The 43990-nt window shown below is 77.3% G+C and carries 14 protein-coding genes and 1 pseudogene (1 of these 15 running past the window's edge); 2 read left to right on the forward strand and 13 right to left on the reverse strand.

The annotated features are described in order from the left end of the window. The 7 genes from ACYVO2_RS24510 to ACYVO2_RS24540 all read right to left on the reverse strand — a co-directional run. Positions 1-2520 carry the beginning of a type I polyketide synthase gene (locus tag ACYVO2_RS24510; protein WP_461010128.1) on the reverse strand. Its footprint begins 3255 nt before the window's first position, so only the first 2520 of its 5775 coding nucleotides appear in the window; the start codon lies at positions 2518-2520; its stop codon lies beyond the left edge, outside the window. Positions 2521-2525: 5 nt separating this feature from the next. Next, the gene (locus ACYVO2_RS24515; RefSeq protein WP_461010129.1) at positions 2526-5990 is read right to left on the reverse strand and encodes a non-ribosomal peptide synthetase; all 3465 of its coding nucleotides are present in this window, start codon (positions 5988-5990) and stop codon (positions 2526-2528) included. Between the two features lie 5 nt (positions 5991-5995). Continuing rightward, positions 5996-9358, reverse strand: a complete 3363-nt coding sequence (locus ACYVO2_RS24520; protein WP_461010130.1) for a type I polyketide synthase — start codon at positions 9356-9358, stop codon at positions 5996-5998. Further along, entirely contained in the window at positions 9355-18216 is an 8862-nt protein-coding gene (locus tag ACYVO2_RS24525) for an SDR family NAD(P)-dependent oxidoreductase (RefSeq protein ID WP_461010131.1), read from the reverse strand. Before ACYVO2_RS24525 ends, ACYVO2_RS24520 begins: the two co-directional genes overlap by 4 nt. A 109-nt stretch (positions 18217-18325) precedes the next feature. Further along, entirely contained in the window at positions 18326-19564 is a 1239-nt protein-coding gene (locus tag ACYVO2_RS24530) for a beta-ketoacyl-[acyl-carrier-protein] synthase family protein (RefSeq protein WP_461010132.1), read from the reverse strand. Then, positions 19561-19800, reverse strand: coding sequence for an acyl carrier protein (locus ACYVO2_RS24535; RefSeq protein WP_461010133.1), 240 nt, complete (start codon positions 19798-19800; stop codon positions 19561-19563). The genes ACYVO2_RS24530 and ACYVO2_RS24535 overlap by 4 nt, the downstream gene beginning before the upstream one ends. Positions 19801-19941: 141 nt before the next feature. Beyond that, positions 19942-20997, reverse strand: coding sequence for a beta-ketoacyl-ACP synthase III (locus ACYVO2_RS24540; RefSeq protein ID WP_461010134.1), 1056 nt, complete (start codon positions 20995-20997; stop codon positions 19942-19944). Positions 20998-22422: 1425 nt separating this feature from the next. Between ACYVO2_RS24540 and ACYVO2_RS24545 the strand changes: the two genes are divergently transcribed. Next, positions 22423-23826, forward strand: a complete 1404-nt coding sequence (locus ACYVO2_RS24545) for a hypothetical protein (RefSeq protein ID WP_461010135.1) — start codon at positions 22423-22425, stop codon at positions 23824-23826. A gap of 207 nt (positions 23827-24033) precedes the next feature. Next, the gene (locus tag ACYVO2_RS24550) at positions 24034-24882 is read left to right on the forward strand and encodes an SDR family oxidoreductase (protein WP_461010136.1); all 849 of its coding nucleotides are present in this window, start codon (positions 24034-24036) and stop codon (positions 24880-24882) included. 107 nt (positions 24883-24989) lie between these two features. Here the strand turns inward: ACYVO2_RS24550 and ACYVO2_RS24555 are convergent, their stop codons facing one another. The 6 genes and pseudogenes from ACYVO2_RS24555 to ACYVO2_RS24580 all read right to left on the reverse strand — a co-directional run. Then, entirely contained in the window at positions 24990-27689 is a 2700-nt protein-coding gene (locus ACYVO2_RS24555) for a DUF4132 domain-containing protein (protein ID WP_461010137.1), read from the reverse strand. A gap of 123 nt (positions 27690-27812) precedes the next feature. Then, a complete protein-coding gene (locus tag ACYVO2_RS24560; protein ID WP_461010141.1) occupies positions 27813-28619 on the reverse strand; it encodes a serine hydrolase domain-containing protein in 807 nt (268 codons plus the stop codon). A 27-nt stretch (positions 28620-28646) separates the two neighbouring features. Next, the gene (locus tag ACYVO2_RS24565; protein WP_461010138.1) at positions 28647-29897 is read right to left on the reverse strand and encodes a serine hydrolase domain-containing protein; all 1251 of its coding nucleotides are present in this window, start codon (positions 29895-29897) and stop codon (positions 28647-28649) included. A gap of 114 nt (positions 29898-30011) precedes the next feature. Next, positions 30012-31076, reverse strand: coding sequence for an alanine racemase (locus tag ACYVO2_RS24570; protein WP_461010139.1), 1065 nt, complete (start codon positions 31074-31076; stop codon positions 30012-30014). Between the two features lie 188 nt (positions 31077-31264). Then, a pseudogene (locus tag ACYVO2_RS24575) lies at positions 31265-37417 on the reverse strand (type I polyketide synthase); the annotation flags it as partial. 48 nt (positions 37418-37465) lie between these two features. Then, on the reverse strand, positions 37466-43990 hold a 6525-nt coding region (locus ACYVO2_RS24580; protein ID WP_461010140.1), incomplete at its 5' end, for an SDR family NAD(P)-dependent oxidoreductase.

The raw sequence follows: 43990 nt of genomic DNA on the forward strand, positions 1-43990 counted from the left end.
GTGCGGCAGCGAGGCCACCGCGGTCCTGCCGTCGCGCCAGGCCGAGTGGCGGCGCGCGAAGTCGGCGAGGGTGCGGCCGGGGCCCGCCTCCAACAGGACCAGTCCGGGGTCGGCGAGGAGGGCGCCGAGCGCGTCGGCGAACCGCACGGTGCCGCGCAGGTGCGCGCCCCAGTACTCGGCGCTGGTGGCCTGCTCGTCGGTGATCCAGGTGCCGGTGACGTTGGACAGGAACGGGATCCGCGGCGGGGCGAGCGGCACCTGCCGCACCTCTTCGGTGAACGGCGCCACGGCGCCGTCCATGTCCGGCGAGTGGAAGGCGTGGGAGGTGTGCAGCTCCCGGCAGGGGACCCCGGCGGCGGCGAGGCGGTCGCGCAGGTCGGCCACGGCCCCGGCCGGGCCGCCGACCACGCTGAGCGATGTCGAGTTGACGGCGGCCAGGCTCAGCCCGCCGGTCAGCCACCGCTCCGTCTCGGCCGCGGGCAGGAACACCGACAGCATGGCCCCCGGCGGCATCGCCTGCACCAGCCTGCCCCGGGCGGCGACCAGGCGCACGGCGTCCTCCAGGGAGAACACCCCGGCCAGGCAGGCCGCCACCAGCTCGCCGACGCTGTGGCCGGCCATCGCCCGCGGCCGCACCCCCCACGAGGACCACAGCCCGGCGAGGGCGTACCCGGTGGTGAACAGCGCGGGCTGGGCGAACTCGGTCCGCGCCAGGCGCGCCGCCGCCTCCTCCCGCGCCGCGGGCCCGGGGAACAGCAGGTCGCGCAGGTCCTCGCCCAGGTGCCCGGCGAACAGTTCGGCGCACCGGTCCACGGCGGCGGCGTAGCCGGGCTCGGCCTCGTACAGCCCCCGGCCCATCCCGGGGTACTGGGCGCCCTGCCCGGGGAAGAGGAACGCCACCGGCGCGCCGTCGCCCGCGGCCGCGGCGTCCCCGGGGTTCAGGGAGCGCAGCGCGGCGGCTGCCTCGGCGGTGTTCCGGGCGACGACGGCGGCGCGGCACTCCAGGGCGGCCCTGCGGGTGAGGGTGTGGGCCACGTCGGGGAGGGCGGCGTCGGGGTGCCGCTCCAGGTGGTCGGCGAGCCGCCGGGCGTTCTCGGCCAGCGCGGGCGCGGTCCTGCCGGACAGCGGGAGCACCTGGACCGGCCGGGACGGGCCGCCGGGCGCGGCCGGCGGGGCCTCCTCCAGCACGACGTGGACGTTGGTGCCGCCGACGCCGAAGGAGCTGACCCCGGCGCGGCGCGGCGCTCCGTCCCGCCGGGGCCAGGGGCGGACGGCGTCGTTGACGAAGAAGGGGCTGTCCGCCAGGCGCAGTTCGGGGTTGGGCCGGGTGAAGTGCAGGGACGGCGGGATCACGCCGTGGCGCAGGGCCAGCGCCGCCTTGATCAGGGAGGTGACGCCCGCGGCGGCGTCCAGGTGGCCGACGCCGGTCTTGGCCGACCCGATGGCGCAGTAGCCCCTCTCGTCGGTGTGCTCGCGGAAGGCCCGGGTGAGCGCGGCGATCTCGATGGGGTCGCCGAGGGCGGTGCCGGTGCCGTGGGTCTCGACGTAGCCGACGGAGGCGGCGTCCACCTCGGCGACGGCCAGCGCCTCGGCGACCACCTCGGCCTGCCCGTCGACGCTGGGCGCGGTGTACCCGGCCTTGAGGGAGCCGTCGTTGTTGACGGCGGTGCCGCGGATGACCGCGGTCACCGTGTCGCCCGCGGCGCGCGCGTCCGCCAGCCTCCGCAGCACGACCACGCCCGCGCCGTTGCCGGGCACGGTGCCGCCCGCCTCGGCGTCGAAGGCGCGGCAGTGCCCGTCCGGGGAGAGGATGCCGCCGCGCTCGTGCAGGTAGCCGCCGCGCAGCGGCACGGTGACGCTGACGCCGCCGGCCAGGGCGATGTCGCACTCCCCGTTCAGCAGGCTCTGGCAGGCCAGGTGCACGGCCGTCAGCGAGGTGGAGCAGGCGGTCTGCACGGTGATGCCGGGGCCGGTCAGGCCCAGCTTGTAGCTGACCCGGGTGGCGAGGAAGTCCTTGTCGCCGGTGAGCAGGGTCTGGTACAGGGCGCCGGGTTCCCTGGCGCGGTCGTCGGCCATGACGTTGAACAGCAGGTAGGAGTTGAGGCTCGCGCCCGCGAAGACGCCGATGCGCCCTGCGAAGCGGGCCGGGTCGCACCCGGCGTCGGCCAGCGCGTCCCAGGCGCACTCCAGGAGCACCCGGTGCTGCGGGTCCATCAGCTCGGCCTCACGGGGGCTGTAGCCGAAGAACGCGGCGTCGAAGCAGTCGGCGTCCTCCAGCACGCCCTTGGCCTTGACGTAGTTCTCCCGGCGCAGCAGCTCGGGGGCGACGCCCGCCGCGAGGAGCTCGTCGTCGCCGAGGGCGGTGACGGCCTCGCGTCCCTCGACGAGGTTCCGCCAGAATCCGGCGACGTCGGGGGCGCCGGGGAAGCGCCCGGCCATACCGACGACGGCCACCCGGTCGGCCTCGTCGTGCGCCCGGTCCTGCGGCCGGACCTGCGTGCGGTCCTGCGTGTGATCCATGTGGTTCACCCATCGTTCCGTGAGCGGGTCCGGCGGTCGGCCGCGCGCTGACGCCGGTTGCGGGACTGGCGGCGGTTCTCGGCGCGCTCCCGGGCGGCGGGGGCCGGCGGCGCGCCGGAGCGGTCCGGGTCGGACAGGTACGCGGCGAGCGACCCGACCGTGGGGTGCCGGAACAGCTCGACCATGGGGACGTCGTGCCCGAGCGAGGCGGCGAGCTCGGTCCTGAACCTGGCCAGGAGCAGGGAGTGGCCGCCGAGGTCGAAGAAGTTGTCGCGGGTGCCGACCCGTTCGACGCCGAGCAGCTCGCGCCAGAGCGCGGCGAGCTCGCCCTCCAGGCCGCCGCCGGGGGCCTGGTACGGGGTGCCGGGGCGGTCGGGGGCGGCGGACGGGGCGGGCAGGGCGGCGCGGTCCACCTTGCCGTTGGGGGTGAGCGGGAGCGCGGGCAGCACCGTGAAGGACGACGGCACCATGTACTCCGGCAGGTGCTCCCTCAGGTGGGCCGCCAGCTCGGCCGGGTCCGGGGCCGGGTCGCCCTCGGCGGTGAGGTGGGCGGCGAGCCTGGGGTCGCCCGCGTGCTCGCGGGCGGTGACGACGGCCTCGCGCACCCGCGGGTGGCGGGTGAGTACGGCCTCGATCTCGCCGGTCTCCACGCGCAGCCCGCGCAGCTTCACCTGGTGGTCCAGGCGGCCGAGGAACTCCAGCGCCCCGTCGGCGCGGAAGCGGGCCAGGTCGCCGGTGCGGTACATCCGGCCGCCGGGGGTGAACGGGTCGTCGGTGAAGTGCTCGGCGGTGAGGTCCGGCCGGTTCAGGTAGCCCCTGGCGACGCCGCGCCCGCCGATGTGCAGTTCGCCGGGGACGCCCGCGGGCACCGGGCGGGAGTGGCGGTCCAGCACGTACAGCGCGGTGTTGGCGATGGGGAAGCCGATGGGCACGGGGCCGGGGCCGTCGTCCGCGCGGCACTCCCAGAAGGTGACGTCCACCGCGGCCTCGGTGGGGCCGTACAGGTTGTGCAGCCGCGCCCCGCTGCGGGCGAGGAAGCGGTCCTGGAGGGCGCGCGGCAGGGCCTCGCCGCTGGAGAACACCCGGCGCAGCCCGGTCAGCTCCTCCACCCGCTCACCGAGGAACACCTGGAGCATGGACGGGACGAAGTGCGCGGTGGTGATGCCCTCGTCGCGGATGGCGGCGGCCAGGTAGCCGGGGTCCCGGTGCCCGCCGGGGCGGGCCACGACCAGCGTCGCGCCCGTCATCAGCGGCCAGAAGAACTCCCACACCGACACATCGAAGGTGGCCGGGGTCTTCTGGAGCACCCGGTCGCCGGGGCCGAGGCCGTAGGTGTCCTGCATCCACAGCAGCCGGTTGCGGATGGCCGCGTGCACGTTCATCACGCCCTTGGGCTCGCCGGTCGAGCCGGAGGTGTGGATGACGTAGGCGAGGTCCTCCCCGTCCACGGCGACGCCCGGGTCGTGCTCGGGCTCGTCGCGCAGCTCCCGCGCCCAGTCCTCGGCGCACAGCACCGCGGGCGCGGCCGGGGACAGCCGTTCGGCCGCCTCCCGCTGCGCGAGCAGCACCGGCGCCGCGGTGTCCCGCAGCAGGTACTCCAGGCGGGCCCGCGGGTGCCCGGGGTCGAGCGGCGCGTAGGCGCCGCCCGCCTTGAGCACCGCGAGCAGCGCCACCACCAGCTCGGCGGAGCGCTCCATGAGCACGCCGACCGGCACGTCCCGGCCGACGCCGAGCCGCCGCAGCCGGTGCGCCAGCCGGTTGGCCCGCCGGTTCAGTTGTTCGTAGGTGAGGCCGCGGCCCTCGAAGCGGACCGCCTCGGCGTGCGGGGTGCGGCGGGCCTGCTCCTCGACGCACTCGTGGATCCAGCCCGCTCCCGGCCACTCGCGCTCGGGGCCGCGGCCCAGGGCGGACGTCCGCGCCCGCTCCTCGTCGTCGAGCAGGTCGAGGCGGCCGACGGGCAGGTCGGGGTGGGCCGCCGCCTGCTCGGCGAGGCGGCGGAAGCGGCGGGCCAGGTGGGCGGCGGTCGCCTCGTCGAACAGGTCCCGGTCGTACTCGATCCAGCCGGTGACCGCCCCCTCGTCGTCGAACGCCTGCACCTCCAGGTCGAACCGCGAGCCCCGGCTGCGCAGCGGCAGCCGGGTCAGCTCGGCGCCCGCCATGGCGAGGGTGGGCACCGGTTCGCGGCCGTAGGAGAAGCTCGCCTGGTACACGGGGGGCCGGCTCAGGTCCCGTTCGGCGTTCAGCTCGGCGACGATCAGCTCGAAGGGCACGTCCTGGTGGGCGTAGGCGCCGAGGCAGGCGTCCCGCACCCGCCGGAGCACTTCGGCGAAGGAGGGGTCGCCGTCCAGCCTGGTGCGGACGGGCAGCGTGTTGACGAGGTAGCCGATCAGCGGCTCGAGTTCGGCGCGGCCCCGCACGGCCGTCGGCACGCCCACCACGACGTCGTCCTGCCGGGCGTGGCGGTGCAGCAGCACGGTGAAGACCGCGAGCAGCGCCATGTAGGGGGTGGCGCCGTGCCGCCGGGCGAGGTCGCGCACGCCGTCCATCACCGGGGCGGGCAGCTCCAGCGGCACGGAGCCGCCGTTGAACCCCTGGACGGCGGGGCGGGGCCGGTCGGTGGGCAGCTCCAGGGCGGGCGGGGCGCCGGCCAGGTGCTCGCGCCAGTACGCCAGGTCCGCGTCCCACGCGCCGGACTCGTGCCGCTGCCGCTGCCACACCGCGAAGTCGCCGTACTGGACGGGCAGTTCCGGCAGCGGGGAGGGCCGCCCCGCGGTGAACGCCTCGTACAGGGTGGACAGCTCGGTCAGCAGGATGCCCAGCGACCAGCGGTCGGACACCAGGTGGTGCATGGTGAGCAGCAGCACGTGCTCGGCGTCGCCGGTGCGCAGCAGCCGCGCCCGCAGCAGGGGGCCCTCGGCCAGGTCGAACGGATCGGCCGCGGCCTCGGCGGCGATCCGCTCGGCCGCGTCCCCGCCCGGGTCCGGGGTGCCGCGCAGGTCGGTGACGGGCAGGTCGAGGGTGAGGGCGCGCCGCACGGCCTGCACCGGGCCGCCGTCCCGCGTCCGGAAGACGGTGCGCAGCGCCTCGTGGCGGCGCACCACCTCGTTCAGGGCGCGGCGCAGCACCGCCGGGTCGAGCCGGCCGCGGACGCGGACCGCGCCGGGCATCACATAGGCGGGGTTGCCCGGCCGCAGTTGTTCGAGGAACCACATGCCCTGCTGCGTCACCGACAGCGGGAAGGTGTCCTCCGTGTCCCGCGCCCGCCCCGACTCGCGCAGGAGCCGCTCGAACAGGGCGCGCTTGGCCGGGGAGAGGGCGGCGAGCCGGCCGGCGAGAGTGTCGGCGCCGGTGGGCTGCGGGTGCGGCGGGTCCCCGGTGCCCTCCGCGGGCTCGGCGTCCTCTGTGTGATCGCTGTGATCGGTGTGTTCCGTGTGTTCAGCGTGATCCGTGTGCTCGGTGGTGTCGGTCATGGGGGTCAGCCCTCCTGGCCGGTGATCGCCCGGACCTGTTCCTCGGGCAGGTCGTCGATCCGCGCGAGCAGGTCGGCCGCGACGTCGTCGTAGCGCTCGGCGCGCCGGATGGCCGGCTCCGCCGCGGACCGGGCGGGCGCGGCGGGCCGCTCCGGGGCGGCGGGCCCGTCCTGCCGCGGCGCCCGGCCCAGTTGGGCCGCGAGCCGTTCGGCCAGGCCCTGCACGGTGGTGCCCTTGAGGAAGTCGGCGACGGTGACGGAGACGCCGAGCCCGCGGTGGATCTCGTTGCGCAGCTCGACGGCCATCAGGGAGTCCAGGCCGAGCCGGGTGAGCGGCCGGTCCCTGGGGACGTCGGAGGTGGCGCGCAGCGCCGTGCCCACGGCGGCGGCGAGCCGGGACGCCAGCAGCTCGGCGCGCTCCGGCTCGGGCAGCGCCAGCACCTCGGCGGCCGAGGGGAGCGGCGCCGGGCGGGCGCGGCCGGGGGCGGCGGGGCGGCCGGTGCCGCGCGGCGGGGCGTCGTCGGCGGGCGGGTCCGCGGGGGTGTCCGCCGGGGCGGGGTTCGTCCAGGACGGGTCGCGCCGCGGGGTGTGCCAGCAGCGGGTGGCGTCGAAGGCGTAGCGCGGGACCGGCACCCTGGTGCGGGTGTGGTCGCGGTCGAAGGCGGCCCAGTCGATGTCGGCGCCGCCTGCGTACAGCCGGGCCAGGCCGGCGGCCAGCACCTCCCAGTCGCCCTGGCCCTGGCGAAGGCTGGGCACCAGCACGGGGTCGGCGCCGGGCGGCAGGCTCTCCGCGGTCAGCCCGAGCAGCGTCGGCTGCGGGCCGACCTCGAGGAAGACGCGGTGGCCCATGGTGTGCAGCGTCGAGACGCCCTGCGCGAACAGCACCGGCCGGCGGGCGTGGTCGCACCAGTAGTCGGGGCCGGGTGTCTCCTGCCACGGCCACGCCTTGCCGGTGAGGTTGGACACGACGGGGACGCGGGGCGCCGTGAAGCGGACCTGCTCCAGCGCCCGGCGCAGCGGGGGCAGGACCGGGTCCATCAGCGGGGAGTGAGACGCGGTGGAGATGCGCAGCCGCCTGGCCTCCGCCCCGCGCTCGGTGAAGGTCCGGCAGACCGCCTCGACCAGCTCCTTGGCACCGGAGACGGCCGTGTTGGCGGGGCCGTTGACGCAGGCGACCGCGATCCGGTCGTCGCGGCCGAGGGCGGCGACCACCTCGGCGACGTCCTCGGCCGGGGCGAACACCGCGGCCATGGCGCCGTCCTCGGCGAGGGTCTGGAGCAGCCGGCCGCGCTCGGCGACCAGCCGCAGGCCGTCCTCCAGGGGCATCGCTCCGGCGAAGCAGGCCGCCGCGTACTCGCCGAGGCTGTGGCCGAGCACCGCGGCCGGCTCCACGCCCCAGGACCGCCACAGCTCGGCCACCGCGTACTCGACGGCGAACAGGGCCGTCTGCGCGTAGTCCATCCGGTTGATGATCTCGGGGTCCGCGCCCTCGGGGCCCGGCGCCGGGTGCAGGGCCGGGTACAGCACGGACAGCAGCGGCGCGGGCAGCACGTCCCGCAGCGCCGCGTCGCAGCGGTCGATGATCCGGCGGAACGTGGGCTGCGTCCGGTACAGCTCCTCGGCCATCCCGGCGCGCTGCGGGCCCTGCCCGGTGAACAGGAACACCACCTCGCACCCCTCGGCCGCCTCGCCGAGGGCCACGTCCTCGTCCGGCTCGCCCCTGACGAACCCGGCGAGCCGGTCGGCGACCTCCGGCCCGGTGCGGCCCGCGACGGCGAGCCGGTGCGGGAAGTGGGAGCGGCCGGTGTTCGCGGAGTGGCACACGTCGGCGAGGGGGGCGGTCCCGGCCGCCAGGTGCTCCTGGTACCTGCGGGCCAGTTTCAGCAGCGCGGTGCCGCTCCTGGCGGACAGGGCGAGCACGGAGCGGGGGCGGCGGTCGTCGGGCGCGGCGGCGGGCCGGTCCGGTGCCTGCTCGACGATGAGGTGCACATTGGTGCCGCTGAAGCCGAAGCTGCTGACGGCCGCGGTGCGGGGGCCCTCCTCCCGCGGCCACGGGGTGGGCGCGGTCGGCACGGCGAACGTGGTGCCGTCGAAGGAGATGTGCGGGTTGAGCTCGGTGAAGTGCAGGTTGGCGGGGACGGTGCCGCGGTCCACGCACAGCGCGGCCTTGATCAGCCCGGCGACGCCCGCCGCCGCCTCCAGGTGGCCGATGTTGGTCTTGCACGAGCCGAGCAGCACCGGCGGACCTGCTGGGCGGCCGTAGACCTCGGCCAGCGCCTCCACCTCGATGGGGTCGCCGAGCTTGGTGCCGGTGCCGTGCGCCTCGATGTAGCCGACCCGGTCCGGCGCGACCCCGGCGGCGTCCAGGGCGCGGCGCAGCACGTCGCGCTGGGCGGCGCCGTTGGGGGCGGTGACGCCCGAGCTGCGGCCGTCCTGGTTGACGGCGGAGCCCCGGACGACGGCGAGCACCCTGTCCCCGTCCCGCAGGGCGTCGGAGAGCCGCTTGAGCACCACCACGCCGCAGCCCTCGCCGCGGACGAAGCCGTTCGCGGAGGCGTCGAAGGTCTTGCAGCGCCCGTCGGGGGCGAGCATCTCGGGGAACTGCGAGAAGGAGATGCTCACGTGCGGGGTGAGCACCGTGTTGGCGCCCCCGGCCAGCGCCAGGTCGCACTCGGCGGACCTGAGGGCCTGGCACGCCTGGTGGACGGCGAGCAGCGAGGACGAGCAGGCGGTGTCCACCGCCATGCTCGGGCCCCGCAGGTCCAGGGCGTAGGAGATCCGGCCGGCCAGGACGCTGTGCGCGGTGCCGGTGCTCGCGTACGCGGTGATGCCGAGGGGGTCCTCGAACAGCCGGGTGGCGTAGTCGGCGTTGCACACGCCCATGAACACGCCGGTGCGGCTGCCCGCCAAGGCGCCGGGTGCCTGCCCGGCGTCCTCCAGCGCCTCCCAGGACACCTCCAGGGCGAGCCGCTGCTGCGGGTCCATGGCCAGGGCCTCGCGGCGGGAGATGCCGAAGAAGTCGTGGTCGAACCGGTCCACGCGGTCCAGGAAGCCGCCCCACCGGGTGTTGATCCGCCCCGGGGTGCGGGGCTCGTCGGCGTGGAAGGCGTCGGCGTCCCACCGGTCCGCGGGGACCTCGGTGACCGCGTCGGTGCCGTCGGCCAGCAGTTGCCAGTACGAGTCGGTGTCGGTCACGCCGCCGGGGAAGCGGCAGCCCACACCGATGACGGCCACGGGCTCGGTCCTGGCGCGCTCCCGCTCCTCGAGCTCGTCCAGCCTGCGCCGCATCCGGTCCATGGTCAGGTAGGCGCGCTTGAGGGTGGCCGCCGAGGAGTTCTCGCGGCCCGCGGTCGCCTCGGGGGTGGTCATCGCTGCTGCCCTTCGTCGGTGCGGCCGGTGTCCGTGCGGTCTGCTTCCGTGCGGTCTGCTGCTGTGCGGCCCGCGTCGATCTGCTCGGTCATGTCGGTGAGGAGGGCTTCGAGTTCGCTGTCGGACAGGGCGTCGAGGTCCGGCTCCGGGGCACCGCCGGGTGCGGGCGGCGGACCGCCCGGGGCCGAGGCGGCGGGCTCGGCGGCCGCGGCCGCGTCGGGGCCGGGGGCGGGGGCGGGGGCCGCGTCCAGGGCGACCTCCATGCGCTCGGCGAGGAACGGCACCAGCGCCTCGATGGTGGGGAACCGCCAGGTGAGGGTGGCCGGGAGGGCGACCCGGCAGGACGCCTCCAGGCGGTTGCGCAGCTCCAGCGACATCAGCGAGTCGAAGCCCATGTTCCCCAGCGGCGCGGTGGGATCGACCCGGCCCGCGTCCAGCTTCAGCACCCGGGCGGCCTCCTCCCGGCAGTGCCGGGCCAGCAGGGCCCTGCGGCGGCGGCCCGGCGGCGCGGCCAGCAGCTCGCGGCGGAGCGCGGACGGCTCGTCGCCGCCCCGCGCGGGCGCCGCCAGGTCGGTGAGCAACCCCGGCAGCAGCCCGGAGTCGGCGTCGGCGCGCAGGGCCCGCCGGTCCAGCGGCAGCACGCACGCCTGGGCGGCGGGGCGGCGCAGCAGCCGGTCCAGGGCGGCGATGCCGTCCCGCGGGCTCAGGCTGAGCACGCCCCGGGAGGCGAGCGCGCCGCCGCGGTCGGGGCGGGCCGCGAGGCCGACGCCGGACCACGGCCCCCAGTTGACGCTGAGCGCGGGCAGCCCCCGCGCGGCGCGGTGCTGCGCCAGGGCGTCGAGGAAGGCGTTGGCGGCGGCGTAGGTGCCCTGGCCCGGCGAGCCGAGCAGCGCGGCCGCCGAGGAGTACAGGACGAAGAAGTCCAGGTCCCGGCCCGCGGTGGCCCGGTGCAGGTGCCAGGCGCCGGCGGCCTTGGGTCCGGCCACCGCCCGGTAGCGCGTCAGGTCCTGGTGGAGCAGCAGCCCGTCGTCCAGGACGCCCGCGGCGTGCACGACCCCGGCGAGCGGCGGCATCGAGGCGTCCACGAACGCCACCAGGGCGGCCACGTCGGCGTACCGGGACACGTCGGCGCGGCGCACCTCGACCCGCACGCCCCGACCGGTGAGCTCGGCGACGGCGCGCACCGCCTCCGGCGAGGGCTCGCCGCGCCCGGCCAGCACCAGGTGGCGGGCGCCCTGGTCGGCCAGGTAGCGGGCGGTCTCCAGGCCGAGCCCGCCGAGACCGCCGGTGACCAGGTAGGTCGCCGCGTCGCGGACCGGGGACGCCGCGCCGGGCACGGCGATCTCCTCCCGCGGCGCCGGCCGCAGCACCAGCTTGCCGGTGTGCCGGGCCCGCGCCATGGCGGTGAAGGCCGCCGTGGCCCGCGCGTAGGGGTGGCCGGTGACCGGCAGGGGCGTGAACTCCCCGCGGTCGAAGCCGCGCGCCACCTCCGCCAGCAGCCCGGCGACCTGCTCCGGCCGTTCCCGGAAGGTGCGCTCCAGGTCCACGGCGAACAGCGACCTGTTGTCCTTGAGCAGGCCGAGGTCGAGGTGGCTGCCGCCGTACAGGTCCCGTTTGCCGATCTCCACGAACCGCCCGCCGGGGGCGAGCAGCGCCAGGCTGCGGCGCAGCGCCTCGCCCGCGGCGGAGTTGAGCACCACGTCCACGCCGCGCCCGCCGGTGAGCTCCGCTATCCCGTCGGCGAAGGCGAGGGTGCGGGAGTCCCACACATGGGCGACGCCGAGTTCGCGCAGGTACCGCCGTTTCTCCTCGGTGCCCGCGGTGGCGAGCACCTCGGCGCCGCGCGCCCGCGCCACCTGGATCGCGGCCAGGCCCACGCCGCCGGTCGCCGAGTGGACGAGCACCGTCTCGCCCTTCTCCAGGCGGGCCAGGTGCGCCAGCCCGTACAGGGCGGTCAGGAACGCGACGGGCACGGCGGCGGCCTGCTCGTCGGTGAGCGTCCGCGGCCTGCGCACGGCGAGCGCCGCCGCGGTGGTGGCGAACGCGGCCATGCCGGAGGGCGCCACGGCCATCACCGGGTCGCCCGGCCGCAGCAGCGCCACGCCCTCGCCGACGGCGGTGACCCGCCCGGCGCACTCGGCGCCGAGCGGCACGGACTCGCCCCGCGGCATGCCCGGGTAGGAGTCCAGGGCCTTGAGCACGTCGCTGAAGTTCAGCCCCGCGGCGGTGACCTCGATCTCCACCTGGCCGGGGCCCGGCGGGGTGCGCCGCCACAGGGTGGGGGTGAGGCTGTCCAGGACGCCGGGGCGCAGGGCGAGGACGCGGTGGTTGCCGTCCCGCTCGGCGTCGAACGGGCGGCGCTCCCACGCGGGCCGCCCGGTCTCGGCCGGTCCCGCCGCGTCGAGCCGGGGCACGAGGCGGGCCGTGCCGCGCAGCGCGACCTGGGCGTCGTCCCCGGGGCGCAGCAGCTCCGCGAGGAGGCGGTCCGCCTCGCCGGGGGCGGGCGCGGGGTCGAGGTCCACCACGCGGGGGCGCAGCTCGCCGTGTTCCAGGGCGGCGACGCGGAGCAGGCCCCACAGGGGCGCCTGGGCGAGGGCGGGCGCGGGGTCGCCGGCCGTGGCGCGCTGCGCGCCCCGGGTGAGCAGGACCAGCGGGGGCGCCGGGTCCCAGTCGGCGCGGGCGAGGACCTGGACGAGGTGGAGCGCGGAGACGGTGCCGGGCGCGGCCCACGGCGGGGCGTCCTGCGGGGCCGCGGTGTCGGGGGCGGTGCCGTCGGAGGAGGCGTCGGGGGCGGTGCCGTCGGGCGCGGTGTCGTCGAGGGCCCAGGCGTGCACCACCCCGGCGGGCGGGGCGGTCCTGGTGGCACGCAGGTCGTCGAGCAGGGCGGTGACGTCCTCGGGGCGGGACGGGTCGAGTTCGTACCGGCTGCCGTCCAGGCGCCGGTAGCCGGGGCCCGCGGTCACCGTCACACAGGTGCCGGAGCGCTCGCGCAGCCGCTCGCCCAGCCGGTCCGCGAGGCCGGTGCGGTCGGCGAGGAGCAGCCACCAGCCGGGGCCCGCCTCCCGCGGCGCGGGTGTGTCCCGCGCGCCGTCCGCGGTGTCCCGCCAGCGCAGGTCGAGCAGCAGGTCGCCGAGCGGGTCGGGGGCGGCCTTCCGGTCCAGCCGCCGCAGGGCGACCCCGTCGAGCCGCCCCACGGCGCCGCCGTCCTCGTCGAACAGGGTGACCGAGCAGCCCTCGATCCCGTCGGACCCGGACGCCCCGCCCGCGACGGCGTGCGCCCAGCGGGGTTCGGCGCGCTCGGTCCACAGGGTGAGGCGGCCGGTGGCCACGGGCAGGTGGGTGGCGCCGGGCCCGTCGGCGCCGACGGCGGCGGCGAGCGCCTGGAGGCAGGCGTCGAGCAGGGCGGGGTGCACCGGGTACGGGTCCTGGCCCGGGGCCGCCGCGGGCGGGTCGCCGAGGCGGGCGAGGGCCTGGCGTTCGCCGCGCCACACCTCGCTCATCCGCTGGAAGGCCGGGCCGTAGCCGAGTCCGGCGGCGGCCAGGGCGGCGTAGAGCCCGTCGCGGTCCACGGCGTCGCGGCAGGAGTCCCGGGCCGCGGCCAGCGCGCCGGGGGCGGGGGCGGCGTACTCCGCCGGCCCGGGCAGGCGGAACCTGCCGTGCGCGACCTCGGTCCAGTCGCCGCCGGCCGCGCCGTCCTCGCCGCCGGCCTCGCCGCCGTCCCGGCAGTACAGCCGGAAGGCGCCGCCCTCGGGGGTCTCGGGGACGTGGACGAGTTGCAGGGTGTCCTCCGCCGCGGTCTCGGGGACGACCGTCATCCGGGTGAAGGCGACGTCCTCCACCACGGCCCGCGCGTCGCCGAGCGCCTGCCGGGCCGCGGCCAGCGCGGCGTCGAGCAGCAGGGCGGCCGGGAGCACGGCGCCGCCGTCCACGCGGTGGTCGCGCAGGTAGGGGAAGGCCGTCAGGTCCACGCGGCCCGACCAGTGGCAGGTGCGCGGCTCGGCGGCGGAGCGCAGACGTGTCTCCAGCACCGGGTGGCCGGTGGCCGAGGGCCGGCGCGCGGGCTTCGCCTCCAGTCGGCACGGCTCCTTCTGCCAGGGGTAGCCGGGCAGGTCCACCATGGGTCCCGCGCTGCCGTGGATGCGGCGGAAGTCCAGCGGGACCCCCGCGGTGTACAGCGCGCCGAGCGCGCCCAGGATCTCGGCGCGGCCGGGCCGCCCGCGGCGCAGCGACGTCACCACCGCGGCCTCGGCGCCCTGTTCGGACAGCCGTTCGGCGACGGCCTCGGCGAGCATGGGGTGCGGGGAGACCTCCACGAACACCTGGTGGCCGTCCTCGGCGAGACGGGTCACCGCCCGGTCGAAGAGCACCGGCGCGGTCAGGTTCGACGCCCAGTACCCGGCGTCGAGCGTCCCGTCGCCCGCCGGCTCGCCGGTGACGGTGGACAGCAGGGGTGTGCGCGCGGGCCGGGGGGCGAGGTCCGCCAGCAGGCCGCGCAGCTCGGCGGCGACGGGTTCCATCAGGGGGCAGTGGGAGGGGAAGTCCACGGAGTCCAGCAGGCGGCAGTGGACGCCGTCCGCCTCCAGCGCCGCCAGCAGGCGCTCCAGGGCGGCGGTCTCGCCGGAGAACACCGTCACCGAGGGGCTGTTGGCGGCCGCCACCCACACCCGGCCGGGCGCGAGGCGGTCCAGGAGCCGCCGGGCCCGCTCGTGCGGGACGGCGGCCACGGCCATCCGGCCCTGCCCGCACGCGGCGCGGATCACCCGGCCGCGGTGCAGCGCCACCCGCAGCCCGTCCGCCAGGCTCAGCGCGCCCGCCGCGTGGGCCGCGGCGATCTCCCCGACGCTGTGCCCGACGACGGCGGCGGGCTCCACGCCGTGGGACCGCCACAGCGCCGCCAGCGCCGTCTGCACCGCGAACAGGGCGGGCTGGCCGACCTCGGGCTCCCGCAGGCGGCAGCCGTCGCCGCCGGCGATCTCCGCGAGCAGCGACCAGCCGGCCAGGTCGCGCAGGTGCGCGTCGCAGCGCTCCAGCACGGCGCGGAACGACGGCTCCGACTCGGCCAGGTCGGCGGCGACCGGCCACCACTGCGCGCCCTGCCCGGAGAAGACGAACACCGGCCCGGGCCCGCGGTCCGGGCGCCGCTCGCCCCAGGACAGGCCCGGCGCGGGCTCGCCGCGGCCGAAGGCGGCCAGCGCCTCGCGGAACTCCCCCAGGGTGGTGCCCACGCAGGCCAGGCGGTGCTCGTGGTGGGTGCGGCGGACGGCGGCCGCGAACGCGAGGGCACGCGGCGTCAGGCCCGCCGGGGGGTGGGCGAGCCGGGCCTCGTGGCGGGCGGCCAGCTCCCGCAGGGCCCGCGGGGTGCGGGCGGACAGCACCAGGGCGTGGGCGCGCCCGTCCCCGTCTCCGTCCCCGTCCCCGTCCGCCGCGCCGTCGTGGCGGGGCCGGGGCGGTTCCTCCACCACCACATGGGCGTTGGTGCCGCCGAACCCGAAGGAGCTCACCCCGGCCAGCGCGGGCCCGTCCTGGGTGGGCCAGGGCCGCTCGGTGGCGGCGACCTCGAGGCCCAGCGCGGCGAACGGGATGTGCGGGTTGGGGTCGCGGAAGTGCAGGCTCGGCGGGACGGTGCGGTGCCGCACCGCGAGCGCGGCCTTGATCAGCCCGCCGATCCCGGCCGCCGCCTCCATGTGGCCGAGGTTGGTCTTCACCGACCCGACCAGGCAGAGCCGCCCCGGGTCGCGGCCCTCGCCGAGGACGGCGCCCAGCGCCTTGGCCTCGATCGGGTCGCCGAGCGCGGTGCCGGTGCCGTGCGCCTCGGCGTACCCCACGTCCCGCGGCCGGACGCCCGCCTCGGCGTACGCTGCCCGCAGCACCGCCTCCTGGGCGGCGGGGCTCGGCGCCATGAGGCCGTTGCTGCGGCCGTCCTGGTTGACCGCGCCGCCGCGGATCACCGCGTACACCGGGTCCCCGTCGGCCAGGGCCGCGCCGAGCGGTTTGAGGACGACGACGCCGGCGCCCTCGGAGCGGACGTAGCCGTCGGCGCGCGCGTCGAACGTCTTGCAGCGCCCGTCCGGGGACATCACCCCGGCCTTGGTGAAGTTGATGGCGAACGCCGGGGACAGCACGAGGTTGACGCCGCCGGCGAGGGCCAGTCCGGCCTCGCCGCGGGCCAGGCTGCGGCAGGCCATGACCACGGCGACGAGGGAGGACGAGCACGCGGTGTCCACGGCCATGCTGGGGCCGCGCAGGTCGAACAGGTACGACAGCCGGTTCGCGGCGATGCTCAGCGCGCTGCCGGTGGCGGTGTAGGCGTCGATCGCGGTGAGGTCGTCCAGCCGGCGCTGGGCGTGGTCGAACGTCGAGATGCCGACGAACACGCCCGTGCTCGACCCGGCGATCCGGTCCGCCGGGATCCCGGCGTCCTCCAGCGCCTCCCACGCCACCTCGGCCAGCAGGCGCTGCTGCGGGTCCATCCGGGCGGCCTCGTGGTGGGAGATGCCGAAGAAGTGCGGGTCGAAGTCGTCGACGCGGTCGAGGAAGCCGCCCCAGCGGGTGACGGCCCGTCCCGGGACCGAGGGGTCGCTGTGGTGGAAGGCGTCGGCGTCCCAGCGGTCGGCCGGGACCTCGGTCACCGCGTCCCGGCCCTCGCGCAGCAGCCGCCAGAACGCCTCGGGGCTGTCGGCCCCGCCGGGGAAGCGGCAGCCGACGCCGACGATGGCGACGGGCTCCGCGGTCTCCTCCCGCCGGGTGGCGGGCCGCCGCGCCGGGGCCGGGCCGGGCCCGCCCGCCGCGGTCGCGGCCCGCCCGCCGCCGAAGTGCCGCGCCAGCGCCTCCACCGTGGGGTGCTCCCACACCGCGGTGGCCGGCACCGCGGTGCCCAGCCACCGCTCCAGCTCGCCGGCGAGGGCGACCATCTCCGACGAGCCGAGCCCGAACGCGGACAGGGGCCGGGCCGGGTCGACGTCCCGGGCCGGGATGCCGGTGCGCTCGGCGATCCGCTCGGTCAGCCAGCTCTCCACGCGCCGGCTGCCGGGCGACGGGGCCGCCGGGGCGGGGGCCGCGGCGGGCTCCGGGGCGGGCCGCGCCTGCGGCCGCCCCCCGGCGGCGCTCCAGGTGGCCACGTACCGCAGCCCGCCGCCGAGGTGGGCGTCCAGGCAGGCGCCGCGCCGCAGCTTGCCGCTCGAGGTCTTGGGCACCTGGCCCCGCCGCACCAGGGCGACCTCGTCCACCCGCAGGCCGTGGTCCTCCGCGACCCGGGCGCGGACGGCCTCGATCAGCCGGTCCGCCTCCGGCGGCTCGGGGTCGCCGTCCACCTCCTGCACGACGATCAGCCGCTCCGCGCCGCCGGACTCCCGGGTCCCGGCCACGCCGCAGTGGCGCCGCAGGGCCGGATCGGCGTCCTGGACGGACCGCTCGATGTCCTGCGGGTAGTGGTTGCGGCCCGCGACGATGAGCAGGTCCTTGATCCGGCCGGTGACGTACAGCTCGCCGCCGTCGAGGAACCCGAGGTCACCGGTGCGCAGGAACGGTCCTTCGCCGTCGGGTGCGAGGCGGGCGGCGAAGGTCTCCTCGCTCTCCCGCGGGCGCTGCCAGTACCCCTGGGCGACGCTGGGGCCGCGCACCCAGATCTCGCCGACCCGGCCGTCGGGCAGGCGCTCGCGCGACGCCGGGTCCACCACGGCGATCCGCTGGCCGTCCAGGCTCGCCCCGCAGTCGACCAGGGCCCGGTCCCGCTCGCCGGGAGCGGCGTCCTCGGCCCGGCCCTCGGCCAGGGCCTCGGCCCGCAGGGCGCGCACCACGGGGTCGGCCGCCGGGTCGCCACCGGAGACCGCCAGGGTGGACTCGGCGAGGCCGTAGGCGGGGTAGAAGGCGCGGCGGCGGAACCCGGCGGGGGCGAACGCGCGGGCGAACCGGTCGAGGGTGGCGGGCCTGACCGGCTCGGCCCCGCTGACGGCCAGCCGCCAGCGGCTCAGATCGAGCTCCGCCGCCTCGGCCTCGGACACGGTGGACGCGCACAGGTCGTAGGCGAAGTCGGGGGCGCCGCTGACCGTGCCGCCGTGGTCGGAGAGGGCGCGCAGCCAGCGGACGGGGTGCTTGAGGAACGCGAACGGCGACATGAAGGTCACCGGGATGCCGGTGAACGCCGGGGTGAGCAGCCCGAGGATCAGGCCCATGTCGTGGTAGGGCGGCAGCCAGGTCACCATGTGGTCGTCCTCGGTGAGGCCGAAGAACCCGCTGCCCATCGCGGTGATGTTGTGGATGAGGTTGGCGTGGGTGACCATCACGCCCTTGGGGCTGCCGGTGGAGCCTGAGGTGTACTGGAGGAACGCCAGGTCCTCGGGGGCGGTGCCGGGGTGGCGCCAGTCGCCCGCCGCCGCGGTGCCGCCGGGCGTGATCCAGTGCACGCCGCGCAGCGCCGGGACCTGGCCGGCGATCCGGTCCGCCATGGCGGTGACCGGCCCGGACGCGAGCACGGCGGCGGGCCGGGCGTCCTCGGCGACCCCGGTCAGCCGGGGCAGGGTGCGCCGGAGCAGGGCCGGGTCCGGCGGGTACACCGGGACGGCGACGACGCCCGCGTAGAGGCAGGCGAGGAAGGACGTCACGTAGTCGAGGCCGGCCGGGCACAGGATCAGCACCCGGTCGCCGGGGGCGAGCCGCTGCCGCAGCGTGGCCGCCGTGGCGCGGATCCGCAGGTCCGTCTCGGCGTTCGTCCCGCCCGTCGGCGGGCCCTGCCCGTCCACCAGGAACCGGAACGTCCGCTGCCGCGGCCGTGCGCCGAAGACCTCCCGGAAGTGGTCGACCAGTGTGCCGGGCCCCCGGCCGGGCACCGGGGCCTTGTCCGCGCGCGCATGAGAGCCCATCGCTCGCACTCTTTCTGTCAGGGGGTCCGGCACGGCCGGGTCGGGCCGGCCGTGCCGGGTCTGGCGTCGGTCGGTGGTGCGCCGTGGTGGGACGGCCGGCGAGGCGTGTTCAGGCGGCGGCGATCGCCAGCGTGGCGTTCTGCCCGCCGAAGCCGCAGGAGTTGCTGAGGGTCAGCTCGATCGGCGCCCTGGTCGGCGAGTCGACGACCTTGACCTCGACCCGGGGGTCGAGCCGGCGCAGGTTGGCGGTCGGCGGGACCAGGCCCCGCTCCATGGTCAGTACGGACAGGACGGCCTCCACCGCGCCCGCCGCGCCCAGCAGATGGCCCGTCACCCCCTTGGTGGAGGTGACCAACGGGGCGGACGGCAGCATCCGGTGCAGCACCGCGGCCTCCACCAGGTCCCCGTGCGGGGTGGCGGTGCCGTGGGCGTTGACGTGGCCCACGTCGCCGGGGGCCGCGCCCGCGTCGGCGAGGGCGTCGGCGACGGCCTTGGCCAGCCCGGTGCCGTCCGGGTGCGGCCTGGTGACGTGGTGGGCGTCGGCCGAGGCGCCGTAGCCGACGATCCGGCCGCGGACGCGGGCGCCGCGGGCGCGGGCGTCGGCGACCCGCTCCAGCACCAGGATCCCGGCGCCCTCCCCGGCGACGAAGCCGTCACGGTCGGCGTCGAAGGGCCGGGAGGCCGTCGCCGGGTCGTCCTCGCGTTCGGAGAGTGCTCCCATCTGGGCGAAGGCCGCCATGACCAGCGGGGTGATCATCGCTTCGCCGCCGCCGGTCAGCACGATGTCGCAGCGGTCCAGGGCGAGCAGGTCGCGGGCCGCCCCGATGGCGGTGGCGCCCGAGGCGCAGGCGGTGGACACCACGAAGTTCGGCCCCGTGGCGCCGAACTCGATGGCCGCCTGCCCGGCCAGCATGTTGGGCAGTTGCATGGGCAGCGTCAGCGGGGACACCTTGCCGGGGCCCTGCTCCCGCAGGACGTCGTGCTGCCGCTCCCAGGTGGCGGAGCCGCCGTCGCCGCAGCCCAGCACCACGCCGACCCTGGCGCCGTCCCACGTGCCGGGGTCGAGCCCGGCGTCGGCGATCGCCTCGCGCGCCGCGACCAGCGCCAACTGGGCAAAGCGGTCCAGGCGGTGGGCGCGGCGCGCCCCCAGCAGGGCGTCGCCGTCGAACCCCGGGACGCGGCACGACAGCCGCACCGGGTGGCCCTCCAGGGCGGGGTCCAGCGCGGTGGCCGAGCGGCCCTCGCACACCGCGGCCCAGCTCGGCTCCACCCCGATGCCGCCCGGGGTGACCAGCCCGACGCCGGTGACCGCGGCCTCGATGCCCGGTCTCACGATTCCCGGTCTCATGCCGCTCCGCTCCGCTGTGCGAGCAGCTCCACCATGTCGCCGATCGTGGCGGCCTCGAGGAGCTGGTCGTCGCTGACCGCCAGGCCGAACCGCTGCTCCAGCATCAGCGACAGCTCGACCATCGCCAGGGAGTCCAGCTCCATGTCCTCCCAGGTGGCGTCGGGGGTGACCAGGTCCGGTGTCACCTTCATGTCCTGGACGAGGATGTCCTTGAGCTCGTCGAACCGCAGGGCCATGACGTTCCTTTCGGGGTGTGCTTGCCGTGCTCGGGGAGGGGGAGGGGTCCGGGCGGCGGAGCGCCCGGCGGGGTCCGCGGCGGCGCGGTGGCGGCCGTGTCGTCCGCGGTGTCGGGCCGCCCTCGCGTCGGGCGGCGCTGGTCAGACGGCCTTCACATCCGGCCACTCCAAGGTCGTCGCGCCCCAGGTGAGCCCGCCGCCGAAGGCGGTGAGCAGCACCCGGTGGCCCGCGGCCAGTCGTCCCTGTGCCGCCGACTGCGCCAGCAGCAGGGGCAGGGAGGCCGCCCCGGTGTTCCCGACCCGCTCGATGTTGGACAGTTGCCGCTCGGCGGGGATGCCGAGCCACTCGGCGACCGTGGCGAGGATCCGGGCGTTGGCCTGGTGCGCCGCGAGCCGGTCGATGTCCGCGAGGCCGACTCCGGCCAGTTCCGCGGCGCGCCGGGAGGCCTCCGCCATGCGGGTGACCGCGTGCCGGTAGGTCTCCCGGCCGCGCATCCGGAAGTACTCCTCGCCGGGCTCGGGCGGCACGCCGCGGGACCGGGAGCGGGACCCTCCGGCGGGCACCTGGACGAGGTCGCCGAACCGCCCGTCGCTGCCCAGCACCACGGGGCCGACCGCGCCCGGCTCCCCCGCCGCGCCGGCGCGCAGCACCACGGCGCCCGCGCCGTCGCCGAAGATCACGGCGGTGCCGCGGTCGTGGGGGTCGATGATGGTGGTGAACGCGTCGGCGGCGACCAGCAGCACCCGTTCGGCCGTGCCCGCCGCGATCAGGCCGGACGCCGCGGCCAGGCCGTACAGGAAGCCGGTGCACACCGCGGAGACGTCGAAGGCGGGCACTCCGGCCAGGCCGAGCCGCGCCGCGACGTCCGGCGCCGTGGCCGGGCAGGGCTGGTCGGGTGTGGTGGTGGCCAGGATCACCGCGTCCGCCGGGGCGCCGCCCGCGGACCGCAGCGCCCGCTCCCCCGCCGCCACCGCCAGGTCGGAGGTCGCGGTCCCGGGCGCGGCGACGTGCCGGGCGGCGATGCCGGTCCGCTCCCGGATCCAGGTGTCCGTGGTGTCCAGGCGGGCCGTCAGATCGTGGTTGGTGACCACGTCGGGCGGCACATGGCCGCCGACACCGGCGAGGACCGCGACGCGCCCGCCGGGCGGGCCCGGCGCCGGGGCCAGGGGGGCCGGTCCGGGCGTGGACTCGGTCATGGTGCCGGTTTCCCTTCCTGTCGGGTGGTGTCGGGGCGGCGCGCCGCCCCGCGGACGCCGTTCCCGCGGGGTGCCGCGCCGGGGGTGGCGGGGTGCCGGGCGGCGGCCGCGGCGTCCGGCCCCGGGTGTGCCCCGCGCGCGGCGGCCGGAGCGGCGGCCGCGGCCGCCGCTCCGGCCGCCGCGGGGTCTCCCCGGTGCCGCCCGCCCGGTCGGCGGACCGCACCCGGGATATCCGGGGAGGCACACCGGGAGTTCACTTCTCCGGCTGTATACGGCCGGACGGAGTTCGCGCGGTCGGCCCCCGCCGGGGAATGTGAAGCGCTTTCCCCGGCCGGGTCCTGTGGAAATCCCACACTGTTTCCACTGGTAACAGTGGGGGACGGACACAGGAATGTCCCGGGGGTGATCGAAACGCGGGCCCCGGGGCCCCTTCGGTATGCGCCCACCGCACCCTACTCATATGTTCGAATAACAATGCGCCTATGTCCGCGCCATGACTCGAGCGGAAAACCAGTCGCTCTCCACCGGCAATCCGGGGCGTGCGGGTAAGGGGCGCCACCCCGGCCGCCCGTGCCGGCCGTACCGCCGCACCGCGCCCGCGGCGGACGGCCCGACGCGGGCACGCACCGCCGGGGCGGGCCGTCGCCGCCGTGTTCCCTCAGCCGTTCCCGCCACCGCATCGCCGACTCCCGAGCTCTCATCGCTCTACCCGCGTCACACCGCTCCCACGTGGGGCGTTCGGCCCCAGTGCAGCGTGCGGGACGTGGGCTCCAGAAGGCGTCCGCCCGGTCAGCTTGGTCAACTTGGTCAGCTCGGCGTGTGAACACCCAGAAATGGCCAGAAATCCCCTTCACCGGCGGCGATCGGCGTCAGGCCGGGAAAACCGGACGGCCCGGGCCGGGAATCGGCGGGGAACGCGCCGACCCGACGGCGCGACACTCACCGCACCCTTCCACGGCCCCGCCGGGCCACCTCCCGGAGGGCGCCCGTTCACCTTCTCCCGGGAAGCCCGCGAATCCGCGTCACCCGCCCGGCAATTCACTCCGCACTCCGCGCGGCAGGCCCCACGGACCTCCCTTTACGCTCCTGGGGACGCGTCGTAGTATGAGCGACCGTCTTTGGCGGTGACCGCCTCCAGCACGTTTTCCGGACCGATCGGAATGATCGGCGACAGGACCACGCACGCTCGAGAGGGAGCGGGTATCCAGTGAACCGCATGCCCCGATTGCTCAAGGCAGACGCCGGAACCGCTCCCGGCGGACCCGTGCCCCTTCCCGGCCGCCACCGGCCCCTTCCCGGCCGCCGCCGCCCACTTCCCGGCCGCCGCCGACCTCGTTCCGGCCGCCACCACCGGCCATGTCCCCCGCGCTGCGCGCCGCACCCCGGCCGGGGAGGCGAGGCCGCCGGGTCCAGAGGCCGCGGTCGGTGAGCGGGGGCTCTCGGCTCGCCGACTGCCTGGCGCGCCTCACCTGGTCACCCGAGCGACTGGCCAGGGAGATCAACAGGCGGTGGGGCCCGGGAACCATCAGCAGCAAGGCCCCCTACAACTGGCTCAAGGGGTCGTGCCCCCGCGGCGGCCTGCCCCGTAAGGTCGCGGACCTGCTCACCGAGCACCTCGGCGAGCACGTCACCGTCGAGACCCTGTGGCCCAAGCACTTCACGGCGCGCCCCGCACCCGGCGCCGGGACCGCGGGCGAGGCACCGCCCGAGGGGCCGGGCACCGGCCGGGCCTCCGCCGACGCCCCGCCCCCGCACCCGGCGGCGACGCCCCCGGCCGAACACATGATCATGGCCGCGCTGGACTGGCTGGTGCACCCCGAGGCGGACCCCCCGTCACGGCGGCGCGGCGCCGAGGTGCCGCCCGAGGTGCTCGAACTGCTCGACGCCAGGCTGCACCAGTTGCGCAGGCTCGACGACGGCTGCGACAGCCCGCTGGTGCTGGACTGGACGCTGCACGACCTGCGATGGGCGCTGAGGCTGGCCACGGAGTCCGCCTACGACGAGGAGGCGGGGGTGCGGCTGCACCGGACGGTCGCCGAGCTCGCCCAGCTCGCCGGCTGGCTGGCCGCCGACGCCGGCCTGCCGGACCGGTCCCGGCACTGCTTCCTCACCGCGCTGCGCGCGGCGCGGTGCGCGGGCGACCGCCCGCTGGCCGCGTACGTCATCTCCTGCATGAGCTACCGGGCGGCGTGGGAGGGCCACGGGCAGGAGGCGCTGCGCCTGATCCACATCGCCCGCATGGGCGCGCCCCAGCGGGAGATGGGCATCGCCGGGGCGCTGCTGGCCACCCGGCAGGCCCGCGCGTACGCGAGCCTGGGCGACACGGGCGGCTGCCGCCGCGCCCTGGACGAGGCGGCGGAGCTGACACCGGACCGGCGCCCGGCCGAGGCGCCCTGGGCGTACTGGCTCACGCCCGGCGTCATGGTGGCCGACGCGGGCCGGGCCTGGCTGGAGCTGGGGAACGCCGAGCGCGCCGAACCGCTCCTCGCCCGCGGGATCGCGATGCTCGGGGACGGCCAGCCGCGCAACACGCTGCTGCACCAGGCGTCACTGGCGCACGCGCGGCTGGCCCGGCGCGACGTGGACGGCGCCGCCGCCGTCACCGAGCAGGCCCTGGCCCTGGCCGAGCGGGTCACCTCGTCCCGCGTCAACGCCCGGCTGACCGCGCTGCGCCGCCACTTCCTGCGCTACGACACCCCGGTGGCCCGCGAGGTCGCCCGGCGGACGGAGGACTTCGTGCGGGAGCACCGGGTCACCCCGCGGGCGCCGGCGCCCTGCGGCGAGGCGGCGAAGGCGTTCCACGGCCCGGCTTTCCACGGCCCGGAGTGACGCGCGTAGCACGGGGCGGCGGGCGGCCGCGGGTCCGCGCCGCCGCCGGGCCGCCGCTGGAGCCGGGCGCGAGGCCGCGTGCGCCATCCTGGCCGCACCGGCGCGACGTCCACCGCGGGCCCCGGTCGCCCCGCAGGGTCCGCGCGGCGCCGGCACCGGCGCGGCCGCCCGGCGCGCCGTTGCGGGCGGCACCGAGAGGAGAGTGCGATGTTCCTGGTGACTGGCCCGACCGGCAATGTCGGTCGGCACCTCGTTCCCGAGCTGCTGGCGGAGGGCGCGCGGGTGCGGGTGGTCGCGGAGCCGGGGGCGCCGTGGGAGCCCGCCGAGGGCGTGGAGGTCCTCGTCGGCGACCTGGCGGACCCGGACACGCAGGCCAAGGCGGTGGACGGGATCGACGGCGTGTTCCTGCTGCTGATCCCGGGAGCCGTGGCGGGTCTCGCGGGGGCGGCGCGGAGGGCGGGCGTGCGCCGGATCGTGCTGCTGTCCTCCCTGACCGCGGACGAGGCGGCGGTGGGCTTCTCGAGTCCGCTGGGCGCCGCGCACCGCGAGGCGGAGCGGGCCGTCGAGGCGTCCGGGGCCCAGTGGGCGCATCTGCGGCCGAACCTGCTGATGTCCAACGCCCTGTGGTGGGCGCCCGGGATCCGCTCCGGCGGTGTGGTGCGCTGGCCGTTCGGCGACGCCGCGACCAGCCCGGTGCACGAGCGCGACATCGCCGCGGTGGCCGCGCGGGCGCTGCTGCGGGACGAGTACGCGGGCGAGGTGCTGCCGCTGACGGGGCCGCAGTCCCTCACCCACCGCGAGCAGGCCCGGATCATCGGGGAGGTGACCGGCGCCGGGGTGCGGTACGAGGAGCTGACCGGGGACGCCGGGCACCGGGAGCTGAGCCGCCTGGTCGGGGAGGCGCCGGCGGACGCGCTGACCCGCTTCTTCGACCTGTCGGTCGGCCGCGGGGCGACGGTGCTGCCCACGGTGGAACGGGTCACCGGGCGGCCCGCCGCGACCTTCGCCCAGTGGGTGGCCGAGCACGCCGCCGAGTTCGGCGGGGCCGCCAGCTGAGGGGGCGGCGCCCGCGCGGCCCGGCCGGGGCCGGGCCGCGCGGTCCGGGGAGGGCGCGCACCGGGTGAGCGCCCTCCCCGGGGCGAGCCCTCGCCCGGCGGGCCCGGTCAGGGCGCCGGGCGGGTCAGGGCGGCGAGGTCGGCCAGGAGTTCGCAGACGGCCACCGGCCCGAGGTCGGCGAAGCGCGGCGCGTCGGGCGCGGGCCCGGCCTCGGGGAGCCGGTGGAGGCGCACCGCGCGGATCGTCTGCTCCGGGCGGTCCTGCGGCGAGCGGACGGGGATGCCCGGGTCGAGCTCGACGGCCACGCCGAGGCCGCCGGGCAGTTCCAGCAGGGCCGACGACTGCACGCCGTCCCGTGGGGCGACGCGCCGCCAGTTGCGCTGGGCGAGGCCGAGCACCCGGCCGGTGGGCACGGTCACGTCGTGGAACCGCTTGAGCTCCGCGCCGTCCCGCTCGCCGGGGGCCAGGGTGTGGACGGGCCTGTCGAGTTGCGGGAACGGCTGGAGGAGTTCGTAGTCCGCGAACACCTCCGCCCACCGGGCCGCGTCCGCCAGGTGCACCGGGTGGGCGACGCCGACGGCGGCGTCGGCGGGCAGTCGCAGCGTGTCGTCGTGCACGTCGGCGAGGGTGCGGTCCTCCGCGACGCGGAACTCGACCCGGGTCGCGCCGTGGCCGCCGGTCCACACCAGGCGCCGCGCGACGTGCCACAGCAGCGGGTGGTCGGCGAAGTGGGCGCGGAACTCGGCGAGCGGCCAGCGGTGCTCGGTCACCATCGCCCGCTCCAGGCGCCGGATCTGCTCCGCGGCGACCGCGCGCACGTCCCGCCGCAGCCCGGTGTACCTGCGGTGGGCGAGCGGCGCGAGCACCTGGTCGTCGCGGACGCCCGGCCGGGGCAGGTTCCGGCGGCGCCTGCCGTCCTCGTCGGTGACGTACGGCGTGAGGTGCTCGTCGAACCGGGCGGTGAACCGGCGCCTGCCGTAGTCGAGGGTGAGCCCGCCCAGCCGGTCCAGGCCGAAGCCGGGCACCAGTCCCTCGGCGAACTTCTCCGGGGGAAGTCCGCGGTCGGCGGCGAGCCGCTCCAGGCGCTGCCACGCGGCCTTGCGCACGCTCTCGTGCTCCGTCCGCCGCGCCGTCCCGGCCAGGTGCATCAGCGCGACCTCGCTGCCGATGGCGACCAGCGCGTCGAGTCCGGCGACGGCCTTGCGGTAGTGGCCCCGGCGCGGCCAGGAGCGGATGAGCGGGGTGAGGCGGCGCGCCGTCTCGTCGCCGCCCAGCCGGCCCAGGGCGGCCAGCGCCCAGGCCGGTTCCTGGCCCGTCTGCCGGAACAGCGCCCACCCGAAGTCGTCCAGGGACACCGGGTCGCACACCCGCCGCACCTCGTCGATGCCCGCCCGGGCGCCGCCGCTGCCGCCGTCCGGGCCCGCCCCGGCCGCGGCGAGCAGCGCCACCAGGTTCCGGACGGCCGCGACCGGCAGCGCCTGCCGCCGCCCGTGCAGCAGCACCGGCGGCAGCAGGTGGACGTCCACCTCGGCGGCCTCGGCGGCGGCGCTGTCCGGGACGGCGGGCGGCCCGGACAGCGGGCGGGGCACCGCGTCCGGCGGCGCCTCGTCCACCGCTCCCGTGGCGCGCGCGGCCTTGGCCATCGCCCGCCGCGCGGGTTCGGGCAGCCCCGGCGCCACCCGCTCGGCCGACTCCGGGTGGGCCCGCAGGTGCTCCCGCAGCAGCCTGCCGGTCAGCCGGGCCTTCCGCGAGGCGCCCACGGCGGCGCCGGCCAGCAGCCGCAGCGCCCGCTCCGGGAACCGCCGCATCGCCTCGAGCAGCGGCTCGTGCACGCCCGGCTGGTCGACGCGGGTGAGCAGCGCCCGGAACGCGTCGTCACCCGGCATCGCGGCGAGCACCTCGCACACGGCCCGGCGCTCCGCGGGCGCGCACCCGCCGCGCTCGTCCAGCAGCGCGAGCAGCGTCGGGGTGAGCGCGGGGCCGACGCCCTCGGCCACGGTGTGCGGGGACCGGGCGATCGTCAGCCAGGCGTCCTGCTGCCGCTCGCGCAGCAGCGCGAGGTGCCCGGGGGAGCCGAGCGCGCACGGCAGCATCGGCGAGAGCCTGGCGAACCGCGCGGTCAGCGGGGTGGCGAGCAGCTCCTCCACCCACTCCGTGCGGCCGGGCACCAGGTAGGACACCACCACGCGCTGGTACTGGGTGGCTCGGTGGTCCGCGAGCGCCGCCGCGGCCTGCCGGTGGACCTCCTCGTCGGCGCACGCCAGCAGTTCCCTGCACCGGTGGGCGGCGCCCTCGATGTCCTCGAACCCGGAGGCGGAGCAGTCGTCGCCGAGCTCCTTGACCCAGCGCACGGCGCTCCTGCGGGAGGAGCCGGAGGACAGGTACTGCACCAGGACGCGGCTGAGCTCCGCGGTGGCCCGGGCCGCGAAGACCAGGCCGTGCCGCTCGGCCCAGGCGTCGGTGAAGCTCTCGCACCTCACCTCCGCCCACCCCGAGATCGAGGTGATCAGCGCCGCCACCACGGCCGCGCCCAGCGGGTCGGGCTCCCCGCCGAGGTGGGCGCGGGCCGCCCGCGCCATCTCCGCGTCGCTGCGCTTGTGCTCCAGCGCCGCGTCCACCTCGGGCCGGATCCCCTCCAGCCTGCGCCGCACGGCCGCGCCCGCCCGCGGGTCGATCCCCGTCGCCGGGCCGGGTGTCCCGCCGCGGCGCGGGTGCACCCGGTCCCGCCAGGCGTCGGGGACGGAGAAGGAGTCCTCCTCCCCCACCGCTGGGCTTTCGGCATGGCGCTGCTCCTCGGGCTGCTTCATCTCGCTCCCCGCTCGATGTTCAACTTCGTGGAACGGCACGCTAGTTGAGCGATCCGACAGCGGACGCGCGGGGCCGGGGCGGCGAGGCCGCTCACGGCCCGGGCGCGCACAGCGCCCTGTCGATCAGGGCTCGGTGCGCCGCATCTCGTCCGGTTGGGCGGGGCGCGGCAGCCGCCCGGTGAGCAGCGCGGTCGGGAAGCGGTTGACGTCGCGGGGCGTGGTGACCAGGTCCCCGGCCGCGTCGGCCCCGGTGCCGTTGAACAGCGTGGTGTCGGTCCAGGCGCCGCCGCCGTCCTCCGCGAACCGGTGGTGGCCGCGCGTGTGCGGGGCGGGCGGCGTGGGGTCGTCGCCCGGCAGGGAGGTGCCGGTCAGCCGCAGCGGCCGGATGATCCGGTCGCGCACCTCGGCGCGCCAGGTGCGCCCGGTGACCCGTTCGATCACCATCCCGGCGAGGACGTAGTCGGTGTTGGAGTGGCGGTGGGCCGTGCCGGGCGGGAAGTCCGGGGGGTGGCGTACCGACGCGGCCACCAGTTCCTCGGCGGTGTAGTGCCGGAAGCGGTGCCGGTGGTAGCGCCGCGCGGAGTGCACGGCCGGGAACAGGTCGCGGTCGCGGGTGCAGTTGTACCCGCCGCTGGTGTGCTGGAGCAGGTGCCGGACGGTGATCCGGCCGCCGTCGTTGCCGTTGCCGCGCACCACGCCGGGCAGCCACCGCTCGACGGTGTCGTCCAGGGAGAGCCCGCCGTCGCCCACCAGTCGCAGCAGCACGGTCGCGACGAGCGGCTTCGCCGTGCTGCCCGCCCGGTGGTGGTCGCCGGGGCGGGCCGGGCGGCCGGTGCGCCGGTCCGCCGTGCCGCTGCGGGCGGTGGTGGTGCCGGTGGGGGTGTCCGGGACGGCGGTGCCGCTGCCGCGAGGGCGGCGAGGAGCCCGCAGGCCGCGGCCGCGTCACCGTTCGCCGCGTCACCGGGCACCGTCGCACAGGGCGCGGTCCACCAGGGAGCGGACGGTCCGCTCGGCCCGCAGCAGTTGCTCGTCACCGCCCCCGGTGCCGTTGGCGACGACGACGACCGAGCGCCGCCCGTCCTCGCTGACGCCGGGCCGCACCGTGAACCCCTCCAGGTCCCCTCCGTGGCCCCAACTGTCGCCGCCGCAGGTCAGCGGCTGCTGCATCAGTCCCAGGCCGTAGCGGAGCCCGGGGAAGCCCAGTTGGAAGTCCTCGCCGACGGACACCGTCCGGCGCATCTCCGCGAGTTGGGCCGGGGGCAGCAGACGGCCGCCGAGCAGCGCGGTGAAGAAGCGGTCCACGTCGCGTTCGGTGCCGACGAGGGCGCCGGCCGCGCCCGCCCAGGACAGGTTCCTGGCCGTGGTGTCCGTGCGGGTGGCAGAGCCGGGGAACAGGTGGTAGGTGTGCGCGTGCGGCGGCTCGAGGTACGGGTCGTCGCCGGGGTCGTGGGTGCCGGTCAGGCCGAGCGGGCGGATGATGCGGTCGTGCACCTCCTCGGCCCAGGGCCGCCCGGTGGCCTTCTCGATGATCATTCCGGCGAGGATGTAGCCGGGGTTGGAGTAGTTCCAGTCGGGCTCGGGGTCGTCGGCCGGGGCGGGCGGGAAGTCCGGCCGGTGCCGCATCGCGCCGGCGACCATCCGCTCGGGGTCGACGTGGTCGAACCTGGTCCGCTCGAAGTCGGCGGCGGTGTCCCCGTTGTCCTCCTCGAGCCCGTAGTTGTGGATGCCGCTGGTGTGCTGGAGCAGGTTCCGGACGGTGACGCGGCCGCCGTCGTTGCCGTTGCCGCTGACCACGCCGGGCAGCCACCGCTCGACGGTGTCGTCCAGGGAGAGCCTGCCCTCGGCGACGAGTTGCAGCACCACGGTGGCCACGAACGCCTTGGTGACGCTGCCGACCCTGAGGTTCGCCCCGTGCGGCACGGGGCGGCCGGTGCCCAGCTCCGCCTCGCCGGCGCGGGCGTGGATCGTGCGGTTCCCGTCGCGCACCCGCACCGTGACGCCGACGAACCCGCCCTCCTTCAGGACACGGGCCGCCTCGCGCCGCAGTTCCCGTGCGGTGAGCGGGCCGTCGGCGGAGGCCGCGGTGTCCGCGTCCGCCGGCTGCGGGGCGGCGGACGCACCGGAGACCAGGGCCGTGGACGCGACGGCGGCGGCGAGCACGGCGGCGGTGGCCAGCCGGGCCCGCGGGGTCTTCGCTGTTGCCTTCATGCCCCGGAACTCTGCCGCGGCGGGCCGGCCGCGCCCATGGCGGCAGCCTCCGGAGCGGAGGTGGGGACAGCCCCACGGCCGTGGTCGGGCCGACCGGTAGGGGGTGTGTCCGGGTCAACCCGCGGCGGTGGGGCGGGACGCCGCCGGGGCGTGGTCGGCTACGCGGTCGGCCCGGGTCGTGGTGTAGCGCACCAGGGCCCGCAGGGTCTCCCCCGGGCGCGGCGGCGGCACCGGCGCGGGCACGAACAGGACCGACTCGTGGGTGTGCGGCGGTTCGGCGAACGCGCACCTGCCGCCCGCGTGCAGGTACGGGGACAGGTGCCGGCCCGCGGCGGCGCGGACGGCCCCCCTCAGGTGCCGCAGGCGGGGCCGGACGCCGCCGAGGGTCCGCGGCGCCCACAGCCCTATGCCGTGCGCGGTGCCGCCCGACACCACCACCAGGTGGCCGTCGGCGCGGGCCCGCCGCTGCCGTTCGCCGAAGCGCTCCCCCGCGGCGACGGGCGCCACGGCCAGCACGTCGGCGCGGTACTCGGACACCCCGCGCCCGCCCAGCCACAGCCGGGTGCCGACGCGGAGCCGGAACTCGGTGCCGGGGAAGCGCTCGCGGAGGGCGGCCAGGTCGGCCGCCGACAGGTGGGACAGGAACAGGGTGCGCGGCGGAAGCCCGGCCGCGCGCAGGCGGCCGATCCACGCGGCGACCTCGTCCGCGGCGCCGGTACCGTCCGCCCGGTCGAGCGGCAGGTGGAGGGAGAAGCCCTCGCAGCGCAGCTCCCGGACGGCGTCCCGGAGCGCGGGCAGGTCGTGCTCCGGCACACCGTGGCGGCGCATGGAGGACATCAGCTTCACCACGACGCGGGCTCCCGCGAGGCGGCGGGCCTCGGCCACGCCGGACACCGTCCTGATCACGCGGTCCGGCAGCGGAAGCGGCCCCTCGTCCCGATGCGGCGGGGTCAGCACGAGCAGGTCGCCGCCGAAGACGCCTCGGACCTCGGCGGCCTCGTACGCGGTGCCGACGGCGAGGAGGTCCGCCCCCAGGCGCCCGGCCTCCCGGGCCAGGCGCGGCAGGCCGAAGCCGTAGCCGTTGCCCTTGCACACCGGCACCAGGCCGGGCAGCTCCCGCAGGACGGACTCCTGGTGCTCCCGCCAGCGGGCGGTGTCCACGCGGAGGGTGAGGGCCATTCCCGTTCGCCGTCCTTCACGTCGTCTCGTCGTCCTCGGCTCCCGGCGGCGGGCGCCGGGCCCGGCCCGCCGGTCACGGTCACGGCTCACGTTCTACGACAGCGGCGGCACGCACGGCAAAACGGGCCACCGCCCCGCCCGGCGCCCGTGCCGTGCGGGGCGGTGCCGTGCGGGGCGGTGGCCCGCCGTCAGACCTCCCGCTCCCGGAGCCAGTCGCGGACCGACGCCGCGGCCGCGTCGGCGTGCTCCTCCAGCATGGTCCAGTGGTCCCCCGGCACCTCCACGGCGGTGTGCGGCAGTTGCCAGGAGGCCCGCAGGCCGCCGCCCGAGCCGTCGCCCCCGGGCAGGGGCCGGGCCGCCCGCACGAAGAGGGTGGGCGCCTGGATCGGCGCCGGCTGCCACTCGGAGAAGAGGCGGAAGTAGCCGCCCATCCCGGTCAGCCGGGAGAAGTCGAGGCCGCCCACGACCTCCTCCCGCTCCAGCATGCTGGTGACGAACACCTCGCCGAAGCCCTGGACGGCGTCGTTGCCGGGCAGGAACGTGTCCAGCAGCACCACCGCGGCGGGGGCCGTGCCCGCGCTCTCCAGGTGGGCGGCGGCGGCGTGCGCGAGCCAGCCGCCGGAGGAGTGGCCGACCAGGACGAACGGCGCCCCGCCGGCGCACTCCCGCACCAGCTCGGCCTGGTGTGCGACGACGGCCTCCACGGACGCGGGCAGCGGCTCACCGTCGGCGAACCCCGGCGGCACCAGCGCGGTGACGCGGTGGGTGTCCCGGAGCGCCGCGGCGAACCGCGCGTACTGGTGGGCGCTGGACAGGGCGACCGGGGCCGCGAAGCAGACCAGCGCGGTGCCCCCCGGGGCGGCGGACATCCGCACCGGCGCCGGGGCGGGCGCGGCGCGGTCGCCGGTGCCGAACGCGGGGCGGATGCGGGAGGCCGCCATCAGCAGCCCCACGCCGTCGGCGTACTGCCCGGCCCGGCACGCCTGCCGGAACAGCGCTTCGACGCCGTGCGCCGCCTCGGGCGCCGCGGGGCTCCGCGGAGTGTCCCGGTCCGCGGCGGCGGTGAGCCGCTCCCACAGCAGCGCGGCGACCGCGCCCGGTGTGGGCTGCTCGAAGGTGAGCGCGGCGGGCAGCCGCAGCCCGGTGCTCGCGGTCAGCCGGTTGCGCAGCTCGATGGCGCCCAGCGAGTCCAGGCCCAGCTCGGCGAAGGGCTGCTCGGGGTCCACCGCGTCACCGGAGGCGTACCCGAGCACGGTGGCGAGGGTGCCGCGCACCCCCTCGTCCAGCAGGCGCAGGCCCTCGGCGCGCGGCAGGTCCGCCAGGCGCCGCCGCAGCGCTTCCGGGTCCGCCGCGGGGGCCGCGGTCCCGGTGCGCGCCGGGGTGCCGAGCAGTCCGCGGAGCAGCGGCTGCGCCCGCCCGGCCGCCGCCCGGTCGCGCAGCCCGGCGAGGTCGAGCCGGGCGGGCACCAGGACGGCCGGGCCGCCCGCGACCGCGGCGTCGAACAGGGCGAGCCCTTCCTCGTCGGACAGCGCGCCGAGACCGGACCGCCGGATGCGCCGCAGCCCGGCCTCGCCGAGCCGCCCGGTCATCTCGCTGCCGTGCTCCCACACCCCCCAGGCCAGGGACACCGCCGGTCGGCCGTGCGCCGCGCGGTGCCGGGCCAGGGCGTCGAGGAACGCGTTGGCCGCGGCGTAGCCGGCCTGCCCGGCCGCGCCCAGGGTGCCCGCCACGGAGGAGAACAGCGCGAACAGCGGCAGGTCCAGGTCGGCGGTCAGCTCGTGCAGGTGCCACGCCCCGTCCACCTTGGGCCGCAGCACCGCGGCCAGCCGGTCCGGGGACAGCGCGTCGATCAGCCCGTCGTCGACCACGCCGGCGGCGTGCACCACCCCGGTCAGCGGGCGGTCGGCGGGTATCTCCCGCAGCAGTCCCGCCAGCGCCTCCCGGTCCGCGGTGTCCACCGCGGCGACGCGCACCCGGGCGCCCAGCGCGGCCAGTTCCGCGACCAGCTCGGCGGCGCCCGGCGCGTCCTCGCCCCGGCGGCTGGTGAGCACCAGGTGCCGCACCCCGCGCCCGGTGACCAGGTGCCGGGCCAGCAGCCCGCCGAGCGCCCCCGTCCCGCCGGTGATCAGCACGGTGCCGTCCGCCTCCGGCGCCCGGTCCGCCGCCCGGCCGGGCACGGCGGCCCGGACCAGCGCGGGCACGTGGAGGCGTCCGCGCCGCAGCGCCATCTGGGGTTCGTCCGAGGCGAGCGCCGACGGGAGCGCGGCGCAGCAGTCCGCGTCGTCGCCGGGCAGGTCGAGCAGCACGAACCGCCCGGGGTGCTCGGCCTGCGCCGAGCGGACCAGGCCCCAGGCGGTGGCCGCCGCGACGTCCACGGCGGCCCCGTCCGGGCCCGCGGCGCCGTCGGTCACCACCACCAGGCGCGACGACGCGAGGCGGTCGTCCGCGAGCCAGCCGCGCAGCAGCTCCAGCACGCTCCGGGCCACCTCGTGCGCGGCCCCGGCGGGACCGGTGTCGCCGGCGCCGCCCGCCACGCGGTGCAGCACCGTCTCCGGCACGGCGTCCCCCGAGGCCAGCAGCTCCGCCAGGTCCCCGTACCCGGCGGCCTCGACGCCCGCGACCTCCCACGCCTTGTGCAGCCCCGCGGCGTGCGCACCGCCCAGCACGGCCACCCGGCCGGCGGCGGCCGCGGCCACGGGCGGCAGCGGCACCGGGGCCCAGTCCACCCGGTACAGCGACCGGTGCCCGCCGCCGCGCAGCCCGCCCTCGGTGACCGGGCGCAGCAGCAGCGACTCCACCGTGGCCACCGGCCCGCCCGCGGGGTCGGCGGCGTCCAGCGTCACCGCGCCGGGCCCGGCCGGGGCGAGCCGCACCCGCAGCGCCGCGGCGCCGCCGCCGTGCAGGCCGACCCCGGTCCAGGAGTACGGCAGCCGGGCCTCGCCGGTGTCCGCCACCAGGCCGCCCAGGTTCATCGCCTGCAACGCCGCGTCCAGCAGCGCCGGGTGGACCGCGAACCCGCCGGCCGCGCCGCCCGGCAGCGCCACCTCGGCGAACACCTCGTCACCGCGCCGCCAGGCGGCCCGCAGCCCCTGGAACACCGGGCCGTAGCCGAACCCGGCGTCGGCCAGCCGCTCGTACAGGCCGTCGAGGTCCACCGGCGCGGCCCCGGTGGGCGGCCACGCCTCGGGCGCCCAGCCCGGCCGGGCCCCGCCCGCCGCGAGGGCACCCTCGGCGTTCAGCGTCCACGCCTCGCCGCCCGGCGCCAGCGGGTCCCGGGAGTACACCCGGACCGGGTGCCTGCCGTCCCCGTCCGCGGGTCCCGCCGTCACGTGCACGGCGACGCCGCCCTTCTCCGGCAGCACCAGCGGGGCGTGCAGGGTCAGCTCCGCCACCAGGCGGCAGCCCAGGTGCTCACCGGCCCTGAGCGCCAGCTCCACGAAGGCGGTGGCCGGGAGCAGCGCGAGGCCCGCGACCCGGTGGTCGGCGAGCCACGGCTGCTGCTCCAGCGACAGCCGGCCGCTGAGCAGCACTCCCCCGGAGTCGGGCAGCTCGACGGCGGCCCCGAGCAGCGGGTGCCCCGCCGCCGCGAGACCGGCGAACTCCACATGGCCCTCGGGGACCCCGGCGTCCAGCCAGTAGCGGCGGCGCTGGAAGGCGTAGGTGGGCAGGTCGGTGAGCACGGCGCCCCGGCCCGCGAAGAACCGGTCCCAGTCCACGGGGACACCGCGGACGTGGGCCCCGGCGACGGCGGTGGTCACCGTGCGCGCTTCGGGGCGGCCCGCCCGCAGCGTCGGCACACAGACGGCGTCCCCCGGGAGGACCTCCTGCGCCATCGCGGAGAGCACACCGTCCGGGCCGAGTTCGACGAAGGTGGTCACGCCTTGATCGGCGAGCGTACGCACACCGTCGGCGAACCGGACCGCCTCGCGGACGTGCCGCACCCAGTACTCCGCCGAGCACACCTCGTCCGAGACCAGGCCGCCGGTGAGGTTCGACACCAGCGGGATACGCGGGGCCTCGTACGACAACCCCTCGGCCACCTGCCGGAACTCGTCCAGCATCGGCTCCATCAACGGCGAGTGGAACGCGTGCGAGACCGTGAGTCGCTTGGTCTTGCGGCCCTGCGCCTGGAAGACGGCGGCGACCTCAAGCACCGCCCGCTCCTCACCGGAGACGACCACCGACGACGGCCCGTTGACAGCCGCGATCGACACCCCACCCGACAGAACAGCGCTCACCTCGGCCTCGGTGGCCTGCACCGCCACCATCGCCCCACCGGAGGGCAACGCCTGCATCAACCGACCACGCGCAGCCACCAGAGCGCACGCGTCGTCCAACGACAGCACACCGGCCACGTGAGCCGCCGCCAACTCACCGATGGAGTGCCCCGCCAGATAATCCGGCACCACACCCCACGACTCGAAGAGGCGGAACAGCGCCACCTCAAGCGCGAACAACCCCGCCTGAGCGAACACCGTCCGATCCAGCAGCTCCCCGTCCCCGCCGAACACCACCTCACGCAACGGCCGGTCCAACCGCCCGTCCATCCGGGCACACACCGCGTCGAACGCCTCCGCGAACACCGGGAACGCCTCATACAGCTCCCGGCCCATCCCGATCCGCTGCGCCCCCTGCCCCGTGAACAGCAGCGCGAGTGCGGGTCGTCGGGGTGGGGTGCCGCGGACCACTGCGGCTGTGTCGCGGCCTTCGGCCAGTGCGGTGAGGGCGGCCGTGAACTCGGTGCGGTCCGCCGCCACCACCGCCGCGCGGTGCTCGTGCGGGGTCCGCGTGGTGGCGAGGGACAGGCCGATGTCGGCGGTGCCGGCGCCGGGGTTGGCGTGGATGTGGTCCAGGAGGCGCCGGGCCTGGTGGCGCAGCGCGTCCTGCGACTTGCCGGAGAGGACCCACGGCACCACGGGGGACGTGACGGTGGGCGCGGGCCCGGCGGCGGGCTTCGGCGGCGGGGCCTGCTCCACGATCGCGTGGGCGTTGGTGCCGCTGATGCCGAAGGAGGACACCGCGGCCCGGCGCGGGCGCCCCGTGTCGGGCCACTCCCGCGCCTCGGTGAGCAGTTCCACCGCGCCCGCGGACCAGTCGATGCGGGGCGAGGGCCGGTCCGCGTGCAGGGTGCGCGGCAGCACGCCGTGCCGTATGGCCATCACCATCTTGATCACCCCGGCGACACCGGCGGCGGCCTGGGTGTGGCCGATGTTGGTCTTGAGCGAACCGAGCCACAGCGGCCGGGTGGTGTCCCGGCCCTGGCCGTAGGTGGCCAGCAGGGCCTGGGCCTCGATCGGGTCGCCGAGGGTGGTGCCGGTGCCGTGGGCCTCGGCCGCGTCGATCTCGTCGGCCGAGAGCCGGGCGTCGGCGAGCGCCTGCCGGATCACCCGCTGCTGCGCGGGGCCGTTGGGCGCGGTGAGGCCGTTGGACGCGCCGTCCTGGTTGACGGCGGTGCCCCGGATCACGGCGAGCACTCGGTGCCCGTTGCGCCGGGCGTCCGTGAGGCGTTCCAGCAGCAGCATGCCGGCGCCCTCGGCGAGCCCCGTGCCGTCGGCGGACGCGGCGAACGCCTTGCACCGGCCGTCCGGGGACAGGCCGCGCTGGCGGGCGAAGCCCACCAGCAGTCCTGGGGAGGACATCACGGTGGCGCCGCCGGCCAAGGCCAGGGTGCAGTCTCCGGCCTGGAGCGCCCGGACGGCCAGGTGGAGGGCCACCAGGGACGACGAGCAGGCGGTGTCCACGGTCACGGCCGGGCCTTCCAGGCCGAGGGTGTAGGCCACCCGGCCGGAGGCGATGCTGCCCGTGTTGCCGTTGCCGAGGTGCCCGGCGACGTCCTCGGGCACGGAGTGCAGGCGGGCGGCGTAGTCCTGGTACATGACCCCGGCGAAGACGCCGGTCCTGCTGCCCTTGAGCGACGTCGGGTCGATGCCGGCCCGTTCCACGGCCTCCCACGAGGTCTCCAGCAGCAGGCGGTGCTGCGGGTCCATGGCGAGGGCCTCGCGGGGCGGGATCCCGAACGGCGCGGGGTCGAAGTCCGCGGCGTCGTGGAGGAAGCCGCCCTCCCGGGTGTAGGTGGTGCCGGGGTGGTCGGGGTCGGGGTGGTACAGCCGTTCCAGGTCCCAGCCGCGGTCCTCGGGGAAGCCCGAGATCGCGTCGGTGCCCCCGGCGACCAGCCGCCACAGGTCCTCGGGGGAGGCCACCCCGCCGGGGTAGCGGCAGGCCATGCCGACGACGGCGACGGCCTCCCGCTCCCCGGTCTCCAGCTCCCGCAGGCGCGCCCGCGTCTCCTTCAGTTCGGCCGTGGCCCGGCGGAGGTAGCCGAGGAGCTTCTCCTCGTCGGTCATCGGTTCATCGCTCCTCGGTAGGTGTCGGGTTCGCCGCGCATGCCGTCACGCCCCTTCGTTCCGGCCGGACCCGCCGGGCTCGCCGGGTTCGCCGAGGTCGCCCAGTTCGCCGTCTAGGATGTCGAACAGCTCGTCCGCGGTCGCGGTGGCGAGGTCGGGGGCGGCCCCGGTGGTGCCGGTGCCGCCGGTGCCGCCGGTCTCGCCGCGGAACCGGCCCCACTTGGCCAGCAGGGTCTGGAGCCGCACGGTGACCTGCTCGTAGGCGGCGTCGTCCGGGGCGATGTCGGCGAGTCCTTCGGGGGTGACGGCGGACAGGGCCGACTCGACGCGGTCGAGCTCGGCGAGCAGCGGCGCGGACCGCGCGGGCTCGTCGAGGCCGAGTTCGCCGAGCAGTCGCGCGGCCAGGGCCCCCGGTGTGGGGTGGTCGAAGACCAGCGTGGCGGGCAGCCGCACTCCGGTGGCCCGGATGAGGCGGTTGCGGAACTCGACGGCGGTCAGCGAGTCGAAGCCGAGTTCCTTGAACGCCTGCTCGGCCTCGATGCCGTCCGGTTCGGCGTGTCCGAGGACGGCGGCGGCCTGGTCGCGGACCAGGTCGAGCAGCGTCCCGCGGCGGTCGGCCGCGGGCAGGCGCAGCAGCCTCTCCCGCAGCGTGGCGCCGTCGGCCGCCCCGGTCCTGGCGGCGCGGCGCGCCGGGACGCGGACGAGGTCCCGCAGCAGCGGCGGCACCGCACCGCCGGCCGAGGCCAGGTCCAGGTGGACCGGGACGAGCAGGGCGTCGTCCCGGGCGGACGCGGTGTCCAGCAGGGCCAGGCCCTCGGCGGCGGACAGGCCCGCCACCCCGGACCTGGCCAGCCGCCGCACGTCCGCGTCGCCGAGGCCGTCGTTCATGCCGCTGGTGATGCCGGTCTCGTCGGCCCACAGCCCCCACGCCAGCGAGGTGGCCGGCAGGCCCTGGGCGCGGCGCCGGTGCGCCAGGCCGTCGAGGAAGGCGTTGGCCGCCGCGTAGTTGCCCTGCCCGGCCGCGCCGAACACGCCGGCGGCCGAGGAGAACAGCACGAAGGCCGTCAGGTCCCGGTCCCGGGTGAGTTCGTGCAGGTGCCAGGCCGCGTCCACCTTGGGGCGCAGCACCCGGTCCACGCGTTCGGGGGTCAGGGAGCCCAGCACCCCGTCGTCGAGGACGCCCGCGGTGTGCACGACCGCGGTCAGCGGGCGGTCCGCCGGGATCTGTCCGAGCAGTTCGGCCAGGGCGTCCCGGTCGGCGGCGTCGCAGGCGGCGATGCGGACGTCGGCGCCGAGCGCGGTCAGCTCGGCGGCGAGTTCGGCGGCGCCCTCGGCGCGCGGGCCGCGCCTGCTGGTCAGCAGCAGGCTGCGGACACCGCGCGTGGTGACCAGGTGCCGGGCGACGAGGCTGCCGAGGACACCGGTGCCGCCTGTGATCAGGACGGTGCCGCGGTCCGCGGGGGCGCCGTCCGCGGGGGCGCCGTCGGTGCCGGGCGGCGGGGTGTCCGCCGCGGCGGCGACCCGGGCCAGGCGCGGGGCGTGCACGGCGCCGCGCCGCACGGCGAGCTGGGGTTCGCCGGTGGCGAGCGCCGCCCGCAGCAGGTGCGGGTCCGGGGCCAGGTCGTCCAGATCGAGCAGGACGAACCGGTCCGGGTTCTCGGTCTGCGCCGTCCTGAGCAGGCCCCAGGCGGCGGCTCCGGCCAGGTCCGGCACGGTGTCGCCGTCGGCCGCGGCCACCGCGCCGCGGGTCACCACGACCAGGCGGGAGTCGGCGAACCGGTCGTCGGCCGGCCAGCTCTGCGCCAGGGCCAGCGCCTCGTGGACGGTGCGGCGCACCGCGTCCGGGGACGGGTCGGTGCCCGCCGCGCACACCAGCACCGTCTCGGGCAGCGGGTGGCCGGCCGCGGCGGCTTCGCCGAGGGAGGCCAGGTCCGGGTGGGCGCCGAGCGGGTTTCCCGCGGCCTTCATGGCGTCGCCGAGCCCGAACGCGTCGTGGCCCAGCAGGGCCCAGGAGCCTTCGGGGGCGGCGCCGGGTGAGGCCGGTGCGGGCAGGGCGGTCCAGTTCAGGCGGTACAGGCTGTCGTGGTGCCCGCCGTGGGCCCGCAGTCGGTCCGCCGAGACGGGCCGCAGCACCAGGGACTCCACCGAGGCGACCGGTTCGCCCGAGGTGTCGGCCACGAGCAGGGACACCGCGTCCGGGCCCGCGGGCGAGATCCGCACCCGCAGCGCCGAGGCGCCCGCCGCGTGCAGCGTGACCCCGGACCAGGAGAACGGCAGCCGGATCGGGCCGGGCCCGGTCAGCATCCCGCCCGCGCCGATCGCGTGCAGCGCCGCGTCGAGCAGCGCCGGGTGGACGCCGAACTCCCCGGCGGCGCGCTCCGCCTCCTCGGGCAGCGCCACCTCGGCCACCACGTCGTCGCCGACCCGCCAGGCGGCGCGCAGGCCCTGGAAGTGCGGGCCGTAGTCGATGCCCGTCAGCGAGAAGCGCTCGTACATGTCGTCGACGGGGACGGGCTCGGCGCCCGCGGGGGGCCACTCGGTCAGACCGTCCGGGGCCGCCGCGGCGCCGCCTGCCAGCAGGCCGCGGGCGTGGCGGGTCCACGGGTCGGCCTCGGCGGCGTCGGCGGGCCTGGAGTGGACGCTCAGGGGGCGGCGGCCGGTGTCGTCGGCGTCCCCGACGGTGAGCTGGAGCTGGAGCGCGCCGCGTTCGGGCAGCACCAGGAGGGCCTCCAGGGTGAGTTCCTCGACCCGGTCGCAGCCGACCTGGTCGCCGGCCCTGACGGCCAGCTCGAGGAACGCGGTTCCGGGCAGCAGCACCGCCCCGGCGACGGTGTGGTCGGCCAGCCACGGGTGCGTGTCGAGGGCGAGCCTGCCGGTGAGCAGCAGCCCGCCGGTCTCCGGCAGGGGCAGGGCGGCGCCGAGCAGCGGGTGGCCGGCGGCGCTGAGCCCGGCGGACGCCACGTCGCCGGTGCCGCCGGGCCGCACCCGCGGCCAGTAGCGCTGGTTCTGGAAGGCGTAGGTGGGCAGTTGCACCGTCCGGGCCGGGGCGCCGCCGAGCACCTCCCGCCAGTCCACCGGCAGGCCGCCGGTGTGGGCCTCGGCCAGCGAGGCCAGGAAGCGGGCCCGCCCTCCTTCGTCGCGGCGCAGCGACCCGACGACGACCGCGTCGACTCCTGCCTGCTCCACCGTCTGCTGCACGCCGACGGTCAGCACCGGGTGCGGGCTGGACTCCACGAACACGCGGAAGCCCTCGTCCAGCAGTTGCCGCACGGCCGGTTCGAACAGCACGGGGCTGCGCATGTTGCGGTACCAGTACTCCGCGTCCAGCTCGGCGGTGTCCACGGCCGTGCCGGTCACCGTCGAGTAGAACGGCACACCGCCCGGCCGGGGGGCCACCGGGGCGAGCAGGTCGAGCAGTTCCTCCCGCAGCGGCTCGACGGCCGGGGAGTGGCTGGGCACGGTCGCGGGGATGATCCTGGCCCGCACGCCGTCGGCCTCGCAGGCGGCGACGAACTCGGCGAGCGCCGCGTCGTCACCGGCCACGGTCACCACGGAGGGCCCGTTGACCCCGGCCAGCGACACCCGGTCGCCCCACGGGGCGATCCGCTCGGCGGCCTCGTCGGCGGGCAGCATCAGGGAGGCGACGCCGCCCTTGCCGACCAGCCTCCGGGCCAGCACGACGCTGCGGAGCGCCACCACCCGCGCCGCGTCCTCCAGGGTGAGCGCGCCCGCCACGCAGGCGGCGGCGACCTCGCCCTGGGACTGCCCGACCACGGCGGCGGGCCGCACGCCGTGGGAGCGCCACAGCTCGGCCAGGGACACCATCACGGAGAACAGCACCGGCTGGATCACCTCGATGCGGTCCAGGCCCGGCGCGCCGGGCGTGCCGCGCAGCACGTCGAGGACCGACCAGTCCAGGTGGGCGGAGAGCGCCGCCGCGCACTCGGCCATCCGCTCGGCGAACACGGGCGAGGTGTCCAGCAGCTCCACGCCCATGCCGGCCCACTGCGAGCCCTGCCCCGGGAAGACGATCACCGCGTCGCGCCGCGCCCCGGTCAGGGGCGCGCCGGTCACGAGGCCGGGCAGTTCGCGGCCGTCCGCGAGCGCGTCGAGCCGGTCGAGGAACTCCCGCCGGTCGCCGCCGAGCAGCACCGCGCGGTGGTCGAAGGCGGTGCGGGTGGTGAGCAGGGAGTGGGCCACGTCCCGGGGAGCGAGGTCCGGGCGCTCCGCCAGGTGCGTGCGCAGCCGGGCGGCCTGGGCGCGCAGGCCAGCCGCGGTCCTGGCGGACAGCAGCCACGGCAGCGTCGAGGACACCGGCTGGGGCGCGGTGCCGTCCGCGGCCGGGACGGGTTCCTCCGCGGCCGCCGGCTCCGACTCGGGCACCTGCTCGATGATGGTGTGCGCGTTGGTGCCGCTGATCCCGAACGAGGACACAGCCGCCCGGCGCGGGCGGCCCACCTCGGGCCACTGCCGCTCCTCCGTCAGCAGCTCGACCGCGCCCGCGGACCAGTCGATCTGCGACGACGGCTCGTCCACGTGCAGGGTGCGCGGCAGCACCCCGTGCCGCATCGCCATCACCATCTTGATCACACCGGCCACCCCGGCCGCGGCCTGCGAGTGCCCGATGTTCGACTTGATGGAGCCCAGCCACAGCGGACGTCCCTCGGGGCGGTCCTGCCCGTAGGTGGCCAGCAGCGCCTGCGCCTCGATGGGGTCGCCGAGCCGGGTGCCGGTGCCGTGCGCCTCGACCACGTCGATGTCCGCCGTGGTCAGACCCGCGCTCCCGAGCGCCTGCCGGATCACCCGCTGCTGCGAAGGACCGTTCGGCGCCGTCAGGCCGTTCGACGCGCCGTCCTGGTTCACCGCCGAGCCCCGCACCACCGCCAGCACCGGGTGGCCGTTGCGCCGGGCGTCGGACAGCCGCTCCACCAGCAGCATGCCGATGCCCTCGCCCCAGCCCGTGCCGTTGGCCGAGTCGGAGAACGCCTTGCACCGCCCGTCGGGGGACAGCGCCCGCTGCCGGGAGAACTCGATGAACGTGCCCGGGGTGGACATCACGGTCACCCCGCCGGCCAGGGCCATGTCGCACTCCCCCGACCGCAGCGCCTGCGCGGCCAGGTGCAGCGCCACCAGCGACGACGAGCACGCCGTGTCCACCGTCACCGCGGGGCCCTCGAACCCGAAGGTGTAGGCCACCCGGCCCGAGGCGATGCTGCCGGCGCTGCCGTTGGCGCTGTAGCCCTCGATGTCCTCGCTGGGCGCCTGCTGCACGATCGCGCTGTAGTCGTGGTAGATCAGCCCGGCGAACACACCGGTCCTGCTGCCCTTGAGCGACGTCGGGTCGATGCCCGCCCGCTCGACGGCCTCCCACGAGGTCTGGAGCAGCAGCCGCTGCTGCGGGTCCATCGTCATCGCCTCGCGCGGGCTGATCCCGAAGAACGCCGGGTCGAACTCGGCGGCGTCGTACAGGAACCCGCCCTCGTTGGTGTACGAGGTTCCGGGCCGGGACAGCTCCGGGTCGTACAGGCCGTCCACGTCCCAGCCGCGGTCGGTGGGGAACCCGTCGATCGCGTCCGCACCCGACGCCACCAGGCGCCACAGCCCCTCGGGGGAGTTCACCCCGCCCGGGTAGCGGCAGGCCATGCCGACGATCGCGATGGGCTCGTCGTCCCGCGGCGCGGCCACCGCCGCCGGTGCCGGCGCCGCCGCGTCGGCGGCGCCGACCAGCTCGTCCCGCAGATGACGGGCCAGCGTGACCGGCGCGGGGTAGTCGAAGACCAGGGTCGCGGGCAGCCGCAGCCCCGTGGCCTTGCCCACCCGGTTGCGCAGCTCGACCGCGGTCAGCGAGTCGAACCCGGCCTCCCGGAAGGCCAGCTCGGGATCGACCTCGTCCGCGGAGACGTGGCCGAGCACCGCCGCGACATGGGTGCGCAGCATCCCGAGCAGCACGGCCTCCTGCTCCGCCGGGTCGAGCCCCGCCAGTCGCCGCGCCCACCCCTGCTCCGGGGTCGCGGCCTCGGCGTCGGCCGTGCGCCGCGGGGTGCGGACGAGCCCGCGGAGGATCGCGGGCACCGCCGAGGCGTCCACCCGCTCACCGGCCGCGGACAGGTCCAGCCGGACGGGCACGAGCGCGGCCTCGTCCAGCCCGCCGGCCAGGTCGAACAGCGCCATGCCGTCGGCCGGGGACAGGGCGGCCATGCCGGACCGGCTCAACCTGCGCCGGTCCGCCTCGCCCAGCGTGTCGGCCATGCCGCTGACCTCCGCCCACGGGCCCCAGGCGAGGGACTGGGCGGGCAGGCCGGAGGCGCGGCGGTGCGCGGCGAGCGCGTCGAGGAAGGCGTTGCCCGCGGCGTAGTTGGCCTGCCCGGCGCCGCCCAGCACACCGGCGACGGAGGAGAACAGGACGAACGCCGACAGGTTCAGGCCCTCGGTCAGCTCGTGGAGGTTCCACGCCCCGTCCACCTTCGGGCGCAGGACGGCGGCGAGCCGCTCCGGGGTCAGGGACTCCACGACGCCGTCGTCCAGCACACCGGCGGCGTGGACCACCCCCGTGAGCGCGGGAATGCCCGC

The organism is Streptomyces capparidis (assembly GCF_054782095.1).

What these genes read in the sequence shown, in the direction of transcription:
- ACYVO2_RS24530 (WP_461010132.1), bottom strand. Translation starts at nt 19,564, where the DNA reads ATGAGACCGGGAATCGTGAGACCGGGCATCGAGGCCGCGGTCACCGGC.
- ACYVO2_RS24515 (WP_461010129.1), bottom strand. Translation starts at nt 5,990, where the DNA reads ATGACCGACACCACCGAGCACACGGATCACGCTGAACACACGGAACAC.
- ACYVO2_RS24565 (WP_461010138.1), bottom strand. Translation starts at nt 29,897, where the DNA reads ATGAAGGCAACAGCGAAGACCCCGCGGGCCCGGCTGGCCACCGCCGCC.
- ACYVO2_RS24535 (WP_461010133.1), bottom strand. Translation starts at nt 19,800, where the DNA reads ATGGCCCTGCGGTTCGACGAGCTCAAGGACATCCTCGTCCAGGACATG.
- ACYVO2_RS24550 (WP_461010136.1), top strand. Translation starts at nt 24,034, where the DNA reads ATGTTCCTGGTGACTGGCCCGACCGGCAATGTCGGTCGGCACCTCGTT.
- ACYVO2_RS24555 (WP_461010137.1), bottom strand. Translation starts at nt 27,689, where the DNA reads ATGAAGCAGCCCGAGGAGCAGCGCCATGCCGAAAGCCCAGCGGTGGGG.
- ACYVO2_RS24540 (WP_461010134.1), bottom strand. Translation starts at nt 20,997, where the DNA reads ATGACCGAGTCCACGCCCGGACCGGCCCCCCTGGCCCCGGCGCCGGGC.
- ACYVO2_RS24570 (WP_461010139.1), bottom strand. Translation starts at nt 31,076, where the DNA reads ATGGCCCTCACCCTCCGCGTGGACACCGCCCGCTGGCGGGAGCACCAG.
- ACYVO2_RS24520 (WP_461010130.1), bottom strand. Translation starts at nt 9,358, where the DNA reads ATGACCACCCCCGAGGCGACCGCGGGCCGCGAGAACTCCTCGGCGGCC.
- ACYVO2_RS24525 (WP_461010131.1), bottom strand. Translation starts at nt 18,216, where the DNA reads ATGGGCTCTCATGCGCGCGCGGACAAGGCCCCGGTGCCCGGCCGGGGG.